The sequence below is a fragment of the Kitasatospora sp. Ki12 genome (assembly GCF_054601375.1).
In genome coordinates this window covers 1,138,475-1,196,145 of the sequence record NZ_BAAIHT010000003.1, presented here as the reverse complement: position 1 = coordinate 1,196,145, position 57,671 = coordinate 1,138,475, and the positions used below count along the sequence as shown (strand labels likewise).

At 72.1% G+C, this 57,671-nt stretch carries 46 protein-coding genes and 3 rRNA genes (1 of these 49 cut by a window edge); 28 read left to right on the top strand and 21 right to left on the bottom strand.

What is annotated here, in order from left to right; translation table 11 throughout:
• On the top strand, nt 1-440 hold the end of the coding sequence (locus ACYP53_RS35890) for an acyl-CoA dehydrogenase family protein (RefSeq protein WP_229929123.1). Its footprint begins 691 nt before the window's first position; only the last 440 of its 1,131 coding nucleotides appear in the window; its start codon lies off the left edge, out of view; its stop codon occupies nt 438-440.
• 73 nt (nt 441-513) lie between these two features.
• Here ACYP53_RS35890 and ACYP53_RS35885 read toward each other — a convergent pair whose 3' ends face one another.
• Nucleotides 514-1,758 (bottom strand): aminoglycoside phosphotransferase family protein, encoded by a 1,245-nt coding sequence (locus ACYP53_RS35885; protein WP_459650517.1) that lies wholly within the window; start codon nt 1,756-1,758, stop codon nt 514-516.
• Between the two features lie 607 nt (nt 1,759-2,365).
• On the opposite strand from ACYP53_RS35885, the gene ACYP53_RS35880 reads away from it, so the two are divergent.
• Complete coding sequence (locus ACYP53_RS35880) at nt 2,366-3,847, top strand: DNA-binding protein NsdB (protein ID WP_459650516.1); 1,482 nt, start codon at nt 2,366-2,368, stop codon at nt 3,845-3,847.
• A gap of 106 nt (nt 3,848-3,953) precedes the next feature.
• On the opposite strand, the gene ACYP53_RS35875 is transcribed toward ACYP53_RS35880, so the two are convergent.
• Nucleotides 3,954-4,577 carry a hypothetical protein gene (locus ACYP53_RS35875; protein WP_189924036.1) on the bottom strand — a complete coding sequence of 208 codons (624 nt, stop codon included), beginning with the start codon at nt 4,575-4,577 and terminating at the stop codon, nt 3,954-3,956.
• Between the two features lie 287 nt (nt 4,578-4,864).
• Between ACYP53_RS35875 and ACYP53_RS35870 the strand changes: the two genes are divergently transcribed.
• Nucleotides 4,865-6,376 (top strand): HEAT repeat domain-containing protein, encoded by a 1,512-nt coding sequence (locus tag ACYP53_RS35870; RefSeq protein WP_189924039.1) that lies wholly within the window; start codon nt 4,865-4,867, stop codon nt 6,374-6,376.
• 110 nt (nt 6,377-6,486) lie between these two features.
• Here ACYP53_RS35870 and ACYP53_RS35865 read toward each other — a convergent pair whose 3' ends face one another.
• Together ACYP53_RS35865 and ACYP53_RS35860 are read right to left on the bottom strand one after the other, a co-directional pair.
• A complete protein-coding gene (locus ACYP53_RS35865; protein ID WP_189924106.1) occupies nt 6,487-7,329 on the bottom strand; it encodes an undecaprenyl-diphosphate phosphatase in 843 nt (280 codons plus the stop codon).
• Nucleotides 7,330-7,581: 252 nt separating this feature from the next.
• Nucleotides 7,582-8,277 (bottom strand): class I SAM-dependent methyltransferase, encoded by a 696-nt coding sequence (locus ACYP53_RS35860; RefSeq protein WP_189924041.1) that lies wholly within the window; start codon nt 8,275-8,277, stop codon nt 7,582-7,584.
• Between the two features lie 144 nt (nt 8,278-8,421).
• Between ACYP53_RS35860 and ACYP53_RS35855 the strand changes: the two genes are divergently transcribed.
• Nucleotides 8,422-9,030, top strand: coding sequence for a DUF4396 domain-containing protein (locus tag ACYP53_RS35855; protein WP_459650515.1), 609 nt, complete (start codon nt 8,422-8,424; stop codon nt 9,028-9,030).
• Nucleotides 9,031-9,126: 96 nt separating this feature from the next.
• On the opposite strand, the gene ACYP53_RS35850 is transcribed toward ACYP53_RS35855, so the two are convergent.
• Complete coding sequence (locus tag ACYP53_RS35850) at nt 9,127-9,660, bottom strand: PadR family transcriptional regulator (protein WP_459650514.1); 534 nt, start codon at nt 9,658-9,660, stop codon at nt 9,127-9,129.
• A gap of 136 nt (nt 9,661-9,796) precedes the next feature.
• Here ACYP53_RS35850 and ACYP53_RS35845 point away from each other — a divergent pair, with 136 nt between their 5' ends.
• From ACYP53_RS35845 to ACYP53_RS35835, 3 genes are all read left to right on the top strand, one after another.
• Nucleotides 9,797-10,567 carry an alpha/beta fold hydrolase gene (locus ACYP53_RS35845; protein WP_459650513.1) on the top strand — a complete coding sequence of 257 codons (771 nt, stop codon included), beginning with the start codon at nt 9,797-9,799 and terminating at the stop codon, nt 10,565-10,567.
• Between the two features lie 84 nt (nt 10,568-10,651).
• Nucleotides 10,652-11,575 carry an aminoglycoside phosphotransferase family protein gene (locus tag ACYP53_RS35840; RefSeq protein WP_459650512.1) on the top strand — a complete coding sequence of 308 codons (924 nt, stop codon included), beginning with the start codon at nt 10,652-10,654 and terminating at the stop codon, nt 11,573-11,575.
• Nucleotides 11,576-11,589: 14 nt separating this feature from the next.
• Entirely contained in the window at nt 11,590-11,868 is a 279-nt protein-coding gene (locus tag ACYP53_RS35835) for a hypothetical protein (protein WP_459650511.1), read from the top strand.
• A 73-nt stretch (nt 11,869-11,941) separates the two neighbouring features.
• Here the strand turns inward: ACYP53_RS35835 and ACYP53_RS35830 are convergent, their stop codons facing one another.
• The 5 genes from ACYP53_RS35830 to ACYP53_RS35810 all read right to left on the bottom strand — a co-directional run bounded on the left by ACYP53_RS35830 (nt 11,942) and on the right by ACYP53_RS35810 (nt 16,039).
• Complete coding sequence (locus ACYP53_RS35830) at nt 11,942-12,472, bottom strand: hypothetical protein (RefSeq protein ID WP_189924051.1); 531 nt, start codon at nt 12,470-12,472, stop codon at nt 11,942-11,944.
• A gap of 96 nt (nt 12,473-12,568) precedes the next feature.
• Nucleotides 12,569-13,219 carry a 5-oxoprolinase subunit PxpB gene (pxpB, locus tag ACYP53_RS35825; RefSeq protein WP_459650510.1) on the bottom strand — a complete coding sequence of 217 codons (651 nt, stop codon included), beginning with the start codon at nt 13,217-13,219 and terminating at the stop codon, nt 12,569-12,571.
• Between the two features lie 35 nt (nt 13,220-13,254).
• On the bottom strand, nt 13,255-14,031 hold the full coding sequence (locus tag ACYP53_RS35820; RefSeq protein WP_459650509.1) for a LamB/YcsF family protein: 777 nt from the start codon (nt 14,029-14,031) through the stop codon (nt 13,255-13,257).
• A gap of 154 nt (nt 14,032-14,185) precedes the next feature.
• Nucleotides 14,186-14,710: a hypothetical protein gene (locus ACYP53_RS35815; RefSeq protein ID WP_189924118.1), complete on the bottom strand. Its 525-nt coding sequence runs from the start codon at nt 14,708-14,710 to the stop codon at nt 14,186-14,188.
• A gap of 234 nt (nt 14,711-14,944) precedes the next feature.
• The gene (locus tag ACYP53_RS35810; RefSeq protein WP_459650508.1) at nt 14,945-16,039 is read right to left on the bottom strand and encodes an IPT/TIG domain-containing protein; all 1,095 of its coding nucleotides are present in this window, start codon (nt 16,037-16,039) and stop codon (nt 14,945-14,947) included.
• Nucleotides 16,040-16,311: 272 nt separating this feature from the next.
• Between ACYP53_RS35810 and ACYP53_RS35805 the strand changes: the two genes are divergently transcribed.
• The 4 genes from ACYP53_RS35805 (at nt 16,312) to ACYP53_RS35790 (ending at nt 24,167) form a co-directional block, all read left to right on the top strand.
• Complete coding sequence (locus tag ACYP53_RS35805) at nt 16,312-17,787, top strand: hypothetical protein (RefSeq protein WP_459650958.1); 1,476 nt, start codon at nt 16,312-16,314, stop codon at nt 17,785-17,787.
• Between the two features lie 126 nt (nt 17,788-17,913).
• Nucleotides 17,914-18,789, top strand: a complete 876-nt coding sequence (locus tag ACYP53_RS35800) for a hypothetical protein (RefSeq protein WP_189924057.1) — start codon at nt 17,914-17,916, stop codon at nt 18,787-18,789.
• Between the two features lie 31 nt (nt 18,790-18,820).
• Nucleotides 18,821-23,383, top strand: coding sequence for a hypothetical protein (locus ACYP53_RS35795; protein ID WP_189924059.1), 4,563 nt, complete (start codon nt 18,821-18,823; stop codon nt 23,381-23,383).
• A 19-nt stretch (nt 23,384-23,402) separates the two neighbouring features.
• Nucleotides 23,403-24,167, top strand: a complete 765-nt coding sequence (locus ACYP53_RS35790) for a metallophosphoesterase (protein WP_189924061.1) — start codon at nt 23,403-23,405, stop codon at nt 24,165-24,167.
• Between the two features lie 8 nt (nt 24,168-24,175).
• Here ACYP53_RS35790 and ACYP53_RS35785 read toward each other — a convergent pair whose 3' ends face one another.
• The 3 genes from ACYP53_RS35785 to ACYP53_RS35775 all read right to left on the bottom strand — a co-directional run bounded on the left by ACYP53_RS35785 (nt 24,176) and on the right by ACYP53_RS35775 (nt 26,407).
• On the bottom strand, nt 24,176-25,087 hold the full coding sequence (locus tag ACYP53_RS35785; protein ID WP_459650507.1) for a hypothetical protein: 912 nt from the start codon (nt 25,085-25,087) through the stop codon (nt 24,176-24,178).
• A gap of 43 nt (nt 25,088-25,130) precedes the next feature.
• Nucleotides 25,131-25,553, bottom strand: a complete 423-nt coding sequence (locus ACYP53_RS35780; RefSeq protein ID WP_459650506.1) for a hypothetical protein — start codon at nt 25,551-25,553, stop codon at nt 25,131-25,133.
• 158 nt (nt 25,554-25,711) lie between these two features.
• Nucleotides 25,712-26,407, bottom strand: coding sequence for a FadR/GntR family transcriptional regulator (locus tag ACYP53_RS35775; protein ID WP_189924067.1), 696 nt, complete (start codon nt 26,405-26,407; stop codon nt 25,712-25,714).
• 267 nt (nt 26,408-26,674) lie between these two features.
• Here ACYP53_RS35775 and ACYP53_RS35770 point away from each other — a divergent pair, with 267 nt between their 5' ends.
• Nucleotides 26,675-27,229, top strand: a complete 555-nt coding sequence (locus ACYP53_RS35770) for a gluconokinase (RefSeq protein WP_189924069.1) — start codon at nt 26,675-26,677, stop codon at nt 27,227-27,229.
• Nucleotides 27,226-28,620, top strand: a complete 1,395-nt coding sequence (locus tag ACYP53_RS35765; RefSeq protein WP_459650505.1) for a GntT/GntP/DsdX family permease — start codon at nt 27,226-27,228, stop codon at nt 28,618-28,620. Before ACYP53_RS35770 ends, ACYP53_RS35765 begins: the two co-directional genes overlap by 4 nt.
• A 106-nt stretch (nt 28,621-28,726) precedes the next feature.
• Here the strand turns inward: ACYP53_RS35765 and ACYP53_RS35760 are convergent, their stop codons facing one another.
• On the bottom strand, nt 28,727-29,356 hold the full coding sequence (locus ACYP53_RS35760; RefSeq protein ID WP_459650504.1) for a TetR/AcrR family transcriptional regulator: 630 nt from the start codon (nt 29,354-29,356) through the stop codon (nt 28,727-28,729).
• A gap of 137 nt (nt 29,357-29,493) precedes the next feature.
• Between ACYP53_RS35760 and ACYP53_RS35755 the strand changes: the two genes are divergently transcribed.
• Entirely contained in the window at nt 29,494-30,714 is a 1,221-nt protein-coding gene (locus ACYP53_RS35755; RefSeq protein WP_459650503.1) for a metal-dependent hydrolase family protein, read from the top strand.
• A gap of 63 nt (nt 30,715-30,777) precedes the next feature.
• Here the strand turns inward: ACYP53_RS35755 and ACYP53_RS35750 are convergent, their stop codons facing one another.
• The 5 genes from ACYP53_RS35750 to mmuM form a co-directional block, all read right to left on the bottom strand.
• The gene (locus ACYP53_RS35750; protein ID WP_189924075.1) at nt 30,778-32,373 is read right to left on the bottom strand and encodes a glycerol-3-phosphate dehydrogenase/oxidase; all 1,596 of its coding nucleotides are present in this window, start codon (nt 32,371-32,373) and stop codon (nt 30,778-30,780) included.
• 173 nt (nt 32,374-32,546) lie between these two features.
• Complete coding sequence (gene glpK / locus ACYP53_RS35745) at nt 32,547-34,067, bottom strand: glycerol kinase GlpK (protein WP_189924077.1); 1,521 nt, start codon at nt 34,065-34,067, stop codon at nt 32,547-32,549.
• 102 nt (nt 34,068-34,169) lie between these two features.
• Nucleotides 34,170-34,889: an MIP/aquaporin family protein gene (locus tag ACYP53_RS35740; protein ID WP_459650502.1), complete on the bottom strand. Its 720-nt coding sequence runs from the start codon at nt 34,887-34,889 to the stop codon at nt 34,170-34,172.
• A 304-nt stretch (nt 34,890-35,193) separates the two neighbouring features.
• Nucleotides 35,194-35,958 carry an IclR family transcriptional regulator gene (locus ACYP53_RS35735; protein ID WP_459650501.1) on the bottom strand — a complete coding sequence of 255 codons (765 nt, stop codon included), beginning with the start codon at nt 35,956-35,958 and terminating at the stop codon, nt 35,194-35,196.
• A gap of 148 nt (nt 35,959-36,106) precedes the next feature.
• Nucleotides 36,107-37,051: a homocysteine S-methyltransferase gene (mmuM, locus tag ACYP53_RS35730; protein WP_189924083.1), complete on the bottom strand. Its 945-nt coding sequence runs from the start codon at nt 37,049-37,051 to the stop codon at nt 36,107-36,109.
• A gap of 214 nt (nt 37,052-37,265) precedes the next feature.
• Here mmuM and ACYP53_RS35725 point away from each other — a divergent pair, with 214 nt between their 5' ends.
• The 3 genes from ACYP53_RS35725 to ACYP53_RS35715 are packed head-to-tail and all read left to right on the top strand — an operon-like array spanning nt 37,266 to nt 40,962.
• A complete protein-coding gene (locus tag ACYP53_RS35725) occupies nt 37,266-38,216 on the top strand; it encodes an NUDIX hydrolase (protein WP_459650500.1) in 951 nt (316 codons plus the stop codon).
• A 49-nt stretch (nt 38,217-38,265) separates the two neighbouring features.
• Nucleotides 38,266-38,814, top strand: a complete 549-nt coding sequence (locus tag ACYP53_RS35720) for an NUDIX domain-containing protein (protein WP_189924087.1) — start codon at nt 38,266-38,268, stop codon at nt 38,812-38,814.
• Between the two features lie 45 nt (nt 38,815-38,859).
• Complete coding sequence (locus ACYP53_RS35715; protein WP_459650499.1) at nt 38,860-40,962, top strand: acetoacetate--CoA ligase; 2,103 nt, start codon at nt 38,860-38,862, stop codon at nt 40,960-40,962.
• A 90-nt stretch (nt 40,963-41,052) separates the two neighbouring features.
• Here ACYP53_RS35715 and ptsP read toward each other — a convergent pair whose 3' ends face one another.
• On the bottom strand, nt 41,053-42,723 hold the full coding sequence (gene ptsP, locus ACYP53_RS35710; protein ID WP_189924091.1) for a phosphoenolpyruvate--protein phosphotransferase: 1,671 nt from the start codon (nt 42,721-42,723) through the stop codon (nt 41,053-41,055).
• Nucleotides 42,724-42,766: 43 nt separating this feature from the next.
• Nucleotides 42,767-43,216 carry a PTS sugar transporter subunit IIA gene (locus ACYP53_RS35705; protein ID WP_459650498.1) on the bottom strand — a complete coding sequence of 150 codons (450 nt, stop codon included), beginning with the start codon at nt 43,214-43,216 and terminating at the stop codon, nt 42,767-42,769.
• Between the two features lie 657 nt (nt 43,217-43,873).
• On the opposite strand from ACYP53_RS35705, the gene ACYP53_RS35700 reads away from it, so the two are divergent.
• The 11 genes from ACYP53_RS35700 to ACYP53_RS35650 all read left to right on the top strand — a co-directional run bounded on the left by ACYP53_RS35700 (nt 43,874) and on the right by ACYP53_RS35650 (nt 57,666).
• Nucleotides 43,874-45,397, top strand: a 16S ribosomal RNA gene (locus ACYP53_RS35700).
• 277 nt (nt 45,398-45,674) lie between these two features.
• Nucleotides 45,675-48,789: ribosomal RNA gene (locus ACYP53_RS35695) — 23S ribosomal RNA — on the top strand.
• 82 nt (nt 48,790-48,871) lie between these two features.
• A 5S ribosomal RNA gene (rrf, locus tag ACYP53_RS35690) occupies nt 48,872-48,988 on the top strand.
• The 16S, 23S and 5S rRNA genes sit together here, the layout of an rRNA operon.
• A 97-nt stretch (nt 48,989-49,085) precedes the next feature.
• Entirely contained in the window at nt 49,086-49,706 is a 621-nt protein-coding gene (gene pgsA, locus ACYP53_RS35685) for a CDP-diacylglycerol--glycerol-3-phosphate 3-phosphatidyltransferase (RefSeq protein ID WP_459650497.1), read from the top strand.
• 123 nt (nt 49,707-49,829) lie between these two features.
• Nucleotides 49,830-52,325, top strand: coding sequence for a mannose-1-phosphate guanyltransferase (locus tag ACYP53_RS35680; protein ID WP_189926852.1), 2,496 nt, complete (start codon nt 49,830-49,832; stop codon nt 52,323-52,325).
• 177 nt (nt 52,326-52,502) lie between these two features.
• Nucleotides 52,503-53,594, top strand: a complete 1,092-nt coding sequence (locus tag ACYP53_RS35675) for a DUF881 domain-containing protein (protein WP_373313969.1) — start codon at nt 52,503-52,505, stop codon at nt 53,592-53,594.
• Nucleotides 53,591-53,923 (top strand): small basic family protein, encoded by a 333-nt coding sequence (locus ACYP53_RS35670; protein WP_030062488.1) that lies wholly within the window; start codon nt 53,591-53,593, stop codon nt 53,921-53,923. Before ACYP53_RS35675 ends, ACYP53_RS35670 begins: the two co-directional genes overlap by 4 nt.
• Nucleotides 53,924-54,206: 283 nt before the next feature.
• A complete protein-coding gene (locus ACYP53_RS35665; protein WP_373313970.1) occupies nt 54,207-55,109 on the top strand; it encodes a DUF881 domain-containing protein in 903 nt (300 codons plus the stop codon).
• Between the two features lie 226 nt (nt 55,110-55,335).
• Complete coding sequence (locus ACYP53_RS35660; RefSeq protein ID WP_189926854.1) at nt 55,336-56,217, top strand: FHA domain-containing protein; 882 nt, start codon at nt 55,336-55,338, stop codon at nt 56,215-56,217.
• Between the two features lie 179 nt (nt 56,218-56,396).
• Complete coding sequence (gene ftsR, locus ACYP53_RS35655; protein WP_189926860.1) at nt 56,397-57,092, top strand: transcriptional regulator FtsR; 696 nt, start codon at nt 56,397-56,399, stop codon at nt 57,090-57,092.
• Nucleotides 57,093-57,189: 97 nt separating this feature from the next.
• A complete protein-coding gene (locus ACYP53_RS35650) occupies nt 57,190-57,666 on the top strand; it encodes a bifunctional nuclease family protein (protein WP_030062493.1) in 477 nt (158 codons plus the stop codon).
• Nucleotides 57,667-57,671: the final 5 nt, after the last annotated feature.

Below are 57,671 nucleotides of genomic sequence, written 5' to 3'. Positions count from 1 at the left end.
ACGACCTGGCCCTCTCCGCGGTGGCGATCGGGGTGGCCCGGGCCGCCGAGGCCTGGCTGGTCCGTTTCCTGAGCCGGCGCACCCCGGCCAACCTGACCGAGCCGCTCGGCACCCTGCCCCGCTACCGCTGTGCCCTGGGCGAGATCGAGGCCCAGCTGATCGGCGCCGAGGAACTGGTGCACGGCCTGGCACCGCGGGTGGACCGGGGCGAGCCGGATGCCGTCGCCCGTACCGGTCCGGCGCACCTGCTGGCCACCCGGGCGGCGACGGCCGCGGTCCAGCAGGCCGTCGCCCTGACCGGAAATCCCGGCCTGAGCCGGCGTCACCCGCTGGAGCGGTACCTGCGGGACGTCCTCAGCAGCCGGGTCCACCTGGCGTCCGAGGAGACCGTCCTGGAGGCCGCCGGCCGGGCCGCCCTGGAGCGTGGCGCCCGGCCGTGAACCGCGGCCGGGCGGACCTGGACGGACCAGGACGGACCGGAACGAAGCGGCCGGACCCGGGCCCGCGGTCGTCTCAGCGCGTCCCGACCGCGGCCCGGACGGCCCGGCGGGCGAGCGCGGCGTCGTCGTAGAGCCGGCGGATCATGATCCGCTGCTCCTCGCCGGCGCCCGGCACGTCGTACAGCCGGATCTCCCGCATCAGCACCAGCACCAGGTTCACCAGGAACGCGTCCCGGGCCAGCGTGCCGCCGCTCTGGGCGAGTTGGCTGATCTGCCGACGCGCCGCGGTGTCCCCGGAGAGCACGCTCCACAGCACCGCCAGGTCGTAGCCGGGCAGGTACCAGCCGGCCTGCTCCCAGTCGACCAGCACCGGGCCGGACGGCGCCAGCAGCATGTTGCTGAGCAGGGCGTCGCCGTGGCAGAGCTGCATCGGGGTGTGGCCGAGGCCGTGCAGCAGGCCGCGCAGGTCGCCGGCGTCCCGGTCGGTGAGCTGGCCCACCGAGTGGTAGCGGGCGATCTCCAGCGGGTAGTCCATGCGCGGCTGGAACACGTCGGTCGGCGGCCGCCACAGGTTCAGCGTCCGGACGGTGTTGAGCAGCGCCCGGACCTCGCCCGGGGTGGGCGCGTTGACCGGGTGGCGCTCCCGGGCGGCCGGGCGGCCGGGGACGCGCTCCATGACCAGCACGCAGCGGTCGTGGTCGGCCGCGACCAGCCGGGGCAGCCGCACCGGCGGGCGGTGCCGGACGAACGCCCGGTAGACCGCGACCTCGTGGTGGAAGTCGGCCACCAGCTGCTCGAAGTACTCACTCCGCACCGCCTGCGGCGCCAGGCACTTGGCGACCACCGGCGCCCGCCCGATGGTGCCCGCCACCAGGATGTGGCGGCTGCCCTCGCGCAGGACCTGGCGCGGGGTGAACGCGGGACATATCCGCGCGACGCTCGCCAGCGCGGCCCGTACCGACGGGGTCTGCAGCGCGGACGGATCGATCCGCTCCGGCCCGCCGGGCAGTCCGGGCCGCGGCCGGGTGCGCAGCACCTGGCCGTCCGCTTGCCGGGCCAGCGGGATCCGGCCGCCGGGCGGCGGCGGGACCGTCTCGGGGCCGCGCAGCCCCAGCGCGGTACGGCCGGTGGGTCCCAGCGCCGTACGGCCGGCCGGGGCGACCCGGGTGTCCGCGGCCCTGCCCTCGACGCCGCGCGGAGCCGCCGGGCGGCTCGCCGGGGGCACCTGCCTGGGGCCGGGTCGGCCGGTGGCTGCGGTGGGGGGGCGCAGCGCGGTGCGGGTCGCGGTCGGCGTGGGGGTCGTCGCTGAGGAGTACATGGGCTGAGGGTGGTCCCTTCCGGTCCGTCGGCAGGTGCGGCCCCGCGGGGGCGGGGAGGGCCGGTGCCGTGCTTCCTGGCGTGACGGCGGCCCTGCGGGTGGTGCCTTGCGGTGGTGCTCGTGGTGGCGCGGTGCCCGAATGCGGTTCGTGCGGTTCGTGCGGTTCGTGCGCTTCGCCGGTCCGTGCGCCACCGCGGTGCGGCGGGTGGTTCTGGGTGCGGTGCCGCGTGCGGTGCGGTGGGTGGTGCGCGGGCGCCGGGCACGGACGCGGGGTCAGGAACCCCTGTTTCGGCGGTGCTCCGACCGTCCGCACCCTGGGGAATGCGGTCGGCCGGACCGTGCCGTGGCCGTGCCCGGCGCTCCCGCGCCACCCGGCCGCGCCACCCCCTCGGGTGAGAACCGGGAGCGTCCCGTGACACCGTCGGGGGACTGCCCCGACGCTGGTGGGACGCCGCCCGACCCGGGGGCGAGGTGGCGCACCCCTACAACACACCCGTCGGGCACTGGCTTAGTAGTCTGGCGGGCCCTGGCGAACGGTGGCGAATGCTCGCCTGGCACTTGCCCGAGCCTCTAGCCTCGGAGGAAGCCGAGGAACCTGGGGGCTTCATTGAGCAGGGGACCCAACACCCGACTCGCCGACCTGTTCGTCCTGACCGGATGGTCCAAGGGCGAACTCGCGCGGCTGGTCAACCGCCGGGGTGCCGCGATGGGACAGATGCACCTGTCCACCGACACGTCGAGGGTACGGCGTTGGATCGAGCAGGGGGAGATCCCGCGCGATCCGGTGCCGAGGGTGCTGGCAGCCGTGTTCACGGAGCGGCTCGGCCGTGTCGTCACCACTGAGGACCTCGGTCTGGAACGACACCGGCCCACCAGGTCCGGAGCGGAGCCGTCCGCAGCAGTGCCATGGTCGCCGGATCGAACAGCCGCGGTCCTCACCGAGTTCACGGGAATGGACCTCATGCTGAACCGACGTGGATTGGTGGGCGCCGGAGCCGCGCTCACGGCCGGGGCGGTCATCGCCGACTCGCTGAAGGGCTGGCTGGGCGGGGACGCGGTCGCGTACGCGGCCTCGGCGCCCGGGCCGCGCCAGGTGGTCGCCGGGAGCGGCGCGCGCCCGGTGGTGGACGTGTACGACGCGGGCCCGGTCGGGCTCGACGAGGTGGAGTCGCTGGAGCACTCGGTGCAGGTCTTCCGGGCCTGGGACGCGGCCCGCGGCGGCGGGCTGCAGCGGAAGGCGGTGGTCGGTCAGCTCAACGAGGTCGGCGGCCTGTTGACGCACCGCCACCCGGCCGCCGTCGAGCGGCGGCTGTGGCTGGTCGCGGCCAACCTGGCGGTGCTGGCGGGCTGGATGTCGCACGACGTGGGCCTGGAGCCCACCGCCCAGCGGTACTTCATGATCGCGGCCGAGGCCGCCAAGGAGGCCGGGGACCGGCCGCGGGCCGGGGAGGCGATCTCCCGGGCCGCGCGCCAGATGGTCCACCTGGGCCGGGCCGACGACGCGCTCGACCTGATGTCGGCGGCCAAGGCGGCCGGCGGGCAGCTGGTGCCCAGAACGCGCGCCATGCTGAACACCGTCGAGGCCTGGGCGCACGCCTCGATCGGGCACTCCCAGGACACCTACCGGCTGCTCGGCGAGGCCGAGGACCTGTTCGCCGAGGACTCGCCGGAGCCGCCGCCGTCCTGGATGCAGGTGTTCGACGAGGCCGAACTGCGCGGCATGCAGGCCCTGGTGCTGCGCACGCTGGCCGAGCACGACCCGGGGGCGGCCGCCGACGCCCGCAAGCAGGCGGAACGGGTGATCACGCTGCGGGAGGGCACCGGACAGCTGCGCTCGGCGCTGTTCGACCGGATCACCCTCGCCTCGGTGCACCTGATCACGGGCGAGCCGGACGCGGCGGAGCTGCAGGCCAAGATGGTGATGAACCTGATCGGCCAGAACTCCTCGCACCGGACCTGGGACCGGCTGCGCGAGATGTACCGGCTGACCGCGGCCTACCGGGGGCTGCCGGTGGTGGACGAGCTGCGGGCCGAGCTGGGGCGGGAGCTGCGGGCGGCGGACGCCAAGAACCGGCCGCGGCTGACCTGAGGAGCGGGACCGGCGCGCGGGCGCCCGACGTGGCCCTCGGTCCGGTGGCGCGGTGCGGTCCGGCAGCGCGGTTCGGCACCGTGGGTCGGCCCGGTGGCGCGAGGGCTCAGTCCGGCGGTGCCGGCCGGAGCAGCATGCGCAGCGCGGTGACGGTGCCGTCCGCGCCGAGGACGGGTTCGCCCGCGCACTCGATGCTGTCGTGCCGTCCGCAGGGCCGGCGGATCCGCAGGGTGCCGGCGGCGACGCGGCCGTGCACCAGGGCGTCGGTCATCATCCGGCGCAGTAGCGGCCGGTCCGCCTCGGGAAGGCGGTCGGGCAGCCGGTCGAGGCTGAGCGGCCCGCGCTCCGGGTCGCAGCCGAGGAGGACGTAGGTCTCCGCGTTCCACTTGATGCCGTCGGTCTGCAGGTCCCACTCGGCGGAGCCGAGGACGACCTCGCCGCCGGGGGCACCGCCGTGCTCGCCGCCGTCGCCGAGGTAGGGGCCGGACGGCTCCCGCGCCGTGCCGTCCACTCTGCCGTCCGTTCCGCCGTCGGCGTCGCCGCCGGTGCCGTCGTCGCCCGTTCTGCCGCTGCCTGTTCCGCCGCCGGCGCGGCCCGCCGTGCCCGCGGCACCGGCGGCTCCGCCGGCGTTCGTGCCGCAGCCGGTCGTGCCGGAGCCGGTCGCGCCCGCCGGGGCGCCGTCCACCGTGGCGGTGCCCGGCGGGCGGGCGGCGCCTAAGGGCATGTTCATGGCGGGTCCATCGCTCGGGTTCGGCCCGCTTTGTGCGGGTCGTCGGGTTGTGAGAAGACTGTCGCACAGCGTCCTCACCCCTGTGGGCGATTTGGACAGATCGCAGGCAAAATTCCCCTGGCATATGCCACTGTGGCAGTGGGCCTCGTCGCCCTGTGTGCGGACGGGTGCGCGAGGCGGTAACCTTCGGTGATTCCGGCGCCCGGGCGCCCACCGCAGTACCGACCAGAGACCCCGGCGACGGAAATCCCGTTGCCACTCCGACCGCCGCAACGGATGCTGACCTCATGTTCGAGCCAGTGATAGCACCAAGCGCCAGCCTCCTGGGCCTCCTTCAGCGAGGCCGTGGTGACGGGCAGCTCCATGCGCTGGCCGCCGACCGTGCCGAGGCCATCGCCGCGCTGGAGGAATGTGTCACCAGGGATCCGCGAGCCGACTGGCAGGTCGAGAGCCGCTCCCTCTACTACGCCCGCCTCTACATGGAGCTCGAGGCCCCCCTCGACGGCATCGAGGACCACCTCCACTCCGCCGAGGACCTCGTCAGCGACGACGAGGCCCGCACCGGCCTCGCCCTCTCCGTCCTGGGCCACCTCGCCGCGTACGGCCGGCGCGACGCGCTGCTGATGCTGCGCGAGTACGCCGCCACCGGCGCCAACTGGTCCTGGGCCCTCGACGAGCTCGCCCTGCGCGACGACGACCGCGGCCTGCTGCTGCTCGGCACCGCCGTGCTCGACCACTTCCCGCCGGGCCCCGAGGGCGACGCCGAGCTGCGCGAGTTCATCCGCAACGCGTACGAGCCCCGGCCCTGGCGGCTGTGGGCGGCCTACCACCCGAGAGTGGCGGCGGCCAGCGAGCAGTCCCCCTTCGACCTGTGGCAACGCCAGATCAACCGCAGCGGCGTCACCCCCGGCTGGTCCACCGCGGACGTGCTGGCCTGGGCCGACCAGGGCGAACTGGGCGGCCTCGGCGTGGGCGCCTTCCTCGGCCGGCCCGACGCCCGCCCGGAGCCCGCGCGCGACACCGACTCCCCGAGTGGCCCCGACGCGGTGGACCGCCGCGCCGCCGCGGCCGCCCGCTGCCTCACCGCCGTCGTCCGGCCCGAGGACCGTCCGCTGCTGCTGGAAGCCGCCCGCGACGGCCTGCCCGGCGCCCGCCGCGCGGCCCTGCGCCACCTCGTCGAGCAGCGGGATCCGGCCGCCGTCGAGCTGATCGAGGCCGCCGCCGCCGACGTGGACGACCGGATCGTCCGGTCCGCCCTGGAACTGCTGGGCCGGATGCGCGGCCCCGAGGTGCTGGCGCAGGCCCGCCGCTGGGCCGATCCGGCCAGCGGGGGAGCGGACAGCGCCCTCGGCGAGGCCGCGGTCCAGCTGCTCGCCGACGCCGGCGAGCCGCAGGACGGGCCGCTGGTGGTCGCCGGGCTGCGCCGCTGGGTCTCCGTGCGGGGGGTCGGCGGTACCGGGCTCGGGTCGCTGGTGGACGGTGCGGGGCGGCTGGCCGCCGCCGACGCCGTACCGGTCCTGCGCCACATCTACGGGGAGGCCGCCTCCTCCGAGCTGCGCGGTCGCGCCGCCAAGGCGCTCGCCGCCACCGACGTGCACTTTCCCGAGGGGCCCGCCGTCGAGTGCCTCTGGGACTGCGAGGAGTCCACGCGTGAGCTCGCCGCGCGCCATGTCGCCACCACGGGCGACGCGCGTGTGCTGGAGCGGTTGCGCAGGCTCGCCGCCGACCCGGCCGAGGAGGCCGAGGTCCACGCCGCCGTACGCGGCCGCCTGACCGCCGCCCGGGAGCCCGGGAGGTAGGTCCTCAACGCTGAGTGGGCCGGGACACCGACACGGTGTCCCGGCCCACTGCGTTGTGTGGCTCCGCCGCCGTTCGGGGGGTGGATCCGAAATGGTTCTGAAACGTGGTTCTACTTCACCGAGCCCGCGTCCGGGAGCAGGACGCCGCCGGCCACCAGTCCGATGATCAGGACGCCGAGCAGGACCCGGTAGATCACGAACGGCATGAAGCTGTGGCTCGAGATGTACTTGAGGAACCAGGCGATCGCCGCGTAGCCGACCGCGAAGGCGATCAGCGTCGCCAGGATGGTCGGCCCCCAGGCCGGCGCCGGACCCTCGCCGATCTTGAACAGCTCCAGCGTCCCCGAGGCCAGCACCGCCGGGATCGCCAGCAGGAACGAGTAGCGGGCCGCCGCCTCCCGGCTGTAGCCGAGCAGCAGGCCCGCGCTGATCGTGCCGCCGGAGCGGGAGACGCCCGGGATCAGCGCCAGCGCCTGGGCGAAGCCGTAGATGCCCGCGTGCGGCAGGGTGAGGTCACTGATCGGACGGGCGTTGCGGACGGCCCGGGTGCGGTCGGCGAAGGCCAGGACCAGGCCGAAGACGATCAGCGTGGTGCCGATGATCCGCAGGTCGCGCAGGTGGGTCTCGATGGTGTCCTGGAACAGTTTGCCGAGGATGCCGATCGGCAGGGTGCCGATGATCACGAACCAGCCCATCCGGGCGTCCGGGTCCGAGCGCAGCTCACGACGGACCAGTGACCGCGCCCAGGTCTTCACGATCGAGGCGATGTCCCGGCGGAAGTAGATCAGCACCGCCGTCTCGGTGCCGAGCTGGGTCACGGCCGTGAAGGCGGCGCCCGGGTCGTCCCAGCCCAGCAGCGCGGAGAAGACCCGCAGGTGGGCGCTGGAGGAGACCGGGAGGAACTCGGTGAGCCCCTGGATCAGGCCGAGGACGGCCCCGTGGAACCATTCGATCACCGGGCACCCACCGGGGGTATCCGTCGGGCAGAGGGCAGGGGCGGCATGGGCGGGTCCTTGCGGGTCGGAACGGGCGTGCGGACGACCGCGACCCGCCCGGCCCGCAGGCCGCGCGCGGGACCGGCGCGCGGCTGATGGTACGGGGTGAAAGTGACAGCTCTTTGTTCACCCTTTGTTCGGCCTTTGCGCGCGGGCCCTCCCCGGGGCGGGACGCGCGCCCTCCCCACCGGGGGCAGGGCCGGAGTCCGGTCAGGACGAGGGCCGGGCCCGGACCCAGGTGCGGTCCTCCGTCAGGTACTGCTCGACCGTCAGGCCGGCCTCGGACAGCGCCCGCTCGAACGCCGCGGTGCTGAGCGGGCGGGACAGGAAGGTCTGGGTCCAGACGCCGTCCGGGAACGTGTACTCGCAGCGGACGGAGTTCACACCGTCGCCGACCGGTGTGGCGGAGACCAGGCGGGACCACGCGCCGGGGCCGATCGCGGTCTCGCGCGGCAGGCTGAGGTGCCAGTCCTCGCCCTCGCGCTGCACCAGTACGCAGCCGTCCTCGGCGACGTGGCGGCGGCAGGTCTCCAGCAGTCGCTGACGGACCGTCACATCGCCCGCGTGCACCAGGAAGGAGGCGAGCATGACGACGTCGAAGCGCTCGCCGAGGTCCAGCGCCTCGATCGGGCTGCGCACCGTGCGGACCTCCTCGCGGACCCGGGCCAGCATCTCGGCGGACTCGTCCACGGCCGTCACGGTGAAGCCGCGGTCGGTCAGCGGGTGCGTCATCCGGCCGACGCCGCAGCCCAGTTCGAGGATACGGGCGCCGGGCGGCACCGCCGCCTCGATGACGTCCGGGGCGTCGCCCACGGGGAGGCGGCTCCACACCTCGACGGCGCAGCCGTCCGGGGTGATCGCGCCCTCGCCGGTTCCGTCGTAGCCCTTGCGTCGGTCGTCTGCCATGCCCGTCATCCGAGCACGGATGGGCCCGGGGGGAAAGAGGGCGTCGGAAAGGGCTTGGCGGATACCCCATGGGGGTATAACTTCGATCATCGACGGAGTGAGGGAGACGGCGCCGGACGGGCGTCGGAGCACGCGGAGGACGACATGGCACACCCCGCACAGCACGAGCACCACGAGCACCACCAGCACGACGGGCACCAGGGGCACGAGGGCCACGACGGGCACGAGCACCACGACCACGGGCAGCACGGGCACGGGCAGCACGGGCACGAGCAGCACGGCGCGCACGGCCACCACCAGGCTCACAGCGGCGGAACGAGCTGGCGGACGGCCGCGCAGGCGACCCTGCACTGCCTCACCGGCTGCGCCATCGGCGAGATCCTCGGCATGGTGCTCGGCACCGCCTTCGGTCTGCACAACGGTGCGACCGTGGTGATCTCGATCGTCCTGGCCTTCGTCTTCGGCTACGCGCTGACCATGCGCGGCGTGCTGAAGGCCGGACTGGAGGTCGGTGCCGCGGTGAAGGTCGCGCTGGCCGCCGACACCGTGTCGATCCTGGTCATGGAGCTGATCGACAACACCGTGATGGTCACCGTCCCGGGGGCGATGGACGCGGGCCTCGGTGACCTGCTGTTCTGGGTGGCGCTGGCGGGCTCGCTGGCCCTGGCCTTCGCCCTCACCGTCCCGGTCAACAAGTGGATGATCGGCCGGGGGCGCGGCCACGCCGTGGTGCACGCGCACCACCAGCACTGATCCGAGGCGCCGGAACCTCTCGCCTGCGGCCCGTACCGACCGTTCGACGGTCGGTACGGGCCGCGGCGCGTTCCGGCCCGCTCGTCCGTTCGCCCGCTACCGCGCGCCGCCCTCCAGTTCGGCCAAGGTCGCGTGCAGCCAGCCGAGTTCGGCCTCGGTGGTGGCGCGGGCGATCAGCAGCTGGCCGCGTCGGAACGGGTCCGTGAACTCCTCGGCGCCCATCGGGCGGTCGCCGTCGTAGTAGAAGCTCGCCGGCTCGGAGAGGAAGGCCAGGCGGCGGCGGAGCACGGCGGCCTGGGCGGCGGCGTCCGCCAGGTGGCGGAGGAAGGCGAGCAGGGTGAACCAGCGGTTCTCGTCGCTGATGTCCAGCGCCTCCGGCTCGCGCAGCCGGTCGAGCAGTGCGGCGCGGCCGGCCTCGGTGAGGTGCAGGGTGTGCCGGGGGGCGGCGGCACTGCCGGGCTCGGTCCGGCGGACCAGCAGTCCGGCGGTCTCCAGGCGCTTGATCGCGGGGTAGAGCGTGCCGTCACTGATCGGCTGGACGTGCCCGGCGAGCGCGGAGAGGTGGCGGCGCAGCTCGTAGCCGTGCAGCGGCCGGTCGTACAGGAACCCGAGGATGGCGAGCTTGAGCATGGGGTCACCTTCTCATGGCGATCCCTCGGGGCGAGGGTAACTCGAATGTGAGATACCTCGGCATCGAGGTATGGTTTCGATGTGCCCGGGCCTCAGTGCCCCGTGTTCCTGCGTTCCTGTCAGAGGAGTCCTCGCGATGCGTCACGCCCCCGTCACCCCCAACGGCGACCTGATCCGCTGGGTCGAACTGCCCGGCGCCGAGCCCGCCCGGCTCTACCTGCACGGACTGGGTGCCACCTCGCCGGTCTATTTCGCGGCCGCCGCCACCCATCCGCTGCTCGCCGGCCGCCGCTCACTGCTGATGGACCTGCTCGGCTTCGGCATCAGCGACCGGCCGACGGACTTCGGGTACACCGTCGAGGAGCACGCCGACGCGGTCGCCACCGCGGTGCGGGCGGCCGGGCTGGACCGGGTCGAGGTGGTCGGCCACAGCATGGGCGGCGCGATCGCGATCGTCCTCGCCGACCGGCACCCCGGACTGGTGTCGCGGCTGGTCATGGTGGACGCCAATCTGGACCCGGTCGACCCCGACCGGCGACGCCCCGGCAGCAGCGGCATCGCGGGCTACACCGAGGCGGAGTTCCTGGCCGGCGGCCGGGCGGAGGTCGCCGAGCGGGTCGGCCCGTTCTGGTGGGCCACCATGCGGCTGGCCGGCCCGGAGGCGTTGTACCGCAGCGCCTGCTACCTCGCCCGGGCCACCCGGCCGACCATGCGCGAGCTGCTGCTCGGCCTCGACCTCCCGCGCACCTTCCTCCACCCGGCGGAGGACGGCGAGTTGGCCGGCGCGGACGGGCTCCGCGCGGCCGGGGTCCGGGTCGTCGCCGTCCCGGACTGCGGGCACAACATCATGCTCGACAACCCGGACGGTTTCGCGGCCGCCGCGGCGGAGGCGCTCGGTCTGGGCTGAACCCGGGGCGCCTGCCCGGCCACCTCCGGTCCCCAGGAGCCGGAAGGCCTAGGCTGGGCGGAGTGCCCGAGAGGAGCCCGCCCGATGCCCGTCGACGTCCCGCCCGCGCTGGCCGCGTCCCTGGAGGAGTTCCGCGGCGCGGACGGTCTCGCCTGGGCGGCTCGACTGCCCGCCCTGGCCGACGAGTTGCTCGACCGCTGGGAGCTGCGCCCGGACGGCCCGACCGCACACGGCGTCGTCGGGCTGGTGCTGCCCGTGCTGCGCGCCGACGGGAGGCCCGCCGCGCTCAAGCTGCAGCCCGTGGACGAGGAGACGGCGGGCGAACCGCTCGCCCTGCGCGCCTGGCGCGGCCGCGGGGCCGTCCGGCTGCTGGACCACGAACCCGCCTCGGGAGCCCTGCTGTTGGAGCGGCTTGACCCGGCGCGCTCGCTCCTCGCCGTACCCGACGACCTCGTGGCACTGCGCGTGATCGCCGAGCTGCTAGCCGAATTGACGAAGCGTCAAGCGCCCTCGGACATCAGGATGTTGGCGGACATCTCCGGAGGGCTGCTGGAGCGCGCCCCGGCCGCCGTCGCGGCGTTCGGCGACCCTGACGAGCGGAGGCTGCTCGCCGACTGCACCGCCGCCCTCCGCGAGGTGTGCGGCGACCCCGGCGACCGGCTGCTCCACTGGGACCTGCACTACGGCAACGTCCTCGCCCCGCTCCCGGAGAGCGGCCGCGGCGGCTGGCTGGCCATCGACCCCAAGCCGCTCGCCGGGCACCCCGGCTTCGAGCTGCTCCCGGCGCTGCGCAACCGCTGGGAGGACGTGGTGGCCACCGGCGACCTCGCCCGGGCGGTGCACCGGCGCTTCGACCTCCTGACGGAGGCGCTGGAGCTGGACCGCGGGGTCGCGACGGCCTGGACGCTCGCCCGGGTGCTGCAGAACGCGGCCTGGACGGCCGAGGAGGGCCGGACGGAGCTGGACCCGGCCCAACGGGCCGTCGCCGAGGTGCTCCTGGGGCGCTGAAGAACGGAAAGCCGGTGCCGCCGACCTTCCACTACCACCGGGACGGCCGGACGGTCTGCTCGTTCAATCTGCACCTGGACGACTCCTGGGGCAACGGCCAGGTCGTCGGAGACCCCGATGTCGCGGGTGCGGTCAAGGAGTTGCTGAGCGCGGAAGGCCTGCCGGACGAGGAGCGAGCGGTCCGCGAGGTGCACCGGACCACCCTGGGGGTGCTGGAGCGGCACTTCGGTCTGACACTCTCCCGGGCCCTGGTGCTGGAGGCCCCGCTGTCGGCCGTCCTGCTCGTCGAGTAGAACGTGACTCATCGGTGGGGCTGAGCTGTTGATCGTCGGCGCGGCCTGGCCATGTGCACCGGCAAGGCAGCCTCTAGTCGTCGAACTCGCCCAGGTTGACCAGGCTCACCCGGTGGGACCCGGCGTCCCACCGTGCGCACCTGCGCGGGTCCGAGTAGTGGTGCCAGTAGGCCGTGTGCTCGCCGCCTCCGGGCTCCTCGTCCGTCTCCACGCGGTCGGGCGTGCCGAACGCGGCGCGGAACTCCTGGTACGAGGACAGCCCGGAGAAGTGCGCCAGCCGCGGGCCGTAGATCGCGAAGCCGACGACCCTCCCGGATCGGATCCGGTAGGTGAGGTCGTCCGCGGTGTACAGGAAGCCCTTCGAGCGGACGGCGTCGTCCACCACCTGGGCCAGGGTCAGCACCCGGCCGCCGCGGTCCTCGAACTCGGGCTCGATGTCGTCCCCGCTCCTGCGCCGGGCGACGACGGGAGCCGTGGCGTCGACGATCAGTCCGCGCGGGACGTCGGCCGCCGGGGCTCCGAAGGCCACGCCGCCCATCGTCAGGGTCGTCAGGTCGAGGTCCCGGCGCGTCAACAGGTCCAGGTTGTCGAGGAGTTCGATCACCCTCGAAGTCTAGTGAGCGCCTCTGACAGAGCAGCGGCGGCCCTGCACCCGGCACCGGACCCGGCGGCCCGCCATCCGCTCACGCCCGCCACCCGCTCACGCCCGCCGAGCGGTGAACCGGACCCGGACGCCCGGGGCCAGCAGGGCGGGCGGTTCCCGGTCGGTGTCCCACAGGGGGAGCGCGGTGCGGCCGATGAGCTGCCAGCCGCCGGGGGAGGAGCGCGGGTAGACGCCGGTGTACGAGCCGGCCAGGGCGACCGAGCCGGCCGGGACGGAGCTGCGCGGGGTGGCCCGGCGCGGGACGTCGTAGCGTGCGGGCAGGCCGGTGAGGTAGCCGAAGCCGGGGGCGAAGCCGCAGAAGGCGACCGTGTACTCGGGCTCGGTGTGGATCCGGACGGCCGCCTCCGCGGACACCCCCCACAGCGCGGCGACCTCGGCCAGGTCGGCGCCGTCGTACACGGTCGGGACCTCCAGCAGCGGTCCGCGCGCCGTCTCGGCGGTGGCCGGACGGGCCGTGCGCAGCAGCCGGGCCACCGCGTCGACGTCCGCTACGCCGTCCAGCAGCACCGTGCGGGCGGCCGGCACCAGTTCCTCGACCTCGCCGAGCACCCCGGCCTCCCGCTGCTCGCGCAGCCACCCGTACAGCGCCGCGACCTCGGCCGTCCCGGGCAGCTCGACCAGCAGCGCTCCCTCGCCGACCCGCCGCACCTCGCCGACCGGTCGCACCGACTCGTCCGACCCCGTCACGCCGCCTCCCGGCCCCATCACGCCGCCTCCCGCCGTCACGTGAACGCCTCCACCCGGACCCCGGCCGAGGCCAGGCCGCCGCGCACCCGCCAGGCGAGCTGGGCGGCGCCGGGGGTGTCGCCGTGAACGCAGAGCGAGCGGGCCTCGACGGCGATCCGCTCGCCGGTGACGCACTCCACCGAGCCGTCCCGGGCGATGTCGACGGCGCGGGTGATCACCGACTCGGGGTCGTGCACCACCGCCCCGGGCTCCCGGCGCGGGACGAGGGTGCCGGTGCGGGTGTAGGCCCGGTCGGCGAAGGCCTCGGTGACCACCGGCAGTCCGACGCCCTCGGCGACCTCGAGGAACCGGGAGCCCGGCAGGCCGAGGACGGGCAGCGGGCCGTCACAGACCGCGCCGGCCCGCAGCACGCCGGCCACCACGGCCTCGGCCTGGTCGGAGTCGGTGACCACCCGGTTGTAGAGCGCGCCGTGCGGTTTGACGTAGGAGACCTTGGAGCCGGCGGCGCGGGCGAACACCTGGAGGGCGCCGATCTGGTACGCGATCTCGTCGGCGAGTTCCTCCGGCGGGACGTCCATCGCGCGGCGGCCGAAGCCGGCCAGGTCGCGGTAGGAGACCTGGGCGCCGATCCGGACGCCGCGCTCGGCGGCCAGTGCGCAGACCCGGCGCATCGTCGACGGGTCCCCGGCGTGGAAGCCGCAGGCGACGTTGGCGCTGGTCACCACGGACAGCAGTGCCTCGTCGTCGGTCAGCGTCCAGCGCCCGAACCCCTCGCCGAGGTCCGCATTGAGATCGATCACCGCATCGGCCACGTCCGTCCGCCTCCCAGCAGCTGTTGAGCCAGATGGTAGGGCCTGCGGATGAAGGCCGTTGTCCGTGGCCCGGGCCCCCGGGGAGCCCCACGGCGTGTGACCCGGCCCGTACGCCCCGGGGCGGCGCCACAGGGGGCGTACGGGCCGGACCGGCTCAGCGGGTGGGCGCCGGTTCCGGGAAGGAACGTTCCAGCGGACGGAGGGCCCGCAGCACGATCAGCAGCGGGATGACACCGAAGACGCCGAACGACATGTCGATGAATCGCCACACCACCGGGATCCCCCGCAGCGGCCCGCAGATCAGCGCCAGCGGGATCACCGCCCCGCAGGCGAGCACGGCCCAGCGGAGCACCCAGATGTTGCGGACCGGGTCCTTGAGCGGCCCCCAGAAGGCGGCGGCGATCACCAGGTGGGCGAAGGCCAGCCAGTCGGTGCCGTAGGCCAGGAAGGGGTAGCGCTCGTCGGTCTCGGCGATGCCCGTGTGGACCCGTTCGAACCAGGCCGTCACGGCGGGGAAGTGGTCGGTCAGCGGGGCGGCCGGGCCGGTGACGAAGTCGACCAGCAGGCGGGTCTCGGTCTCCAGGGGGAAGGCGGTCAGGCCGCTGAGCACCAGGCAGACCAGGAAGAACCACAGCCAGCGCCGGACCCTGCGCAGGACGACCGCGGGGTCGCCGTCCATGTCGCGAACCTCGTCCACTCTGTCCACCGCGTACACCTCCGTGCCGGGCACCCCGGGCGGACCGGCGTGCCGAACTGCGGGCGGATCCTTGTCCCGCCTGCGCGGAACCGACTCTAGACCCTTCTTTTGAACATGTTCAACTTGCCTCCAGGTGATCCCCGGAACCCCCTGGCGCCGCCCGGAAACGCGAAGGTGCCCGGGTGCCGAAGCACCCGGGCACCGGCCGTGCTGGTGTTACGCCGTGTAGGTGTACGTCGCCGACGCGCTGGTGCCGCCCGCCGTGGTGACCGTGACGTTCACCGGGCCGGGCTGGGCGCCCGCCGGAGCGGTGGCCGTGCAGAAGGACGGGCCGCAGGAGACGTGGGCGGCCGGCACGCCGCCGAACGCGACCGTCCCGTAGGTCAGGTTGCTGCCGATCACGTTCACCCGGGTCCCGCCGGCGACCGGGCCGCTCGCCGGGGACAGGCTGCTGACCGAGGGCGCGGGCGGGGCCGGGGGAGTGGCGCCGGTGTAGTCGAAGGTGGCCGTCGCGGTGGCGGTGCCGCCGGGCGTCACCACGCTGACCGGGACGCTGCCCGAGCCGCCCGGCGTGGTCACCGTGCAGGCGGTGTCGGTGCAGCTGCCGGCCGCGGGGACGCCGCCGACCAGCACCATGCCGTGGGCCAGGTTGCTGCCGCTGACGGTCACCGCGGTGCCGCCGGTGCCGGGGCCGGTGGTGGTGCCGAGGCCGGTGGCGGCCGGGGCGGCCTGGACGGTCGCCGGCAGGTAGCCGCCGGTGCCGAGGTCGTAGCGGGAGACGTGGCCGGTCGGGTCGGTGTCGTTCGGGTTGGCGGCCGTCACCGTGATCACGCCGGTGATCGGCACGCCGGGCGTGGTGCGCAGGTTGAGCTTCATGAACTCGCTCTTGCCGACCACCCGGGTGCCGGTGAGGACGGCCTCCAGGTGGCGGCCGTCGGGCGAGAGGGTCTCGGTGAAGGTGTAGTCGTACGGCGTGGAGTAGAACATGGCGCCGTCGGTGGTGACGCCGGGCGGCAGGTCGACGGTGAAGTGGGTCGGGCCGGTCAGGTCCGCGGTGCCGGCGGACACCCAGCTCGCCGACATGTTGCCGGTGGTGAAGAAGCCGCCGGGGTAGTTCCCGCTCTGCGAGACGGTCACGTGCTGCGCGGAAGTCGAAACCGCGGGCGTCGAGGCCTTGGGGGCCGGGATCGCAGGTGCCGAGCCCTTGGGGGTCGCGGCCGCGGCGGTGCCGGCGGTGAGGACGGCACCGGTGGTGAGGGTGGTCACGGACAGCGCGGCGGCAACGCCCGCTTTGGCCAGTCGGGTGATCATAGGTCGATCATCACCGAACCATTGCGCCGCCCTCACCGGTTTTTCGAATGCTGGTTCGAGAATGGCGGGATTCCGTCGAAACCACGTTCCGAAAATGATCTCCGGAGGGCCGCTCACCTGCCGTTGTGCCGGTCCGCAAGGTCCGTTTCGGTCGATGTCGGTGCGAACCTCTAATCTTGTCCCCCGTGACCGCCATCGCAGACCCGCCCACCGAGCCCGGCCTCCGGCCGTCCGTCGGTCCGGCCGCCGTCCCGTCCGCTGGCCCGGCCGTCGTGCGCCCCGCGCCCGGCCCCGCCGCCGACGAGGGCCTGGCCCGCCGGCTCAAGGCGCTGGCCTGCACCGCCCCGCTGCACGACCTGGACAGCCGCAAGGTCAACCTGGCCGGCGAGTACGGCGGCTACGCGATGGCCGAGGTCGGCCTCGCCGCGATCGACCTGGTCACCCTGAACATGGACTTCGACACCGGGGCCGACCGCGAGATAGTCCTCGCCCGGCTGCTGCCCCGGGTCGCCGCCCAGGCCGCGGGCCGCCCCGCGGCCGAGCACGAGCGGGTCGCCCGCTGGGTGCTGGAGTCGCTGATCAACGTCGGCAGCGTGGACCGCGGCTTCCGCGCCGTCTACGGCACCTTCGGCGCGGACGGCGAGTACGTCCGCCGCGACTACGACTTCAAGCTGATCGAGGAGGTCCCCGGCCCCGACGGCGGCGTCTACCTGCGCACCACCGACGAGGCGGTCAACGTCCTGGTCGGCGCGCTCGACACCGACGTCACCTCGGCCCAGATCGCCGCCGAGGTCAAGCTGGAGGTGCTGATCCGCCGCGGCCGCCTGGCCGACGCCCAGCTCGCCGCCGAGCAGGCCCGCTACCGCACCGTCCAGTTCGCCGAGACGCTGCGCCGCGCCCTCGACGCCACCCGCCGCAACGTCCGGGCCGTCGACTGGATGCGCGCGATCCCGGACCTCATCGAAGAGGCGCTGGACCACATCGCCGACCGCTACCGGCACGAGAACGCGATTCTCACCAACATCCGCAAGGCCCGCGACGAGGCGGAGGACCCCGAGCACAAGCGCCGCGCCGCCGAGCTGGTCGACATCGTCAAGGACTGCATCCGCCGCCACACCCAGCTGCAGACCCGCCTGCTGGAGGCCGGCCCGCTGTTCCGCGCCGAGCAGGACCGACAGGCCTTCGCCACCCCCGGCGCCCGCAGCGGCATCGACCTGTACGGGCAACTGCTCGCCCCCGTACTGCGGCTGCCGGTGGAGCAGGCCGTCCGCCCCACCGACGCCTTCTTCGCCCGCGGCGCCGGCCTGCGCACCCCGGCCTCGGTCCGGGTCGCCGACCTGGTCGACCTGCTGCTCACCCCGCCGGTCGAGCGCGAGCACCTCGGCGCCGAGCTGCCGGACCCGGACCTCGTCGCCACCCCGGACGACAGCCGGTTCTCCGAGGCCCAGCTGGAGGCCGCGCTGGTCCTGCTCGACCTGCCGCCGGACGCCCCCCGCCGGCTCTCCGGCCTGCTCGCCGACGCCCGCAAGCAGGACCCGGACCTGCCGTACCTGGTCGCCCTGCTCGCCGTGCACGCCGCCAGCCCGCCGGTCGGCACCGCCTACCGCCAGGGCGAGGAGCGGCTGCTGTTCGCCGTGGACGACGGCACCCCGCTGCGCGACCGGGAGTTCGGCGGCGCCGACCTGATCGTCGGCAGCGCCCTGCTCGACGCGGTCGGCATGGCCGCCGACCGCAAGGACGCCGGCTGACCGGCCGCGCCGGCCACCGGCCCGGACAGGCACCGTGACACCCGCCTTGACCAGCACACCGCTCAGCACCCAGACCACCACCCCGACCGACCGCAAGCACCGCGCCACCCCCGAGGAGCACCGCCCGTGACGACCCACCACGACGCGTCCTGGGCGACCGAGACCGAACCGGCGGCCCCCGCGCCGATCACCCCGGCCGACGTCGCCGACGCCGCCCGGCTGGTCTCCTTCGGCCTCCAGGCCAAGCTGCTGCCCGCCCGGGACGTCGAGTACGCCGAGCTCGTGCGCCGCCACCGCGAGGACCCGCCGTTCGCCCGGCTCGCCGACGCCATCGCCACCGGCATGGGCCTGGTCGTCCTGGAGGTCTCGCCGCGCGCCGGCATGGCCGTGGCCGCCGCCGAGGACTCGCTGTTCGCCGTCCGGATGGGCGACTACTCGCGCCGCGCCGCCTCCGAGTCCACCGACCGCTTCCTGCACGGCCTGGCCCACCTGGCCGTCGCCGCGATGGCCTTCCCCCGCCCCGAGGACCTGGCCGACGACACCTACCTCGGCCGGATCACCGTCAACGGCGTCGACGCCTTCGTCCGCCAGGCCTGCCGCCGCCTGGAGGAGCAGGCCGACGCCGAGGGCGCCAACACCGACCCGCAGTCCGACGCCCCCGGCCTGGAGGCCGCCTGGCGGGTCTGGGCCCGGCGCACCGCCACCGGCGCCACCAAGGACGCCCGCCGGCTCTCCGGCTCCACCATCGGCATCGTCGCCAAGGCCGTGCTGTTCCTGGTCGACTCCGGCTTCCTGCAGAAGGTCTCCGACGACTCCGGCGGCACCTACCGCACCACCGCCCGCTACCAGCTCCAGGTCCGCGACCTGGCCGGCAGCGCGGCCATGGCCGAACTGCTCGACCTGGGCGTCGTCCCGGTCTCCGACGGCACTGCCAGCCTGCTGCCGCCGGACACCTCGGACGAGCTGGTCGCCGACGCCGGCCTGCCGTTCCACTCGCTCTGACCACACCCTCAGCCACGGAGAACCGCCGCACATGTACGAGCTCAACCGGGTCCGCCTCTACTCGATCGGACCGGCCGGCGCCCGCTACGCCGACACGGTGCTCGACCTGCGCGGCGTCGGCGAGCCCGTCTCCGATCCGGCCCCGCAGCAGATCGGCCTGTTCGGCGAGGACACCGAGGGCCCGGTCCGCCGCCCCGCCCCGGCCGGCGTGCTCTTCCTGGAGAACGGCGGCGGCAAGTCCGTCCTGCTCAAGCTGATCTTCTCGGTCATGCTCCCCGGCCACCGCAACACCCTCGGCGGCGCCAGCTCCGGCGTGCTCCGCAAGTTCCTGCTCGCCGACGACTGCGGCCACGTCGCCCTGGAGTGGCAGCACACCGTCACCGGCGAGCCGATCGTCGTCGGCAAGGTCAGCGAGTGGCGCGGCCGCCAGGTCTCCTCCGACCCCCGCAAGTTCGCGGAGACCTGGTACTCCTTCCGCCCCGGCCCCGGCCTCACCCTCGACTCCCTGCCGGTCGCCGAGCGGATCAGCCTGGCCGGCGACCAGAAGGCCCGCGGCCGCCGCCGCACCATGAAGGGCTTCCGCGACGCCCTCACCGAGGCCGGCAAGGCCCACCCGCACCTCGACCTGGTCTTCGAGGACGGCCACGACCGCTGGACCGAACACCTCGGCGAGCTCGGCCTCGACCCCGAACTCTTCCGCTACCAGCGCGAGATGAACGCCGACGAGGGCGAGGCGGCCGGCCTCTTCGCGGTCAAGCACGACAGCGACTTCACCGACCTCCTGCTGCGCGCCGTCACCGACACCCGGGACACCGACGGCCTCGCCGACCTCGTCCACGGCTTCGCCGCCAAGCTCGGCCGCCGCGCCGAACTCACCGCCGAACGCGACTTCACCGCCGGCTCGCTGGACCTCCTGGAGCGCATCGCCGAGGCCACCACCGCCCGCGAGACCGTCCGCGAGGCCCACCGCACCGCCGAGCGCCGCACCCGCCGGCTCGCCCACGCCCTCGCCTCCCGGGCCACCGCCGAACGCGACCGCGCCCAGGACCTCGCCATCGAGGTCTCCGCCGCCGCGAGCGCCGTCACCGCCGCCGAGGCCGACCGCACCCGGCACAGCCTGATCGCCGACGAACTCACCCACCGGCACGCCACCCTGAGCCTCGCCGCCGCCACCACCGAAGCCGCCGCGCTGCGCCGCGAACTCATCGACGCCCGCACCCTGCACTCCGCCTGGCAGGCCGCCGAGGCGGTGCTGCGCCAGCGCGCCGCCGCCGACCGGGTCACCCGGGTCGCCGCTGCCATCCGCGAGGCCGAGCTGGACGCCGCCCCCGCGCTCGCCGCCCGGGCCCGCGCCGCGACCGCCCTCGCCCGCGCCCTGGAGGCCGCCGCCGCGGCCGCCGAGTCCCGCGCCGACACCGAGGAGCAGCGCGCCGGCGAGCTCCAGGAGGACGGCGCCACGGCGCAGACCGGCGCCACCGAGGCCGCCACCGCCGCCCAGAAGGCCCGCAGCGAGGCCGAGCACCTGCGCCAGCGCCTCGCCGAGGTCGAGCAGGAGACCGAGGCCGCCGTCGAAGCCGGCTTCATCGACGCCGACGGCGACGTGGACCCGGCCCGCGCCGCGCTGCACGCCGCCGACGTCGAGAAGGCCGCCGCCGCCGGGCTCGCCCAGGCCCGCGCCGCCGCCGAGGCCTCCGCCGCCCGGCTGCGCGAGGCCGCCGCCGCGACCTCGCGCGCCGAACTCGCCGCCGAACGTGCCGGCGACGCCCGCAAGGCCGCCGCCCGGTCCCTGGCCGGCGAACAGCGCACCGCCGCCCTGCTCGCCACCGAGCAGCGCCTCGCCGACCTGCTCTCCCTCACCCCGTACCAGGAAGACGCCGAGGAGGACGCCGGCTTCCTCACCCCCGCCGTCCTCGACCGCAACGCCGAGTACCTGCGCGAACTCCTCGACGAGGCCATCGCCACCGCCGAGCGCACCCTGTTCGACCTGCGCACGGCCGCCGCCGACGACTCCCGGATCCTCGCCGCCCTCGGCGACGGCGGCCTGCTGCCGCCCGGACCGGACGTGCTCGCCACCGTCGAGTACCTCGCCGAGCACGGCATCCCCGCCCTGCCCGGCTGGCGCTACCTCGCCCAGTCCGTCGACCCGGCCGACCACGACGCGATCCTCGCCGCCCGCCCCGAACTGGTCGACGGCGTCGTCGTCACCGACCCGTCCTCGCTGGAGCGCGCCCGCGAGGCCCTGCAGTCCGCCGCCCTGCTGCCGCGCTCCACCGTGGCCGTCGGCGCCGCCGCCTCGCTGATCGCCCCGATCACCGACGAGCCCGCCTTCTTCCTCGTGCCGCCGAACCCGGCCATGCACGACGAGTCCGCCGCCGACGACGAGCGCCGCGACCTGCGCGCCCGGGCGAGCGCCCGCGAGGAGCACATCCGCGAACTCGCCGGCCGCCTCGGCGCCGACCGCGCCCTCGCCGCCCGCCTCGCCTCCTGGCACGCCAGCTGCCCGCCCGGCACCCTCGCCGAACTCGCCGCCGCCGCCGAAGCCGCCCGCGAGCACGCCGAGCAGTCCGCCGCCGCCCTCGCCACCCTGCGCGCCGACCACGACGAGGCCGAGACCGACCACGCCGCCGCGGCCTCCGCCCACGAGGAGCACCGCGAGGCCGCCCAGCGCGCCCGCCGCCGCGCCGACGCCCTCTCCGGCCTCGCCTTCCGCCTGCGCGAGCGCGCCACCTGGGCCCGCCGCCAGCGCGAACTCGCCGAGGACGCCGCCGAGTGCGACCGCCGCCAGGCCCTGTGCGCCGACCGCGCCCGCACCTGCGACGAGGACCGCCGCGCCGCCCAGCGCGCCGCCGACGACGCCCGCCGCACCGCCCGCGCGCTGCGCGCCGAACGCGCCGAGATCCCCGCCGCCGAGCAGACCGACGAGCCCGCCGACACCGCCCCCGTCGCGCTGCCCACCCTGCGCGAGGCCTACCGCGCCGCCTCCCAGCTGTACGAGAAGGTCGGCGTCGGCGCCGACCTGCGCGCCGAACAGGCCCGCGCCGAGGGCGACGAGGCCGCCGCCGCGACCGAACTCGACCGGCTCACCAACAAGGTGCGCACCCGCGCCGAGGAACTGCTCGGCAGCCCCGACGGCGCCGACGGCCCGGCCCGCCAGGCCGCCGCCGCCCGTGCCGAGGAGCTGGTCGCCACCATCGAGGCCCGCTCCGCCGCCGCCAGCGAGCAGCTCGGCCGCCTGCGCGGCGACGCCGAGCGCTCCGCCCCCACCGACGGCGAGGCGCACACCGAGCTGCCCGAGGACCTCGTCCCCACCGACCCGGAGCACGCCCAGACCCTGCTGCGCACCGCCACCAGCCGCCTCGCCGAACGCCGCGAGGCCCTGGACGACGCCCGCACCGCGCACGCCGACCTGCAGCGCACCTTCGACAGCGCCCAGGCCGCCGCCGCCGACTTCGACGAGCTGGCCGGCCAGCTGCGCGACGGCCTGCGCGACCACCAGGAGGACCCGGACGACCCGGTCGAGCCGTACCTCGGCTCGCTCGCCGAGGCCCGCACCGGCGCCACCGACGCCCGCCGCGGCCTGCGCACCGCCGCCGGCGAGCTGTCCAGCGCCGAACTCGCCGTCCGCGACACCGCCGACGCCCTCGTCCGGCACGCCAACGCCGCCCGCTACGAGGCCGTCCGCACCCCCGCCCGCCAGCAGATCCGGGAGCTGCCGGCCTCGGCGCTGCCCGAGCACGCCGCGAGCTGGGCCGCCGCCTTCGCGCCCCGGCTGCGGGTGCTCACCGACGAGCTCGTCCAGCTGGAGAAGAACCGCGGCTCGATCGTGGACCGCCTGCGCGGCCTGGTGGAGTCCTCGCTCACCACCCTGCGCGCCGCCCAGCGGCTGTCCCGGCTGCCCGAGGGCCTGGGGGAGTGGTCCGGCCAGGAGTTCCTCCGGATCCGCTTCGAGGACCCGGACCACGCCACCCTGGTCGAGCGCCTCGGCGAGGTCATCGACGAGGCCACCCGCGCGGCCGTCAAGAAGAACAGCGACCTGCGTCGCGACGGCATGTCCCTGCTGCTGCGCGGCGTCGCGGCCGCGATCGGCCCGAAGGGCGTCAGCGTCGAGATCCTCAAGCCGGACGCGGTGCTGCGCGCCGAGCGGGTCAGCGTCGGCCAGATGTCGGACGTGTTCTCCGGCGGCCAGCTGCTCACCGCGGCCATCGCCCTCTACTGCACGATGGCCGCGCTGCGCGCCAACGACCGCGGCCAGTCCCAGCTGCGGCACGCCGGCACGCTGTTCCTGGACAACCCGATCGGCCGGGCCAACGCCACCTACCTGCTGGAGCTCCAGCGCGCCGTCGCCGACGCGCTCGGCGTCCAGCTGATCTACACCACCGGCCTGTTCGACACCACCGCGCTCGCCGAGTTCCCGCTGGTGATCCGGCTGCGCAACGACGCCGACCTGCGGGCCGGCCTCAAGTACATCTCGGTCGAGGAGCACCTGCGCCCCGGCCTGCCGGCCGCGCAGGACCCGGACGGCCCGGCCATCCACGGCGAGATCACCGCCACCCGGATGTTCAAGCGCCCCGCGGAGGTTCCCGCGCAGCCGTGAACTGGTTAGCGTGATCGGCATGCTGACGATCGCGCACCTCAGTGACATCCACCTCGGCCAGGTCCACCGTCGGGACGGCGGCAAGCGCGCCCGGCGGCGGGCCGAGCGGGTGATGGCGTACCTGGAGGCCCTGCCGGGGCCGCTGGACGGGGTGCTGGTCACCGGCGACCTCGCCGACCACGGCCTGGCCGAGGAGTACCGGCAGGTCGCCGGGGTGCTGGCCTCCCGGCACCCGGTGCTCACCTGCCCCGGCAACCACGACTCCCGGGCGCCGTACCGGGAGGTGCTGCTCGGCGAGGCGCCGGGGGAGGAGCCGGTCAACCGGGCGCACCGGCTCCCCGGCGCCGACGTGCTGATGCTCGACTCGTCCATACCCGGGCAGCACGACGGCCTGCTGGACGACCGGACGCTGGACTGGCTGGACGGGCAACTCGCCTCCGGCCGTACCGAGTTGCCCGCCCTGGTGGCCTTCCACCACCCGCCGGTCGAGCTGCACCTGCCGACGGTCGACCCGATCCGCCAGTTCGGCGAGGAGCGGCTCGCGCGGGTGCTGAGCGGCCACCCCCGGGTCGCCGCCCTGCTCTGCGGCCACTCCCACACACCCGCCGCGACCACCTTCGCGGGCCTGCCGGTGCTGGTCGCGCCCGGCGTGGTCTCCACCGTCACCCTGCCCTGCGAGGGCGGGCGCGGCATCTCCTTCGACCACCCGCCGATGCTGGCCTTCCACGTCCTGGACGGGGACGGCCGGGTGACCACCCACTACCGGGTCGTCCCGGTCGACTGAGCGGCCGCTCAGCCGCTCAACCGGCGCAGGATCGCCATGAGTTCGGCGGGCGGCTGGATCGAGAACGAGCGCTCGGCCTCGTCGATGTGGGTCAGGTTGGTCACCGTGCCGCGGTGCCACCAGTAGAGCCGGGGCGAGAGCGGGCCCGGGTTCTCCGAGTGGACGCGCAGGGCGATGTCGGCCAGGTCGTTGACCGCACCGGCGACCTGCGGCTCCACCAGCGGGTGGAAGAACAGGTAGTCCCGGCTGGGAGCAGTGAACAGGGCGCCCTCCTCCGGGAGTTCGCGCCCGGTCACCGTGCGGGCCAGCTCGTCCAGCACCAGCGCCTTGCTGGCGACGAACATCGACTCGCCGTGCACCGCGTACAGGGTCGAGCCCTCGGTCGGGCCCTGGAGGACGTCGTGCTCGACCGGATCGGCGATCAGGTTGGCGCGCCCGGCGGCCCGCAGCCGCTCCAGGCCCACCTCGGCGACGGCCTTGTCGTCCAAGGTCCGTACGGTGTCGGGCAGGTCGACCGAGAGCGCCTCCAGCAGGCCGGTCGCGACCGGCCGGGTGTAGCTGAACGCGGAGGCGATCTCGGCGGGGAACGCGTCGTCGGCGACGAGCCGGAGGTAGACGCGGCTCAGGGTCTCGTCGGCGGCACCGGGCATCGTCCTGGCGGCGCCGACGAGGGAGCCGAAGTGCCGCGCGACGATCCCGGGCCAGTCGCTCTGAGCGGTGCCGCGGCAGAACTCGGCCAGGTTGTACAGGTTGTTGGTACCCTCGGCCCGCCGGAGCGTCTGCCCGGAGACCGTCACCTCCACCCCGGTGTCGGCATGGTGCCGGCGCACCAGTTCGCGCAGGTGCTCGGCCTGGTCGACCGTCAGGTTGACGAGGTCGGGATCGTACTGGGGCTCGGCCTTGGAACGGAAGAACTTCATGATCAGACTCTAGGCGAGCGCCATGACGGTCCGTCCCGCAAGGTCAGGGCGGGGTGGTCGACACCCGTGGCTGCTGCGGCGGTTGCTGCGGCGGCCTGTACGGCTCCTGGTAGACCGACTGGTACGGCTGCTGGTACACCGAGGAGCCCGGGCGGGGGAACGGCCGGGCCGCCAGCGGCTCGGCGGGCGCCCGGCTGCCTGCCATCGGGTGGGTGGCGGAGCCCGGCGCTCGCATCCGTTGGGCGGCGACCTGGCGGGAGATCAGGATCTCCAGCAGGCACCACATGGTGGCGAACACCCCCAGCCCCATGGCCATCAGCGCGGGCGTCAGCATCCAACTACCCGCGTACGAGGCCAGCGTCGCGACGACCACGCCCACCAGGGTGAAGGCGAGCGAGAGCACCGCCCGGACTGCGGCGGCGCGCACCTCGTCGGGCAGGCGGCGACGGCGGCGTGGCGCGGACACGGGCGACCCCCAGGCGCGGATTCGGCGACGGACGCGGGACGGGCGCTCGCGGTGCGCGCCCCCTTCGCACACTCTGCCCCACCGAATCAGGAGTATGCGTCCGAATCCACCGAACTGCCGTCAAAACGTGCCATCCGGGCAGCCGGTGGGCCCGGCGGTCAGCCCAGCTGCTGGTTGAGCTCCGCCAGCGCGCCGGTGACGATCGTCCGCATCGCGCGCTCGGCCTCCTCGCCGTGCCCCGAGCAGATCGCGTCGGCGACCTCGCGGTGCAGCCGGATCGCGTAGGGCTCGGGCTGATGGGGCATCAGATGGTACTCGGTCCGGCCGGTGAGCACCGCGCCCACGGTGTCGCCGAGGTGGGCGAACATCTCGTTGCCGGAGGCGCGCAGCACCAGGGCGTGGAAGGCGATGTCGTGCCCGAGGAAGGTGTTCAGGTCGGCCTCGCGCGCCGCGACCGTCAACTCCACGGCCAGTGCGCTGAGTTCGCGCCGGTCGTCGTCGGTGGCGTGGACCGCGGCGAGCGCCGCCGCGGCCGGCTCGACGGCCACCCGCAGCGAACCGAGCGACCGCAGCTGGGCGGGCCGGTCGGCCCCGGCCAGGCGCCAGCGGATCACCATCGGGTCGAAGACGTCCCAGAGCGACTTCGGCAGCACGGTGATCCCGACCCGTCGGCGGGACGCCACCATGCGCATCCCCTCCAGGATCCGCACCGCCTCCCGGACCACCGTCCGGGACACCCCGAACCGCTCCTCCAGCTCCTCCCCGCGCAGCACCGAACCCTCGGGAAGCTCCCCGGACGCGATCGCCGGCCCGAGCTCGTCAAGCAGTCGCCCGGTCAGCCCCTGGATCTCCATCCGCCCAGCCTAGACGTCCCCGCTCCCGACCCCCGGCGCCACCCTCCATCCGGGCCCTGCCACCGACCCTCGCCCCGCTCGTCCCGGCCCCGCCGTGCTGCCCGCCCCGCCGCCCGGCCCCGCAGGGCACCTCCGCCCCCAACCCCCACCCCGCCGTCAGCCCCTCGCCCCCGGGGAAGTAAAAGTATGACGATTTGGTTTCCGCCACTTGAATACGTCATATCTTTGAAGCGATAGTGGCGGCCAGGCAACGAAGGAGCACGACCCATGGCTCTCAGCGTCGAGAACCACGACCTCCCGCAGACCCCTCCCACGATCGTGGTGATGGGCGTCTCGGGCGTCGGCAAGACCACCCTGGCCCGCCTGCTGGCGGACCGCCTCGGCCTCCCCTTCGCCGAGGCGGACGACTTCCACCCGGCGGCCAACATCGCCAAGATGTCGGCCGGCGTCCCGCTGGACGACGAGGACCGCGCCCCCTGGCTGCGCGCCATCGGCGCCTGGCTGGGCGAGCGGACCGAGGACGGCAGCGGCGGTGTGGTCACCTGCTCGGCGCTGAAGCGCCGCTACCGCGACACCCTGCGCGCGGCCTGCCCGGGCGCCTTCTTCCTGCACCTCAGCGGTGGCCACGAGCTGGTCGAGGACCGGCTCAGCCACCGCACCGGCCACTTCATGCCGTCGTCGCTGCTCGACTCGCAGTACGCCGCCCTGGAACCCCTGGCGGTGGACGAGCGCGGCGCCGTCCTGGACGTGGGCCCGTCCCCCGAACAACTCGTCGAGATGGCCGTGGCGCTGCTGCGGCCCGTCAATGGAGACCTCGCGTGAGCACTGCCCCCACCCTGCTGGCGGCCGCCCCACCGGTCCTGCCGCACACCGGTAGCAACTCCCAGCTGCTGGTCGCGGTGCTGCTCAGCATCGGCGCGATCGTCGTACTGATCACCAAGCTGAAGCTGCACCCGTTCCTCGCCCTCACGCTCGGCTCCGGTCTGCTGGCCGCCGTCGCGGGCGCCCCCTTCGACAAGCTGCTGAGCAGCTTCTCCACCGGCTTCGGCTCCACCGTGGCGAGCGTCGGCCTGCTGATCGGCCTCGGCGCGATGCTCGGCAAGCTGCTCGCCGACTCCGGCGGCGCGAACATCATCGCGGACACCGTGCTGTCCCGGACCGGCAACAAGGCGCTGCCCTGGGCCATGGCGCTGATCGCGGCGGTGCTCGGCCTGCCGCTGTTCTTCGAGGTCGGTGTCGTCCTGCTGATCCCGATCGTGCTGCTGGTCGCCCGCCGTGGCAACGTGCCGCTGATCCGGGTGGGCATCCCGGCCCTGGCCGGCCTGTCGGTGCTGCACGGCCTGGTGCCCCCGCACCCGGGCCCGCTGGTCGCCGTCGACGCCCTGAAGGCCGACCTCGGCATCACCCTGGCGCTCGGCCTGCTGATCGCCGTCCCGACCCTGGTCATCGCCGGTCCGCTGTTCGCGCGGGTCGCCGAGCGCTGGGTCGGCCCGCTGGAGATCCCGGCGGCCACCGCCCCCGAGGAGACGGTCAGGAACGACCGCACGCCGTCCTTCGGCGCGGTGCTGGCCACCATCCTGCTGCCGGTCGTGCTGATGCTCGGCAAGGCGCTGGCCGACGTGGTGATCGACGACCCGAAGGCGGTCGCCCAGCGGGTCTTCGACTTCGTCGGCTCCCCGCTGATCGCCCTGCTCGCCGCGACCCTGCTCGCGATGGTGACCCTCGGCCGGGCGGCCGGCTTCGACCGGGCGCGGATCTCCGACACCGTCGGCAAGTCGCTCGGCCCGATCGCGGGCATCGTGTTCATCGTCGGCGCGGGCGGCGGCTTCAAGCAGACCCTGATCGACGTGGGCGTCGGCAGCGCGGTGAGCGAGTGGTCCGGCAAGTGGCACATCTCCGCGCTGCTGCTGGGCTGGCTGATCGCCGTGCTGATCCGGCTGGCCACGGGCTCGGCGACGGTCGCCACGATCACCGCGGCGGGCATCGTCTCCCCGCTGGCCGCGACCATGTCCTCGACCCACGCGGCCCTGCTGGTGCTCGCGATCGGTGCCGGCTCGCTGTTCTTCTCGCACGTCAACGACGCCGGCTTCTGGCTGGTGAAGGAGTACTTCGGGATGAGCGTCGGGCAGACGCTGAAGTCCTGGTCGGTGATGGAGACGGTGATCTCGGTCGTCGCGATCGCCCTGATCCTGCCGCTGAGCCTGATCATCTAGGCGCCGCGGCGGAAGCCGCAGCACCGCCGAGGGGCGGCACCCGTGAACCGTACGGGTGCCGCCCCTCGGCGTTCGGTCGGTCCCTCCGCCCGCCGAGGCCGCCCGCTCAGTCCGTCCGCCCCAGCAGCCCCGACAGCACGGCGGCCGTCGACGCCAGCAGCTCCTCCGCGACCACGCCGCCCGCCGCCGTACGGGCCAGCAGGCCCTCCCGCGCCGCGAGGATCACCGCCGCGGCCTGCCCGGCGCTCGCGCCCGCGGGCACCAGCTCCGGCAGCACCCGTTCCAGGACGTCGGCCAGCGCCCGCGCGACGGTCCGGTCGTGCACGGCGAGCTGCGCGGCCAGCGCCTCCGTCCGGGCGGCGACCAGCCGGAACTCCAGGAACAGCAGGATCCACCCGGTCTCCGCGGGCTCGACCCGCAGCAGCGCCTCGACCAGCAGCCGGGCCCGTTCCCGCGGTGCCAGCGCCTCGCAGGCGGCGGCCAGTTCCTCCAGCTCGGCCATCCGCCGGGCCGCCTGGTCGTCGAAGAGCGCCAGCAGCAGGTCCTCCTTGCTGGCGAAGTTCGAGTAGAAGGCGCCGCGGGTGTAGCCGGCGGCTGCGCAGACGTCCTCGATGCTGGTCCGCGCGAAGCCGACGGTGAGGAACAGTTCGCTCGCCGCGGCCAGCAGCCGGGCCCGGGTGTGGACGCGGCGTCGGGGCGGTCGGGGAGCGGCGGCATCAGCGGGGGGCGGGTTCACAGGAGAACGGTACATGGTGTATTCAGTACGAGTCGTATTCAATACGAGTCGTACTGAACCGGCCCCGCGAGCCGTACGGAACCTGCCGTGCGTGCCGTGGCGAACCGCCGTGCCCGTACCCGAGGGGGACCACCACCATGAGCCGACTGCTGATCACCAACGCCCACCTGCTCCACCCCGAGGAGGGCACCCGCACCGACCTCGGCTGGCTGGAGGCCGCCGACGGCCGGATCGCCGCCACCGGCACCGGCCGCCCGCCCGCCGCGTCCGACGGCGTCCGGGTGGTCGACGCGGCGGGCGGCACCGTCCTGCCCGGGCTGATCGACGCCCACGTCCACCTGCTGGTCACCACCCTCGACCTGCACGACGTCGCCGACTGGACCCCCGGGTACGCGACCGTCCGCGCCCTCGCCGAGGCCGAGCGGATGCTGCGCCGCGGCTTCACCACCGTCCGCGACGTCGGCGGCGCCGACCACGGCGTGGCCCGCGCCCTCGCCGAGGGCCTGGTGCTCGGCCCCCGGCTGCTGCACGGCGGCAAGGCGCTGTCCCAGACCGGCGGCCACGGCGACCTGCGCCCGCTCGGCGACGACGCCCTGCCCTGCTGCGAGTCCCGGCCGAACTTCGGCCGGATCGCCGACGGCGTGGACGCCGTACGGGCCGCCGCCCGGGACGAGTTCCGCAAGGGCGCCCGCCACCTCAAGGTGCTGCTCTCCGGCGGGGTCGCCTCCCCGCACGACGAGATCGCCGCCGTCCAGTACAGCGAGGAGGAGATCCGCGCGGCGGTCGAGGAGGCGGAGAACCACAACCGCTACGTCACCGTGCACGCCTACCACCCGCGCGCGATCGACCGCGCCCTGCGGGCCGGGGTCCGCTGCGTGGAGCACGGCAACCTGCTGGACGACGGCACGGTGGCCCTGCTGCTGGAGAAGGACGCCTTCCTGGTCCCCACCCTGGTCGCGTACGAGCAGACCGCGAAGCTCGGCGCCGCCTCGGGCCTGCCGCCCGCGTCCGTCGGCAAGCTCGCCGAGGTCCGCGACCGCGGCCTGGACGCCCTGGAGCGCGCCCACCGCGCGGGCGTCAACCTGGTCTACGGCAGCGACCTGCTCGGCCCGCTGCACCCGGCCCAGCTGGAGGAGTTCACGCTGCGCGCCCAGGTCCAGCCGGCCGCGGACGTGCTCCGCTCGGCGACCACCACGGCGGCCCGGCTGCTCGGCATGGCGGGGGAGATCGGCACCCTCGCCCCGGGCGCCCACGCCGACCTGCTCGTCGTCGACGGCGACCCGCTGGCCGACCTCACCGCCCTCACCCGCCCGGAGCGGCACCTGCGCCACGTGGTGAAGGCCGGGCTACCGGTCTGACAAAGCAGCGGGCGGGCGCCCGGGAGAATCCCGAACGCCCGCCCGCCGTACAGCCGTTGTTGCCTACTTGGTCCCGCGCTTCGCGAGGAAGGCCTCGACCTCGTCCCGGATCTCCGGCGTGTCGAGCCCGCGCACCGTCATGGTGGTGCGGCGGCGCAGCACGTCGTCCGTCGTGTACGCCCACTCGTTGTCGGCCGCGTAGGCGACCTGCGCCCAGACGTCCGGGCCGTCGGCGTGGATCGGCCGGCCGAGCTCCGGGTTCTCGTCGATCATGCGGGCGATCTCGAAGGAGAGGGTGCCGTAGTGGCTGGCCAGGTGCTTGGCGACCAGCGGCTCCATCCGCGAGCCCGGCTCACGGTCGATCAGCAGGCGGTGCGCCACCGCGTTCGGCGCGCCGACGCCCGGCAGCGGGACGGTCGGGGCGATCGGGGACATGTCCTCGCCGAGGCTGGTGCCGGGCACGTGGGCCAGCTTCTCCAGCACGGCGCGGCCGATGTGGCGGTAGGTGGTCCACTTGCCGCCGGAGACCGACAGCATGCCGCCCTTGCCCTCGGTGACGACCGTCTCGCGCTTGGCGGCGGCGGTGTCGCCCGGGCCGCCCGGCAGTACGCGCAGGCCGGCGAAGGAGTAGGTGATCAGGTCACGGTCGAGGTGCTCGTCGCGGATCGCGTGCGCGGCCTCGCCCATGATCTGGTCGATGTCCGCGTCGGTGGCCCGGACGTCCTTCGGGTCGCCGGTGTACTCCTCGTCGGTGGTGCCGAGGAGGACGTGGTCCTCCCACGGGATGGCGAAGGAGACGCGGTACTTGTCGATCGGGATGGTCAGCGCGGCGCGCCACGGCGAGCGGCGCTTGACGACCACGTGGGCGCCCTTGGAGAGGCGGATCGACGGCGCGGCGCCGGCGTCCTCCATCTTGCGCAGGTGGTCGACCCACGGGCCGGTGGCGTTGAGCACCAGGCGGGCGTCGATGCCGAACTCGCTGCCGTCGAGGCGGTCGCGGAGCTCGGCGCCGGTGACCCGGCTGCCGGTGAAGCGCAGGCCGGTGACCTCGGCGTGGTTGAGCACCACGGCGCCGGCGTCGACGGCGGCGCGCACGGTCATCACGGCGACGCGCGAGTCGTTCATCTGGTGGTCGCCGTAGACGGCCACCGAGCGCAGGCCCTCGGTGCGCAGCGCGGGCACCTGCTGGGCGGCGTGGGCGGCGGTGGAGACCCGGCCCATGCCGTCGCGGAAGGCGGACAGCGCCGAGTAGAGGAACACGCCGGCGCCGAGCTTGGCGGCGCCGTGCGGGCCGCCCTTGTAGACCGGGACGAAGAAGGTCAGCGGGTTGACCAGGTGCGGGGCCACGTCGGTGGAGAGCGCGCGGCGCTCCTTGTGGTTCTCCGCGACCAGCTTGACCGCGCCGGTCTGCAGGTAGCGCAGACCGCCGTGGACGAGCTTGGAGGAGGCGCTGGAGGTTGCGCCGGCGAAGTCGCCGGCGTCGACCATGGCGACCTTCAGGCCGGCCTGGGACGCGGTCCAGGCGACGGCCGTGCCGAGGATGCCGCCCCCGATCACCAGCAGGTCGTAGGTGGCCTTGCCGAGCAGCTCGCGGGTCTCGGCGCGGGAGGCGGTGCGGCCGGCGGTGCGCTCGGCGCCCAGGGTCGGGATGGTTGCCATGGTGGTTGTGTACGGCGCGCGGGTCAGGCGGCGCCGTTACTCCTCTCGTGTGCGGTGCGGCCCCTCCGGAGAGGCCGGTCGGCCCGGTGCGGCGGGCCGGTGAAACGCGGTGACACCCGCTGCCTGAACAGCGGGCGGCCGGCCGGGGCACGGGGCCCCGACCGGCTTGTCGGTCAGTTGTTCTCTTCTTCCTCCACCCAGCCCATGGTGCGCTCCACGGCCTTGAGCCACTTCTTGTACTCGCGCTCCCGGGTGGCCTCGTCCATGCGCGGGGTCCACTCGGCGGCGCGGTGCCAGTTGGCCCGCAGGGTGTCGAGGTCGTTCCAGAAGCCGACGGCGAGACCGGCCGCGTAGGCGGCGCCGAGGGCGGTGGTCTCGGCCACGTACGGGCGCTCGACCGGGGCGTCCAGGACGTCGGCGATGTTCTGCATGAGCAGGTTGTTGCTGGTCATGCCGCCGTCGACCTTGAGGGCGGTGAGCTCGACCCCGGAGTCCTTCTGCATGGCGTCGACGACCTCGCGGGTCTGCCAGGCGGTGGCCTCCAGGACGGCCCGGGCCAGGTGGCCCTTGGTGACGTACCGGGTCAGACCGGCGATCACACCGCGGGCGTCGGAGCGCCAGTACGGGGCGAACAGGCCGGAGAAGGCCGGGACGAAGTAGGCGCCGCCGTTGTCCTCGACCGTGTTGGCGAGGGTCTCGATCTCGGCGGCGGTGGAGATGATGCCGAGCTGGTCGCGCAGCCACTGGACGAGCGAGCCGGTGACGGCGATCGAGCCTTCCAGCGCGTAGACCGGCTTCTGGTCGCCGATCCGGTAGCCGACGGTGGTCAGCAGGCCGTGGTACGAGTTGACGATCTTCTCGCCGGTGTTGAGCAGCAGGAAGGTGCCGGTGCCGTAGGTGGACTTGGCCTCGCCCTCGTTGAAGCAGGTCTGGCCGAACAGCGCGGCCTGCTGGTCGCCGAGCGCGGCGGCGACCGGGACGCCCGCCAGGTCGCCGACGGCCTCGCCGTAGACCTCGGCGGAGGAGCGGATCTCCGGCAGGACGGCCAGCGGCACGCCCATCGACTCGGCGATCTTCTCGTCCCACGCCAGCGTGTTGAGGTTCATCAGCATGGTGCGGCTGGCGTTGGTCACGTCGGTGACGTGCTTGCCGCCGTCGACACCGCCGGTGAGGTTCCAGATGACCCAGGTGTCCATGGTGCCGAACAGGATGTCGCCGGCCTCGGCGCGCTCGCGCAGGCCCTCGACGTTGTCCAGCAGCCAGCGGATCTTCGGGCCGGCGAAGTAGCTGGCCAGCGGGAGGCCGGTCTCGCGGCGGAAGCGGTCCTGGCCGACGTTGCGGCCGAGCTCGCGGCAGAGCGCCTCGGTGCGGGTGTCCTGCCACACCAGGGCGTTGTGCACCGGCTCACCGGTGTTCTTGTCCCACAGGACGGTGGTCTCGCGCTGGTTGGTGATGCCGATGGCGCGGATGTCGTCCTTGGTCAGGCCGGCCTTCTCCAGCGCACCGCGGACGACCGACTGCACCCGGGTCCAGATCTCGGCGGCGTCGTGCTCGACGTAGCCGGGCTGGGGGAAGATCTGCCGGTGCTCCTGCTGGTCGACGGAGACGATCCGGCCGTCGGCGCCGAAGATGATGCAGCGGCTGGAGGTGGTGCCCTGGTCGATCGCGGCGATGTAGTTACCGGTGGAGGTCATGGGGAGGTCCTCGGCTCAGTTCGGGGGATACGGGGTGGGTGGGTCTGACGCTCGCGTACGGACGTCCGGTCAGTCCCCGTGCTCGGTGGGTGCGAACCCGGCTTAGAAGAGGGCGTTGTAGACGCCGCCGGCCGCGAGGCCGCCGAGGACCGGGCCGACGACCGGGATCCAGGCGTACGACCAGTCGGAGCCGCCCTTGTTCGGGATCGGCAGCAGGGCGTGCGCGATGCGCGGGCCGAGGTCACGGGCCGGGTTGATCGCGTAGCCGGTCGGGCCGCCCAGCGAGAGGCCGATGCCGACGACGGTGAAGGCCACCATCAGGGTGCCGGTGCCGGTCTGCGAGAGGCCGGTGTTGGTGCCGATGGTCAGGATCGCGAAGCAGAGCACGAAGGTGCCGATGACCTCGGTGAGGACGTTCTGGAACCGGTTCCGGATCTCGGGCCCGGTCGAGAAGATGCCGAGGGTGGGCTCCTCGTTGGCGTTGAACTGGCCGAGGTAGGTCGCCCAGACCAGCACGGCGCCGATGATCGCGCCGAGCAGCTGCGAGCCGAGGTAGAGCGGCACCTGGCTCCAGTCGCCGCTCTTGACCGCCAGGGCGAGGGTGACTGCCGGGTTGAGGTGCGCGCCGGACTTCGGAGCCGACATGTAGGCGGCGATGAGGACCGCGAAACCCCAGCCGAAGGTGATCGCCAGCCAGCCGGCGTTGACGGCCTTCGACTTCTTGAGGGTCACGGCGGCGCAGACGCCACCGCCGAGGAGTATCAGCGCGGCGGTGCCGAGGGTTTCGCCGACGAAAACGTCGCCGTTGGAGAACGCGGACACAAAAGACTCCCTTGTCCATATGGCCCGGAGGTGCGGGTGGGGGCGGGCGGCCGGTCGATCGCGGTGCGGGTGAGCGCACTGGGGGACTGATCTCCCCGGCCAGCGTTCGACAATGTCGACCGTCATGCGGAAGCTTCCTCCCCAGGTCGCCCCCGCGTCAAGGCAGGGTTACGCAGCTGTGACCCTCGCCTCGGCAGGTCCTCCGAAGTTACCGAGCGGAGCGCTCCGAAACAGGACAAAACGCCAAGGCGCGGACAGGCTCCCCGCCTGTCCGCGCCTCAGCGTGACGAAATGACCGCTGTTCTCAGAACCGCCCGGCACCCAGGTCACGGGAGATCGCCCGCGCCGCGCTGCGCACCGAGGCCACCAGCGAGGGCTTCACGAAGCCGTCCTCGCAGACCCGCTCCACCGGCCCGCTGATGCACACCGAACCGACCGGGTTGCGCCGCCGGTCCTGGATCAGCGCGCCGATCGAGGCCACGCCCTCCCAGGTCTCCTCGATCGAGTCCGACCAGCCGCGCTCGCGGATCAGCGCGCACTCGGCGTCCACGTCGACCGCCTCGGTGAGCGTGCGCACGGTGTACGACTCGTACGGCCCGTCGCCCAACTCCCCGCGCGCGACCGGGTCGTAGGCCACCAGCACCTTGCCGAGGGCGGTGCTGTGCAGCGGCTGCATCGAGCCGACCTCCAGCACTTGCCGGGTGTCGTCCGGCCGGAACACGTGGTGCACGATCAGCACGCCCTGCTGGTGCAGCACCCCCAGGTAGACCGTCTCCCCGGCCGCCCGGGCCAGGTCGTCCGCCCACACCAGGGCCCGCGCCCGCAGCTCGTGCACGTCCAGGTAGCTCTGTCCCAGCCGCAGCAGCTCCGCGCCCAGCTGGTACTTGCCGCTCTCCGGATCCTGCTCGACGAACCCCTCCTGCTGCAGCGTGCGCAGGATGCCGTGCGCGGTGCCCTTGGCCAGGCCCAGCGCCGTCGAGACCTCGGACAGGCCGAGGCGGCGCTCACCGCCGGCCAGCAGGCGCATGATCGCGGCGGCCCGGGAAAGCGACTGGATCGGGCCGGGCATGGATACCTCCGCTGACAGGCGGTCGACATTGTCGACCGCAGTGGTGACGGGACGAGTCTGCCAGGCCACACAGACTCCGTGCACCTTCCCCCTCGGTTACCCGCCCCCGGCCGGGCGCCGGAGCCCGCCCCGGCCGGGCGCACGCTCCCTAACCCACCGCGCCGTTCGACGGCACCCGGCGGACCGCCACCTCCGCCGCGAGCGCCGCGATCCCGTCCGGCCCGACCCGGCAGCAGCCGCCCACCAGCCGGGCCCCGGCCGCGAGCCAGCCGCCCACCCGGGCCGAGCGGAAGGTCGGCTCCCCGCGCCAGCCCCGGCGCTCGGCGTCCCAGTGCTCCCCGCTGTTCGGGTAGACCACCACCGGCTTCCCGGTCACCTCGGCGGCCACCGCCACCGCCCGGTCCGCGTCCTGCGGAGTGCAGCAGTTGACGCCCACCGCCAGCACCTCGTCCACCTCCGCGGCGAGCGCGAACGCCTCCGCCAGCGGCTGCCCGGCCCGGGTCCGGTCGCCCTCGACGCTGTACGACAGCCAGGCCGGCACCCCCAGCCCGCGCACCAGCTCCAGCAGCGCCCGCGCCTCGTCCGCGTCCGGCACCGTCTCCAGCGCCAGCACGTCCGGCCGGGCCGCCGCGAGCACCTCCAGCCGCGGCCGGTGGAAGGCCACCAGCTCCCCGACGCTCAGCCCGTACCGGCCCCGGTACTCCGAACCGTCCGCCAGCACCGCCCCGTACGGGCCCACCGACGCGGCCACCCAGCGCCGCCGCCCGCCCGGCTCGGCCCACGCCGCCTCCCGGGCCAGCTCCACGCTGCTCGCCAGCAGCCGCGCGGCCTGCGCCCGGCCGATGCCGCGCCGGGCGAAGCCCTCGAAGCTCGCCTGGTAGCTCGCCGTGATGGCGACGTCCGCGCCGGCCTCGAAGTACGCCCGGTGCACCGCCACCACCGCCTCCGGGTCGTCGGCCAGCAGCCGGGCCGACCACAGCTCGTCCGACAGGTCGTGCCCCGCCGCCGCCAACTGGTTCGACATCCCGCCGTCCAGCACCAGCGGACCGGCGGCCAGCGCCGCGGCGAAGTCCGGCGGGGGAGCAGTGGGCATGGCGGCCTCCTCTGGTGCGGTCGGTGCTGGTCACAGCCTAGAAGGAGGAGGCCTCCGCCGACCGGGAAAAGCATTTGCCGCTCAGGAACGCGATCGCCTACGTTGTGCTCAGGACGAGAACGACAGCACCTGACAACAGCTGACAGCCCGAGACGGCAAGCCGGACAATCAAGAAGAACAAGACGAGACACGAGTGAGCGCGGAAGGACCGGCGATGGCGGCGGACGACCAGCCCGGCACCGGGCCCGCGGCCGAGCGGGAATGGCTCGCCGCGTACGACCCGCGCGCCTACGCCCCGATCGCCGTCACGGTCGACGTGGTCGCCCTGACCCTGCGCCAGGGCAGCCTGCACGTGCTGCTCGTCGAGCGCGGCGCCCCGCCCTACCAGGGCTGCTGGGCACTGCCCGGCGGCTTCCTGCGGGCCGGCGAGGAGGGCCTGGACGAGGCCGCCGCCCGCGAACTCGCGGAGGAGACGGGCCTCCAGGGCGCGGCCGAGGCCACGCTCTGCCGACTCCACCTGGAGCAGCTCGGCACCTACGGGGCCCCCGAGCGGGACCCGCGGATGCACGTCGTCTCCGTCGCCTACCTCGCCTTCGCACCGGACCTCCCCGACCCCCAGGCCGGGACGGACGCCGCGGCCGCCGCCTGGCACCCCGTCCGCGACCTGGACCTCCGGCCCCGCGGCCGGTCCCGAGCCGCCGGTGCGCCCGCCGACACCCACGGGGGTGGCGTCGACGGGCGCACCGGCCCCACTCCGCTCGCCCTGGCCTTCGACCACGCCCGGATCCTCGCCGACGGGCTCGACCGGGTGCGCGCCAAGCTGGAGTACAGCCCGCTGGCCACCGCCTTCCTGCCCCACGACTTCACCATCCCCGATCTGCGCGCCGTCTACGAGGCCGTCTGGGACGAGAAGCTCCACCCGGGCAACTTCCACCGCAAGGTCCTCTCCGTCCCCGGCTTCGTCGAGAGCACCGGCACCACCACCCAGCGCGCCGGAGCCCGCGGCGGCCCCCGCGCCCGCACCTACCACGCCGGCGACGCCTCCCTCCTGCACCCCGCCCTGCTCCGCCCCACCCGTGAGGACCGGCCGGGCGAGGACCAGCCGGGCGAGGGCCGGCCGGGCGAAGGCCGACCGGTCGACGGCCCGCAGGGCGAACAGCACTGATCGCCGGACCCCCGGGTCCACCGCCGGCCCACCGGGCTACCATCCGGCCATGACCACCGACGAAGCGACCCAGACCACCCACCGGCCGTTCTCGCACTGCCACTTCTGCGGCACGCCCTACCCGCCCGACACCCGGGCCTGGCCCCGCACCTGCCCCGGCTGCGCCGAGATCAGCTACCGCAACCCGCTGCCCGTCGCGGTCACCGTCCTCCCCGTCACCCGGCCCGACGCCGACCCCGCCCTGGTCGTCATCCGCCGCACCATCGAGCCCGGCTACGGCGAACTCGCCTTCCCCGGCGGCTACATGGACTACGGCGAGAGCTGGCAGCAGGCCTGCGTCCGCGAACTGCACGAGGAGACCGGCATCACGGCCGACGCCGCCGAGGTCACCCTGATCCACACCGCCTCCGACCCCAACGGCCGGTTCGTGTTCCTCTGCGGCCTGCTGCCCGCCCGCCCGCTCGCCGCGCTCCCGCCCTCGCGCCCCACCGACGAGACCGACGGCTGGTTCCTCGCCGACACCGACACCGCACTCGTCTGGGACTTCCACAACAGCGTCCTGCGCCGCTGGTTCGGCGGAGAGTTCACCCCCCGCTGACCAGCGGACCACTCGCCGGCGGACCCTGGCGCGACGGCCGCGCACATGGCATGGTCTGCACCGACAGCCCAACCGGACGGGCCTGCCACAAGCTCTCCCGTCCCCACCACCGGCCGGGAGACCACCACCGTGAGCACCCCATCCCAGGACCAGCCGCTCTGGCGCCCCAACCCCGCTCGCGCCGCCGCCACCAGCCTGGTGGCCTTCCAGGCCTGGGCCGCCGAGCACCACGGCGCCCCGGCCGCCCCGCTCGCCCCGGCCGCCGACGACCAGCAGGCCGCCCAGCGCTACGCCGACCTGCACGCCTGGTCCACCGACGACCTCGACCGGTTCTGGACCGCCGTCACCCAGTGGTTCGACGTCCGCTTCACCGAGGCCCCCGACGCCGTCCTCGCCGACCCGGCGATGCCCGGCGCCCGCTGGTTCCCCGGCGCCCGCCTCAACTACGCCGAGCACGCCCTGCGCGCCGCCGACGACCCCGCCAACGCCGACCGCCCGGCCATCCTCCACCTGGACGAGACCACCGAGCAGCCCGTCGTCCTCACCTGGGCCGAGCTGCGCCGCCAGGTCGGCTCGCTGGCCGCCGCGCTCCGCGCCCGGGGCATCGGCCCCGGCGACCGGGTCAGCGCCTACCTGCCGAACGTCCCGCAGGCCGCCGTCGCCCTCCTCGCCACCGCCGCCGTCGGAGCGGTCTGGACCAGCTGCGCCCCCGACTTCGGCGCCCGCAGCGTCCTCGACCGCCTCCAGCAGATCGAACCGGCCGTCCTCTTCGCCATCGACGGCTACCACTACGGCGGCAAGGACCACGACCGCACCGAGGTCGTCGCCGAGCTGCGGCGCGAGCTGCCCAGCCTGCGCACCGTCGTCCACGTCCCACTGCTCGGTGGCCCGGCCCCGGAAGGCGCCCTCGACTGGGACGACCTGGTCGCCGACGAGGTCGAGCCGGTCTTCGAGCCGGTCCCCTTCGACCACCCGCTCTGGGTCCTCTACTCCTCCGGCACCACCGGTCTGCCCAAGGCCATCGTCCAGAGCCAGGGCGGCATCCTGCTCGAACACCTGAAGCAGGCCGGCCTCCACCTCGACCTCGGCCCGCAGGACCGCTTCCTCTGGTACACCTCCACCGGCTGGATGATGTGGAACTTCCTGCTGGCCGGCCTCCTCGTCGGGGCCACGATCGTCACCTACGACGGCAGCCCCGGCCACCCCGACACCGGCGCCCTCTGGTCGGTCGCCGCCCGCACCGGCGCCACCGTCCTCGGCACCTCCGCCGCCTACGTGATCGCCAGCCGCAAGGCCGAGCTCCACCCCGGCCGGGACCTCGACCTCTCCGCCGTGCGCTGCATCGGCACCACCGGCTCGCCGCTGCCGCCGGACGGCTTCCGCTGGATCTACGACGAGGTCAAGTCGGACGTCTGGCTCGCCTCCGTCAGCGGCGGCACCGACGTCTGCTCCTGCTTCGTCGGCGGCGTCCCCACCCTCCCGGTGTACCTGGGCGAGATCCAGGCCCCCTGCCTCGGCGCCGCCGTCGAGTCCTGGGACGTCCAGGGCAAGCCGCTCACCGACGCCGTCGGTGAGCTCGTCGTCACCAAGCCCATCCCGTCCATGCCCACCGGCTTCTGGAACGACCCCGAGGGCACCCGGTACCACGACAGCTACTTCGACATGTACCCCGGCATCTGGCGCCACGGCGACTGGATCACCGTCACCTCCCGGGGCACCGTCGTCATCCACGGCCGCTCCGACTCCACCCTCAACCGCCAGGGCGTCCGGATGGGCTCCTCGGACATCTACGAGGTGGTCGAGCGCCTCCCCGAAATCTCCGAGTCCCTGGTCATCGGCCTGGAGGAGCCCGACGGCGGCTACTGGATGCCGCTGTTCGTCGTCCTCGCCCCCGGCGCCGAGCTGAACGACGGGCTCATCGGCCGCATCCGCACCTCGCTGCGCACCGAGCTCTCCCCGCGCCACGTCCCCGACGAGGTCGTCGTCGTCCGCGGCCTGCCGCACACCCTCACCGGCAAGCGGATCGAGGTCCCGGTCAAGCGCATCCTCTCCGGCACCCCGCTGGAGCAGGCCGTCAACCCCGGCTCCGTCGACAACATCGAGTACCTGCGCTTCTTCGAGCAGCTGCGGGTCGACCGCCAGGCCTGACCGGCCCGGTACGACACGGAAGGGGCGCCCCCACCGCGATGGTGGGGGCGCCCCTTCCGGTTCCCGCCGGTGTCCCTACTCGTGCCGTCCCTACTCGCCGGACAGCACCTGCTGCGCCGCGACGCGCGCCTCCTCGGCGCTGTCCGCGGCCCGGGCCGCCTCGGCCGCCCGGCGGCACTGCGCCAGCGTGTACTTGGCCAGGGTGGACCGCACGTACGGGATCGACGCGGAGCCCATCGACAGGCTGGTGACGCCCAGACCGGTCAGCACCACGGCCAGCAGCGGGTCGGACGCGGCCTCGCCGCAGACGCCGCAGCTCTTGCCGGCCACCCGCGCGGCGTCGGCCGCCGCGGCGATCAGGTCCAGCAGCGCCGGCTGCCACGGGTCCTGCAGCCGCGCCAGCGCACCGACCTGGCGGTCCGCCGCGAACGCGTACTGGGCGAGGTCGTTGGTCCCCAGCGACAGGAACTCGACCTCCTGCAGGATCGACCTGGCCCGCAGCGCGGCCGAGGGGATCTCCACCATCGCACCGAACTTGGCGTCCAGCCCGGCCTCCCGGCAGGCGGTCGCGAAGTCCTTGGCGTCCTTGCGGTCGGCCACCATCGGGGCCATCACCTCGAGGTGCACCGGCAGTCCCGCGGCGGCCGTGGCCAGCGCCCGCAGCTGGGTGCGCAGCACCTCGGGGTGCTCCAGCAGGGTGCGCAGACCGCGCACGCCCAGCGCCGGGTTCGGCTCGTCGGCCGGGGTCAGGAAGTCCAGCGGCTTGTCCGCGCCCGCGTCGAGCACCCGGACGACGACCCGGCCCTCCGGGAACGCCTCCAGCACCTTGCGGTACGCCTCGACCTGCTTCTCCTCGCTCGGAGCCTTCGCCGAGTCGTCCAGGAACAGGAACTCGGTGCGGAACAGGCCGACGCCCTCGGCGCCGTTCTCCAGCGCGGCCGGCACGTCCGCCGGGCCGCCCACATTCGCCAGCAGCGGGACGCGGTGCCCGTCAGAGGTCTGCCCCGGGCCGGAGGAGGCAGCCAGCGCGGCCTTGCGCTCGGCGGCGACCGCCCGCAGCTCGTCCTGCTTCTCCTGCGAGGGCTCCAGCAGCACGTCGCCCGAACTGCCGTCCACGGCGACGACAGTGCCCTCGGCCACGTCGGTCGCCCCGGGCAGCGCCACGACGGCCGGCACGCCCAGCGCCCGCGCCAGGATGGCGCTGTGGCTGGTCGGCCCGCCCTCCTCGGTCACGAAGCCGAGCACCAGCGTCGGGTCGAGCAGCGCGGTGTCGGCCGGCGCCAGGTCACGGGCGAACAGCACGTACGGCTCGTCGCTGTCCGGCACCCCCGGCATCGGCACCCCGAGCAGCCGGGCCACGATGCGGTTCCGCACGTCGTCCAGGTCGGCGACCCGCCCGGCCAGGTACTCCCCGGCGGAGGCCAGCAGGGCACGGAAGGCCGCGAAGGCGTCGTAGACACCGCGTTCGGCACTGCTGCCGACGGCGATCCGGCGGGACACGTCGGCCATCAGCTCCGGGTCCTGCGCCATCAGCGCCTGGGCCTCCAGAACGGCCTGCGCCTCGCCACCCGCGAGGTTGCCGCGCGCGATCAGGTCGGCGGCGACCGCCTCCACGGCGGCCTGGGCGCGCGCCTGCTCCCGCGGGGCGTCCTCGGTCGGGATCTGGGTGGCCGGGGGCTCCAGCACCGCCGTCCCCATGTGACGGACCTGGCCGATCGCGACCCCGTGGCTGACACCCACGCCGTGCAGTGTCTTCTCCATGTACCTGTCTCCGCTGAGTCTGTGTGTGGGGGATAGAGAGGGGTCAGCTCCAGCTGAACAGCGGCTCGCCGGAGACGGCCTCGCCGTCCTCCCGCAGGGCGCCGAGCGAGTCCGGGGCGGCCTCGAGCGCGACGATCGGCGAGATCGGCGACTTGCCGGCGGCCTCGACGGCGGCCGGGTCCCACTTGATGACGGCCTGGCCGCGGGTCACCGTGTCGCCCTTGTTGACGAGCAGCTCGAAGCCCTCGCCGTTGAGCTGGACGGTGTCGATCCCGAGGTGGGTCAGCACACCGTGGCCCTCGTCGTCCACGACCACGAAGGCGTGCGGGTGCATGGAGACGACGACGCCGTCCACCGGAGCGACCGCCTCGGTGGGCCGACGGACCGGGTCGATCGCGGTGCCGGGGCCCACCATCGCGCCGGAGAACACCGGGTCCGGCACGCCGGCGAGCCCGACGACCTTGCCGGTCAGCGGCGACGTCACAGTGGTCATGGTTGTGCCTCCCAAGAGCGCAGTACAGCGAGCGGCCGCGAGGAGCGGCACGACGATCAGCTGAAGCCTAAATCATGTCAACTAAGGACATCTGTCGACATTCCCGGGCGAACCCCCCGCCCGCGCCCACCTGCCGGCCGGCGTCCCCACCGGCCCGCGACTGGTCTAGTCCTCTCGGCCCGATGCGCCGCACTCTACAGGCATCTTGGCGAATCGGGACCATTGCTGTATATGCTCGCGAGAGCAACAAATCATGCCGCCGACCGGGTGACACCGGGCGCGCCCCGATTCGCACTCCGGTCGGCGACCCGCTATGGTTGGTCGAGTCGCCACAACTTGGCGGTTAACACCAGATTTCAGATGCGAAAAGCTCCGGTAAACGGAGCGGAAAACATCTGGTAAGCTGGAAACACGAAAGAACGAAGCCCGGAGGGCCTGCTGGAAGGCAGTCCGAAGGAAGCGTCCGTTCCTTGAGAACTCAACAGCGTGCCAAAAGTCAACGCCAGATATGTTGACATCCCCGGCCTCGATCACTTGATCGGGGTTGGAGATTCCTTTTGAAGTAAAACACTAGCGAGGACGCAGTGCGCGGGGCCACCCTATTCCGGTGGTTGCCGTGCCGCTCAACGCGGGTGTCGACCCGATTACGGGTATACATTCACGGAGAGTTTGATCCTGGCTCAGGACGAACGCTGGCGGCGTGCTTAACACATGCAAGTCGAACGGTGAAGCCCTTCGGGGTGGATCAGTGGCGAACGGGTGAGTAACACGTGGGCAATCTGCCCTGCACTCTGGGACAAGCCCTGGAAACGGGGTCTAATACCGGATATGACCTTCCTCCGCATGGGGGTTGGTGTAAAGCTCCGGCGGTGCAGGATGAGCCCGCGGCCTATCAGCTTGTTGGTGGGGTAATGGCCTACCAAGGCGACGACGGGTAGCCGGCCTGAGAGGGCGACCGGCCACACTGGGACTGAGACACGGCCCAGACTCCTACGGGAGGCAGCAGTGGGGAATATTGCACAATGGGCGAAAGCCTGATGCAGCGACGCCGCGTGAGGGATGACGGCCTTCGGGTTGTAAACCTCTTTCAGCAGGGAAGAAGCGCAAGTGACGGTACCTGCAGAAGAAGCACCGGCTAACTACGTGCCAGCAGCCGCGGTAATACGTAGGGTGCGAGCGTTGTCCGGAATTATTGGGCGTAAAGAGCTCGTAGGCGGCCTGTCGCGTCGGATGTGAAAGCCCGGGGCTTAACCCCGGGTCTGCATTCGATACGGGCAGGCTAGAGTGTGGTAGGGGAGATCGGAATTCCTGGTGTAGCGGTGAAATGCGCAGATATCAGGAGGAACACCGGTGGCGAAGGCGGATCTCTGGGCCATTACTGACGCTGAGGAGCGAAAGCGTGGGGAGCGAACAGGATTAGATACCCTGGTAGTCCACGCCGTAAACGTTGGGAACTAGGTGTTGGCGACATTCCACGTCGTCGGTGCCGCAGCTAACGCATTAAGTTCCCCGCCTGGGGAGTACGGCCGCAAGGCTAAAACTCAAAGGAATTGACGGGGGCCCGCACAAGCAGCGGAGCATGTGGCTTAATTCGACGCAACGCGAAGAACCTTACCAAGGCTTGACATATGCCGGAAACATCCAGAGATGGGTGCCCCCTTGTGGTCGGTATACAGGTGGTGCATGGTTGTCGTCAGCTCGTGTCGTGAGATGTTGGGTTAAGTCCCGCAACGAGCGCAACCCTTGTTCTGTGTTGCCAGCATGCCTTTCGGGGTGATGGGGACTCACAGGAGACTGCCGGGGTCAACTCGGAGGAAGGTGGGGACGACGTCAAATCATCATGCCCCTTATGTCTTGGGCTGCACACGTGCTACAATGGTCGGTACAAAGGGCTGCGATGCCGCGAGGCGGAGCGAATCCCAAAAAGCCGGCCTCAGTTCGGATTGGGGTCTGCAACTCGACCCCATGAAGTTGGAGTTGCTAGTAATCGCAGATCAGCATGCTGCGGTGAATACGTTCCCGGGCCTTGTACACACCGCCCGTCACGTCACGAAAGTCGGTAACACCCGAAGCCGGTGGCCTAACCCGTAAGGGGAGGAGCCGTCGAAGGTGGGACCAGCGATTGGGACGAAGTCGTAACAAGGTAGCCGTACCGGAAGGTGCGGCTGGATCACCTCCTTTCTAAGGAGCACATGGCCGCTTGCAGGCGAATGTTCTGCACGGTCGCTCATGGGTGGAACGTTGACTATTCGGCACGGTCTGGAACACCAGCGCTAGTACTGCCTTCGGGCGTGGAACGCGGATCTGGTTGCCGGGATCGTGTCGGGCACGTTGTTGGGTCCTGAGGGAACGGGTTTCCGTTGTCTCAGTGCCGGCCTCACTCGAGGTGGTCTTCGGATCATTGAGGGTGTGTGACTGGTCGTTGTTTGAGAACTGCACAGTGGACGCGAGCATCTGTGGCCAAGTTTTTAAGGGCGCACGGTGGATGCCTTGGCACTAGGAACCGATGAAGGACGTGGGAGGCCGCGATAGGCCCCGGGGAGCTGTCAACCGAGCTTTGATCCGGGGGTGTCCGAATGGGGAAACCCGGCAGTCGTCATGGGCTGTCACCCGCTGCTGAACACATAGGCAGTGTGGAGGGAACGCGGGGAAGTGAAACATCTCAGTACCCGCAGGAAGAGAAAACAACCGTGATTCCGGGAGTAGTGGCGAGCGAAACTGGATGAGGCTAAACCGTTTGGTGTGAGACCCGGCAGGGGTTGCCAATGCGGGGTCGTGGGATGAGCTTCATCGTCTGCCGGCGGTCGGCGAGTCAGAAACCGTATGGGTAGTCGAAGGACATGCGAAAGGTCCGGCGTAGAGGGTAAGACCCCCGTAGACGAAATCTGTACGGCTCTTGAAGAACTCCCAAGTAGCACGGGGCCCGAGAAATCCCGTGTGAATCTGGCGGGACCACCCGCTAAGCCTAAATATTCCCTAGTGACCGATAGCGGATAGTACCGTGAGGGAATGGTGAAAAGTACCGCGGGAGCGGAGTGAAATAGTACCTGAAACCGTGTGCCTACAAGCCGTGGGAGCGTCGTTCATCAGCTTGCTGGTGGGCCGTGACTGCGTGCCTTTTGAAGAATGAGCCTGCGAGTTTGCGGTGTGTAGCGAGGTTAACCCGTGTGGGGTAGCCGTAGCGAAAGCGAGTCCGAATAGGGCGACCCAGTTGCATGCCCAAGACCCGAAGCGGAGTGATCTAGCCATGGGCAGGTTGAAGCGCGGGTAAGACCGTGTGGAGGACCGAACCCACCAGGGTTGAAAACCTGGGGGATGACCTGTGGTTAGGGGTGAAAGGCCAATCAAACTCCGTGATAGCTGGTTCTCCCCGAAATGCATTTAGGTGCAGCGTCACGTGTTTCTTGCCGGAGGTAGAGCACTGGATAGGCGATGGGCCTTACCGGGTTACTGACCTTAGCCAAACTCCGAATGCCGGTAAGTGAGAGCGTGGCAGTGAGACTGTGGGGGATAAGCTCCATGGTCGAGAGGGAAACAGCCCAGAACACCGACTAAGGTCCCTAAGCGTGTGCTAAGTGGGAAAGGATGTGGAGTCGCAGAGACAACCAGGAGGTTGGCTTAGAAGCAGCCACCCTTGAAAGAGTGCGTAATAGCTCACTGGTCAAGTGATTCCGCGCCGACAATGTAGCGGGGCTCAAGCACATCACCGAAGTCGTGTCATTGCAGCATATAGGGCCAACGCCTGCTGTGATGGGTAGGGGAGCGTCGTGTGCCGGGTGAAGCGGCGGTGGAAACCAGTCGTGGACGGTATACGAGTGAGAATGCAGGCATGAGTAGCGATACAAGAGTGGGAAACTCTTGCGCCGATTGACCAAGGGTTCCTGGGTCAAGCTGATCTGCCCAGGGTAAGTCGGGACCTAAGGCGAGGCCGACAGGCGTAGTCGATGGACAACGGGTTGATATTCCCGTACCCGCTTTGAAGCGCCAACGCTGAACCTCTTGATGCTAAGCCCGTGAAGCCGTCCTGGAGCCTTCGGGCAAAGGGAAGTGGTGGAGCCGGTGACCCAACAGGGTAGTAGGTGAGCGATGGGGTGACGCAGGAAGGTAGTCCAGCCCGGGCGGTGGTAGTCCCGGGGTAAGGGTGTAGGCCGAGTGATAGGCAAATCCGTCACTCATTAAGGCTGAGACCTGATGCCGAGCCGATTGTGGTGAAGTGGATGATCCTATGCTGTCGAGAAAAGCCTCTAGCGAGTTTCATGGCGGCCCGTACCCCAAACCGACTCAGGTGGTCAGGTAGAGAATACCGAGGCGTTCGGGTGAACTATGGTTAAGGAACTCGGCAAAATGCCCCCGTAACTTCGGGAGAAGGGGGGCCATTCCTGGTGATGGGTCTTGCACCTTGAGCTGGGGGTGGCCGCAGAGACCAGCGAGAAGCGACTGTTTACTAAAAACACAGGTCCGTGCGAAGCCGTAAGGCGATGTATACGGACTGACGCCTGCCCGGTGCTGGAACGTTAAGGGGACCGGTTAGCTCCATTTCGGTGGGGCGAAGCTGAGAACTTAAGCGCCAGTAAACGGCGGTGGTAACTATAACCATCCTAAGGTAGCGAAATTCCTTGTCGGGTAAGTTCCGACCTGCACGAATGGCGTAACGACTTCTCGACTGTCTCAACCATAGGCCCGGTGAAATTGCATTACGAGTAAAGATGCTCGTTTCGCGCAGCAGGACGGAAAGACCCCGGGACCTTTACTATAGCTTGATATTGGTGTTCGGTTCGGCTTGTGTAGGATAGGTGGGAGACTTTGAAGCAGCAACGCCAGTTGTTGTGGAGTCGCCGTTGAAATACCACTCTGGTCGTGCTGGATGTCTAACCTGGGTCCGTGATCCGGATCAGGGACAGTGTCTGGTGGGTAGTTTAACTGGGGCGGTTGCCTCCTAAAGGGTAACGGAGGCGCCCAAAGGTTCCCTCAGCCTGGTTGGCAATCAGGTGTTGAGTGTAAGTGCACAAGGGAGCTTGACTGTGAGACTGACGGGTCGAGCAGGTACGAAAGTAGGGACTAGTGATCCGGCGGTGGCTTGTGGAAGCGCCGTCGCTCAACGGATAAAAGGTACCCCGGGGATAACAGGCTGATCTTCCCCAAGAGTCCATATCGACGGGATGGTTTGGCACCTCGATGTCGGCTCGTCGCATCCTGGGGCTGGAGTAGGTCCCAAGGGTTGGGCTGTTCGCCCATTAAAGCGGTACGCGAGCTGGGTTTAGAACGTCGTGAGACAGTTCGGTCCCTATCCGCTGTGCGCGTAGGAGTGTTGAGAAGGGCTGTCCCTAGTACGAGAGGACCGGGACGGACGAACCTCTGGTGTGCCAGTTGTCCTGCCAAGGGCATGGCTGGTTGGCTACGTTCGGGAGGGATAACCGCTGAAAGCATCTAAGCGGGAAGCCTGCTTCGAGATGAGCACTCCCACCTCCTTGAGAGGGTAAGGCTCCCAGTAGACGACTGGGTTGATAGGCCGGATATGGAAGCCCTGTAAGGGGTGGAGTTGACCGGTACTAATAGGCCGAGGGCTTGTCCTCAGTTGCTCGCGTCCACTGTGTTGTTCTGAAACAACGACCCATCCGATTCTTGGTCGGGTGTCGGTTGACAGTTTCATAGTGTTTCGGTGGTCATAGCGTGAGGGAAACGCCCGGTTACATTCCGAACCCGGAAGCTAAGCCTCACAGCGCCGATGGTACTGCAGGGGGGACCCTGTGGGAGAGTAGGACACCGCCGAACAATTCTTCTAGAGAAGCCCCCGCCGGGTGAACCGGACGGGGGCTTCTCTGTTGTAGGGTCAATGTGCATTGTCGTCACACGGACAGGAGGCCCCCGGGTGGAGGTCCAGGAGACGCGGGTCCAGACCGATCGCGTCCTCACCATCCCCAACCTGCTGAGCATGGGCCGGCTGGTCGGCGTTCCGCTCTTCCTCTGGCTCATTCTGTGGCCGGTCTTCGACGGGCCGAACAATGACCTCTGGGCGCTGCTGATCCTGATGCTCAGCGGAATCAGTGACTACCTGGACGGAAAGCTGGCCAGGCGGTGGGGGCAGATCAGCCGGGTGGGTCAGCTGCTGGATCCGCTGGCGGACCGGCTCTATGTGCTGTCCACGCTGGTCGGATTGACCTGGCGTGGGATTCTGCCGTGGTGGCTGACGGCGATTCTGCTGGCCCGGGAGGTGTTCATCGCCGCGCTGCTGCCCATTCTGAACAAGCACGGTTACGGGCCGCTGCAGGTGAGTTTCCTGGGGAAGGCCGCGACCTTCAACCTGATGTACGCGTTTCCGCTCCTGCTGCTCGGCAGCGTGGACAGCTGGATCGCGCGGCCAGCCGAGGTGGTGAGCTGGGCCTTCATCTGGTGGGGGACGGTGCTCTACTGGTGGGCGGCCATTCTCTACGCGGTGCAGGCGCGGCAGATCGTCAAGGGCGCCGCGGCGGGCCGGGCGTCCACAGTCTGAGACGTGATCTGAGAGAAGCCCCACGCCCCGTCGGTGCGTCGGACGATGCCTTCCGGGTAGAGATCCCTCTGGAACGGTTTGATGGACCTGCTGGTCCACACCGCGAAGGAGGACGCACCCGTAATGAAAGCCGTTGTAATGGCAGGGGGCGAAGGTACTCGACTCCGCCCGATGACCTCCAGCATGCCGAAACCGCTGCTTCCGGTCGCCAATATGCCGATCATGGAGCACGTGCTACGGCTGCTGAAGCGGCACGGCCTCTCCGACACCGTCGTCACGGTCCAGTTCCTGGCGTCACTGGTCAAGAACTACTTCGGTGACGGCGAAGAGCTGGGCATGCATCTGACCTATGCCCACGAGGAGACACCTCTGGGCACGGCGGGGAGTGTCAAGAACGCCGAGGACGCGCTCAAGGACGACTCCTTTCTGGTGATCTCCGGTGACGCGCTGACCGACTTCAACCTCTCCGAACTGATCGACTTTCACCGGAGCAAGAACGCTCTGGTCACCGTCTGTCTCACCAGGGTGCCGAATCCGTTGGAGTTCGGTATCACCATCACGGACGACGACGGGAGGGTCGAGCGCTTCCTGGAGAAACCGACCTGGGGGCAGGTCTTCTCCGACACGGTGAACACCGGTATCTACGTGATGGAGCCCGAGGTCTTCGACTACGTCGCGGCGGGTGAGTCCGTCGACTGGTCGAGCGACGTCTTCCCGCAGCTGTTGAAGGAGGGCAAGCGGGTCTACGGGTACGTTGCCGAGGGCTACTGGGAGGACGTGGGCACCCACGAGAGCTACGGCAAGGCCCAGGCGGACGTCCTGGAGGGCAAGGTCGAGGTCGAGCTGGACGGGTTCGAGATCTCGCCGGGCGTCTGGGTCGCCGAGGGGGCCGAGGTGGACCCGGAGGCGGTGCTCCGCGGGCCGCTGTACATCGGGGACTACGCCAAGGTCGAGGCCGGCGTGGAGATCCGCGAGCACACCGTGCTGGGCAGCAACGTGGTCGTCAAGCGCGGCGCGTTCCTGCACAAGGCGGTGGTGCACGACAACGTGTACATCGGGCCGCAGAGCAATCTGCGCGGCTGCGTGATCGGCAAGAACACCGATGTGATGCGGGCCGCGCGGATCGAGGACGGCGCGGTGATCGGGGACGAGTGCCTGGTCGGCGAGGAGTCGATCATCGGGGCGAACGTCCGGGTGTACCCGTTCAAGACCATCGAGGCCGGCGCCGTCGTCAACACCTCGGTGATCTGGGAGTCGCGCGGGCAGGAGCACCTCTTCGGCGTCCGCGGCGTCTCGGGGATCCTGAACGTCGAGATCACTCCGGAGCTCGCCGTCCGGCTGGCCGGGGCCTACGCGACGACGTTGAAGAAGGGCGCCACCGTCACCATCGCGCGTGACCACTCGCGTGGTGCGCGTGCGCTCAAACGGGCGATGATCTCGGGGCTGCAGACCTCGGCGATCGACGTCCGCGACCTGGAGAACGTGCCGATGCCGGTGGCCCGGCAGCACACGGCGCGGGGGAGTGCGGGCGGGATCTTCCTGCGGACCACGCCGGGGGTGCCGGACTCGCTGGACATCCTCTTCTTCGACGAGCGCGGTGCGGACCTCTCGCAGGCCGGGCAGCGCAAGCTCGACCGCGTCTACGCGCGCCAGGAGTACCGGCGGGCCTTCCCCGGCGAGATCGGGGACCTGACCTTCCCGTCCAGCGTCTTCGACTCCTACGCCGGCAACCTGCTGCGGACGGTGGACACCACCGGGGTCCGGGAGGCCGGGCTGAAGGTGGTGGTGGACACCGCGCACGGCAGCGCGGGCCTCGTCCTGCCGAGCATCCTCGGCCGGCTCGGGGTGGAGGCGCTGACCGTCTCCAGCGGGCTCGACGAGGCGAGGCCGACCGAGGACGCGGAGACCCGGCGGGCCGGGCTGGCCAGGCTGGGCGAGCTGGTGGCCTCCTCGCGGGCGGCCTTCGGCGTCCGCTTCGACCCGGTCGGCGAGCGCGTCGCCTTCGTGGACGAGCTGGGCCGGGTGATCGACGACGACCGTGCGCTGCTGGTGCTGCTGGACCTGGTGGCGGCCGAGCGGCGCAGCGGTCAGGTGGCGCTGCCGGTGACCACGACCAGGATCGCCGAGCAGGTCGCGGCGTACCACGGCACCCAGGTCATCTGGACCACGACGACGCCGGACGACCTCGCGAAGGCGGCCTCCGCCGAGGGCACGGTGTTCGGCGGGGACGGGCGCGGCGGCTTCGTGGTGCCCGAGTTCAGCGGGGTGCTGGACGGGGCCGCGGCCTTCGTCCGGCTGGTCGGCCTGGTGGCGCGGACCCAGCTCACGCTGAGCCAGATCGACGCGCGGATCCCGCAGGCGCACATCCGGCGCCGGGACATCGCGACGCCGTGGGCGGCCAAGGGCATGGTGATGCGCTCGGTGGTGGAGGCGGCCGGCAGCCGGCGGCTGGACACCACCGACGGCGTCCGGGTGGTCGAGGCGGACGGGCGGTGGACGCTGGTGCTGCCCGACCCGGCCGAGGCGGTCACCCACCTGTGGGCGGAGGGGCCGGACGACGAGGCCACCGAGGCGCTGCTGGACGAGTGGGCGGCGGTGGTCGACGGCGCCGGTCGGTGACGGCCGGGCCCTGAGGACGGAGTAGCCCGAACGGCGGGGCGCACGGCATCGTTCGTGCGCCCTGCTGTCCGTTTTCACCTCATTCGGAACGGTCCGTCTCTTCCGCCATGTGTGCAGCGTGTGTGCAGCTCAGGGGCCGTGCACGGGCCCCCTCGAAGCCATGGGACGATGGTCTCCATGCCAGCGACGCCGACGCCGAGTGCCCCGAACGGGCGGTACAACCGCCCGGACGCCTCGATGTCCCTGCTGACCAATGTGATGGACCACAGCCTGGACGAGGGCTACGCGGAGGCGGCCGCGGCACGTGGCGGTGCCCGTGACAGCCGGATACCCGGCACGCTCCGGGGACTGCTCACGCTGGGCGCCGGGCTGGCGCTGGTCGGAGCGGTGGTGACGGTGGGCGCGGTGAACGCGCACAAGGCCGAGCCGACGCTGGCCAAGGAACGGGACGCGCTGATCCACCGGATCAACGACAGCAACACCTCGGCCGACCGGCTGCAGAAGCAGGTGCAGGAGCTGCGGCGCAAGGTCGACAGCACGCAGCAGCAGGCGCTCCCCTCGGGGGACGCCGACGCCGGGGGCCTGAGCGGGGCGGTCGGCCTGGGCGAGGTCACCGGGCCGGGCGTGAAGCTCGTCCTGGAGGACGCCGCCGGGACGGGCCAGGGCGGCAACGTCGACCCGCGGGCGGGACAGGGCTTCTCCAACAGCGGGCGGCTGCGGGACCGCGACCTCCAGCTCGTGGTGAACGGCCTGTGGGGGTCCGGGGCGGAGGCGGTCGCGATCAACGGCCAGCGCCTCACCGCGCTCTCCGCGATCCGGGCTGCGGGCGAGGCGGTGCTGGTGGACAACCGGCCGCTCGTCCCGCCCTACAACATCCAGGCGATCGGCGACGGGCCGAAGCTCCTCACCGCCTTCGAGAACGACATGGCCGGGCAGTACCTGCGGCTGCTCCAGGAGAAGTACGGCATCAAGTCGACGCTCTCCACGCAGAAGAGCCTGACGCTGCCGGCGGCGGTGGGCGTCTCGCTGCGGACCGCGCAGCCGGTCACGCCCGAACCCTCGCCGACGGCGACGCCGACGACCGCCCCGACGTCGAGCGGGACGCCGACGACCGGCCCCGGAACCTCGGAGAGCCCGGGAGCGTCCGTCTCACCATCGGCCTCACCCAGCGCTTCACCATCCGCGACCAGCGGTGGTCCGACCCCCAAACGGCGTCCGTCGACCGGATCCGCCAAGACGACGACAGGGACAGGAGCAGCCAGACCGTGATTGCCGTACTGGGTCTTGTGATCGGGGTGGTCGTCGGCCTCTTCGTCCAACCCGAGGTGCCGGACGCCGTTGTGCCCTATCTGCCGATCGCGGTGGTCGCGGCGCTGGACGCGGTGTTCGGCGGTGTCCGGGCGATGCTGGACGGGATCTTCAACGACAAGGTGTTCATCGTCTCGTTCCTGTCGAACGTGGTGGTCGCGGCACTGATCGTCTTCCTCGGTGACCAGCTGGGCGTCGGTTCCCAGCTGTCCACGGGCGTGGTCGTCGTCCTCGGCATCCGCATCTTCTCCAACGCGGCCGCGATCCGTCGCCATGTCTTCCGTGCCTGAGTCGGGCCGCGAGCGGGCGGCGGAGGAGCGCGAGCCGGAGGGGAAGGCTGCCGAGGAGGCGGTCGAGAAGGCCGCGCAGGCCTCCGAGCCCGAGCCTGACGGGGAGTCCGGGCCTGATGGGGCCGGGGGTGCCGAGGAAGCCGTCGAAGAGGCCGAGACGGGCTCCGGGGAGGTCGCGGAGGCCGCGGCCGAGCAGGATTCCGACGCTGACGTCGAGGCTGAGGCCGACGCCGAGGTCGAGGCTGAGGTCGAGGCCGGCCCGGGGCCGGAGCCCACGCTGCGGCTGCTGAAGCCGGTCCGGCCGGCGTCCGAGCCGGAGCCGGAGCCAGTGGCACCCGAGGCCGCGGCGTCCGAGGCCGAGCCCGAGCCCGTGCCCGTACCGGCCGTCGAGCCGGAGCCCGAACCTGAACCCGAGCCCGTCGCGGCGGCTCCCGTCGAGCAGCCGCCGGCCGTGGACCGCAACGCCGGGCGGCGGCGCCTGCAGGCGGCGCTGTGGCCGCCGCGGTTGTCGCGCGGTCAGCTGGTGGTGGCGCTGCTGCTGTTCTCGCTCGGTCTGGGGCTGGCGATCCAGGTGCGGTCGACCAACGACCACCACAGCCAGCTGCGCGGGGCCCGCCAGGAGGACCTGGTCCGGATCCTCGACGAACTGGACAGCCGTCAGCAGCGTCTCCAGCAGGAGAAGGCGGAGTTGGAGCAGTCCCTGGCCAAGTTGGAGAACAGCTCCAACCAGGCCAAGGAGGCCCAGGAACAGACCAGGAAGAAGGTGACGGAACTCGGCGTTCTCGCCGGTACCGTCAAGGCCACTGGTCCGGGCATCGTACTGACGGTCGATGATCCCCAAGGGCAGGTGAAGGCAGATATGCTGCTGGACACCCTGCAGGAACTTCGAGCGGCGGGGGCGGAGGCGATTCAGATCAACGATGTGCGCGTGGTGGTCAACACCTACTTCACCGACCTGTCGGGCGGCGGGGTGCAGATCGACGGGAAGAAGGCCTCGCAGCCCTATCGGTTCACCGTCGTGGGGAACCCGCAGGACCTGACCCCCGCGCTGAACATCCCGGGGGGTGTCGTCCGTACTTTGGAGAGTCACCAGGCGCGGGCGACGATCACCCAGCAGCAGAAGGTGGTCGTGGACGCCCTCGTGGATCCGAAGACGCCGCAGTACGCCAAGCCGGCTTCGAAGTGACGGGGCACCCGACGAACGGCCCGTCACGGGCCGGCGGCACCCGCTGCGGGGCGCCGTCGTCACGTGGGCGAGACTGGTTCGCACCGGTACGCTCCGGAGCAACAACCGCAGCACCAACTGTCGGAGTACCACTCCAGCGGGACCGAGCCGCAACCGGGCTCGGCGCCTGTCCGAGGTTCTCACCCTGCCCCGCGGGCGGGTCTGTCACACGCAAGGGGATTCGCCCGTGAGTTTCTTCTCGAAGTTGTTCGGTCGCAACAAGGGCCGTGACGCGGCCGCCGTGGAGGCGCCGACCGCGCGGCACCGCCGGCCCGAGGACGAGCCCGCCGTGCCGGGCATGCGACCCGCGCCCGAGGCCGCTCCGTACGCCGGCCAGCAGATGTTCCGGGACGGCGGCGCCGCCCAGTACGCGGGGAATCCGGCGGGCTACGGCGCGTCGGTTGACCCCTCCGGCGACCCGCGCATAGGTTTCCCGTCAGCACCCTCAACCTCTGGTGGAGGGTTTGCTCCGGACCCGTACGCCGGGCACAACCCGTCGGGTGTGCCGCGCCAGGAGGCTGTGAACATGGCTGGCTCCTCTCCGTGCCCCAGGTGCGGCAACCAGAACCCGGCCGCGGCCCGGTTCTGCTCCAACTGCGGTACGGCGCTGCGCGGAGGCCTGCTGCCGGAGGGGGCGGCGGAGACCACGTCGACCATCTCCATCTCCGGCCTGGAGTCGTACGACCCCACCACCACGACCGGCACCGGCACCACGCCGGCCCTGTCGGCCGAGGTGCTGTCCGCCATCGACGCGCTGCCGCCGGGCTCGGCCCTGCTGATCGTGCAGCGCGGCCCGAACTCGGGCAGCCGCTTCCTGCTCGACTCGGACGTCACCACGGCGGGGCGCCACCCGCAGGGGGACATCTTCCTGGACGACGTCACGGTCTCGCGCCGTCACGTGGAGTTCCGCCGCACCCCGGCCGGCTTCAGCGTCGCGGACGTGGGCAGCCTCAACGGCACCTACGTCAACCGGGAGCGGATCGACGAGGTGACGCTGAACAACGGCGACGAGGTCCAGATCGGGAAGTACCGGCTGGTGTTCTTCGCCGGCCACAACCGGGGGTACTGAAACCAACGTCGGCAGGAGCCCGAGTGAATACGAATACCCCTTCCTCTTCTCTCGGGGCGGCCACCCCAGCCCCGTCCGGTCCGCAGGCGGACCGCGGCGGGCGCGGGGTGGTCGCGGGCCCCAGGCAGCCGGTCCGCGCGGAGCGGACCGCCGGGCGGCGGCGCGGCGGTGACGAACTGCTGAGCATCGGCGCGGTGCTGGCCTTCCTGCGCGACGACTTCCCCGAGGTCACCATCTCCAAGATCCGCTTCCTGGAGGCGGAGGGACTGGTCGAGCCGCAGCGCACGCCCTCGGGGTACCGCAAGTTCAGCCCGGCCGACGTCGAGCGGCTGGCCTACGTCCTGCGGATGCAGCGGGACCACTACCTTCCGTTGCGGGTGATCCGCGAGCACCTGGACGCCATCGAGCGCGGTGAGAGCCCGCCCGCGCTGCCCGCCGCGGCCGACGCCAGGCCCGGGCCGATGGAGGAGGCGGACCGCGAGCTGGTCGCCTCCTCCGACGTCCCGTCCGGGGTCCGGCTGGGGCGCGCCGAGCTGCTGGCCGCGGCCGAGGCCGGGGAGCGGGAGCTCGCCGAGTGGGAGTCCTACGGGCTGGTCGCGCCGGGGCCGGACGGCGGGTACGACGGCGAGGCGCTGCAGGTGGCCCGACTGGTCGCGGAGCTCGGCCGGTACGGCCTCGAGCCGCGGCACCTGAGGGCCATGAAGGCGGCGGCGGACCGCGAGGTCACGCTGGTCGAGCAGGTGGTGGCGCCGCTGCGCCGGCACCGGAACCCGCAGACCAGGGCCCATGCCGAGGCCACCGCGCGGGAGCTCGCGACGCTGTCCGTACGGCTCCACGCGGCGATGGTCCAGGCCGGTCTGCGGACCCGCGGGTAACGTTCCGGGCGGCCGCCGGACGGCGGGTGCACCGCGCTGACCAGCGGCGTCGGCCCTGCGCTTTCATATCCGGGACCGGAGCCATAGGGTTGCCTGTGTGAATGAGCTCGACGTCGTGGGTGTCCGGGTGGAGATGCCTTCCAACCAGCCGATCGTGCTGCTGCGGGAGGTCGGGGGAGATCGCTACCTGCCGATCTGGATCGGCCCCGGCGAGGCGACCGCGATCGCCTTCGCCCAGCAGGGCATGACGCCGGTGCGCCCGCTGACGCACGACCTCTTCAAGGACGTCCTGGAGGCGCTCGGCCAGCAGCTCACCGAGGTGCGGATCACCGATCTGCGGGAGGGCGTGTTCTACGCCGAACTGGTCTTCGCCGGCGGGGTCGAGGTGAGCGCCCGGCCGTCCGACGCGATAGCGCTGGCGCTGCGGACCGGCACGCCGATCTACGGGAGCGAGGAGGTGCTCGCCGAGGCGGGCATCGCGATCCCGGACGAGCAGGAGGACGAGGTCGAGAAGTTCCGCGAGTTCCTCGACCAGGTCTCGCCCGAGGACTTCGGGGGCGGCGGCCCGCAGTAGCGGGG

Bases quoted from the DNA above. Each gene is read 5' to 3' on its own strand.
- ACYP53_RS35840 (WP_459650512.1), top strand. From the start codon at position 10,652: ATGCCCGTCGACGTCCCGCCCGCGCTGGCCGCGTCCCTGGAGGAGTTC.
- ACYP53_RS35735 (WP_459650501.1), bottom strand. From the start codon at position 35,958: ATGCCCGGCCCGATCCAGTCGCTTTCCCGGGCCGCCGCGATCATGCGC.
- ACYP53_RS35850 (WP_459650514.1), bottom strand. From the start codon at position 9,660: ATGCTCAAGCTCGCCATCCTCGGGTTCCTGTACGACCGGCCGCTGCAC.
- ACYP53_RS35675 (WP_373313969.1), top strand. From the start codon at position 52,503: ATGCCAGCGACGCCGACGCCGAGTGCCCCGAACGGGCGGTACAACCGC.
- ACYP53_RS35845 (WP_459650513.1), top strand. From the start codon at position 9,797: ATGCGTCACGCCCCCGTCACCCCCAACGGCGACCTGATCCGCTGGGTC.
- ACYP53_RS35870 (WP_189924039.1), top strand. From the start codon at position 4,865: ATGTTCGAGCCAGTGATAGCACCAAGCGCCAGCCTCCTGGGCCTCCTT.
- ACYP53_RS35755 (WP_459650503.1), top strand. From the start codon at position 29,494: ATGAGCCGACTGCTGATCACCAACGCCCACCTGCTCCACCCCGAGGAG.
- glpK (WP_189924077.1), bottom strand. From the start codon at position 34,067: ATGACCTCCACCGGTAACTACATCGCCGCGATCGACCAGGGCACCACC.
- ACYP53_RS35785 (WP_459650507.1), bottom strand. From the start codon at position 25,087: ATGAAGTTCTTCCGTTCCAAGGCCGAGCCCCAGTACGATCCCGACCTC.
- ACYP53_RS35720 (WP_189924087.1), top strand. From the start codon at position 38,266: ATGACCACCGACGAAGCGACCCAGACCACCCACCGGCCGTTCTCGCAC.
- ACYP53_RS35715 (WP_459650499.1), top strand. From the start codon at position 38,860: ATGGCATGGTCTGCACCGACAGCCCAACCGGACGGGCCTGCCACAAGC.
- ACYP53_RS35885 (WP_459650517.1), bottom strand. From the start codon at position 1,758: ATGTACTCCTCAGCGACGACCCCCACGCCGACCGCGACCCGCACCGCG.
- ptsP (WP_189924091.1), bottom strand. From the start codon at position 42,723: ATGGAGAAGACACTGCACGGCGTGGGTGTCAGCCACGGGGTCGCGATC.
- ACYP53_RS35750 (WP_189924075.1), bottom strand. From the start codon at position 32,373: ATGGCAACCATCCCGACCCTGGGCGCCGAGCGCACCGCCGGCCGCACC.
- ACYP53_RS35770 (WP_189924069.1), top strand. From the start codon at position 26,675: ATGGCTCTCAGCGTCGAGAACCACGACCTCCCGCAGACCCCTCCCACG.
- ACYP53_RS35795 (WP_189924059.1), top strand. From the start codon at position 18,821: ATGTACGAGCTCAACCGGGTCCGCCTCTACTCGATCGGACCGGCCGGC.
- ACYP53_RS35790 (WP_189924061.1), top strand. From the start codon at position 23,403: ATGCTGACGATCGCGCACCTCAGTGACATCCACCTCGGCCAGGTCCAC.
- ACYP53_RS35705 (WP_459650498.1), bottom strand. From the start codon at position 43,216: ATGACCACTGTGACGTCGCCGCTGACCGGCAAGGTCGTCGGGCTCGCC.
- ACYP53_RS35855 (WP_459650515.1), top strand. From the start codon at position 8,422: ATGGCACACCCCGCACAGCACGAGCACCACGAGCACCACCAGCACGAC.
- ACYP53_RS35725 (WP_459650500.1), top strand. From the start codon at position 37,266: ATGGCGGCGGACGACCAGCCCGGCACCGGGCCCGCGGCCGAGCGGGAA.
- ACYP53_RS35860 (WP_189924041.1), bottom strand. From the start codon at position 8,277: ATGGCAGACGACCGACGCAAGGGCTACGACGGAACCGGCGAGGGCGCG.
- ACYP53_RS35875 (WP_189924036.1), bottom strand. From the start codon at position 4,577: ATGAACATGCCCTTAGGCGCCGCCCGCCCGCCGGGCACCGCCACGGTG.
- ACYP53_RS35680 (WP_189926852.1), top strand. From the start codon at position 49,830: ATGAAAGCCGTTGTAATGGCAGGGGGCGAAGGTACTCGACTCCGCCCG.
- mmuM (WP_189924083.1), bottom strand. From the start codon at position 37,051: ATGCCCACTGCTCCCCCGCCGGACTTCGCCGCGGCGCTGGCCGCCGGT.
- ACYP53_RS35815 (WP_189924118.1), bottom strand. From the start codon at position 14,710: ATGGACGGCGACCCCGCGGTCGTCCTGCGCAGGGTCCGGCGCTGGCTG.
- ACYP53_RS35810 (WP_459650508.1), bottom strand. From the start codon at position 16,039: ATGATCACCCGACTGGCCAAAGCGGGCGTTGCCGCCGCGCTGTCCGTG.
- ACYP53_RS35775 (WP_189924067.1), bottom strand. From the start codon at position 26,407: ATGGAGATCCAGGGGCTGACCGGGCGACTGCTTGACGAGCTCGGGCCG.